At 58.0% G+C, this 57671-nt stretch carries 49 protein-coding genes, 3 tRNA genes and 2 pseudogenes (1 of these 54 running past the window's edge); 23 read left to right on the forward strand and 31 right to left on the reverse strand.

Annotated elements, in window-relative coordinates:
• Nucleotides 1-399, forward strand: a pseudogene (locus HMPREF3169_RS13165) (hypothetical protein); the annotation flags it as partial.
• A gap of 217 nt (nt 400-616) precedes the next feature.
• On the opposite strand, the gene HMPREF3169_RS08375 reads toward HMPREF3169_RS13165, so the two are convergent.
• The 4 genes from HMPREF3169_RS08375 to gltX form a co-directional block, all read right to left on the reverse strand.
• Nucleotides 617-689: transfer RNA gene (locus HMPREF3169_RS08375), tRNA-Glu, on the reverse strand.
• A gap of 607 nt (nt 690-1296) precedes the next feature.
• Nucleotides 1297-1369, reverse strand: a tRNA-Glu gene (locus tag HMPREF3169_RS08380).
• 35 nt (nt 1370-1404) lie between these two features.
• A tRNA-Gln gene (locus tag HMPREF3169_RS08385) sits at nt 1405-1476 on the reverse strand.
• Between the two features lie 279 nt (nt 1477-1755).
• A complete protein-coding gene (gltX, locus tag HMPREF3169_RS08390) occupies nt 1756-3264 on the reverse strand; it encodes a glutamate--tRNA ligase (RefSeq protein ID WP_070456122.1) in 1509 nt (502 codons plus the stop codon).
• Between the two features lie 200 nt (nt 3265-3464).
• Here gltX and HMPREF3169_RS08395 point away from each other — a divergent pair, with 200 nt between their 5' ends.
• The 7 genes from HMPREF3169_RS08395 (at nt 3465) to HMPREF3169_RS08425 (ending at nt 12408) form a co-directional block, all read left to right on the forward strand.
• Nucleotides 3465-5816, forward strand: a complete 2352-nt coding sequence (locus HMPREF3169_RS08395; protein WP_070456123.1) for a choice-of-anchor M domain-containing protein — start codon at nt 3465-3467, stop codon at nt 5814-5816.
• A 74-nt stretch (nt 5817-5890) separates the two neighbouring features.
• Complete coding sequence (locus tag HMPREF3169_RS08400) at nt 5891-6973, forward strand: choice-of-anchor M domain-containing protein (protein WP_148132116.1); 1083 nt, start codon at nt 5891-5893, stop codon at nt 6971-6973.
• Nucleotides 6973-8457 (forward strand): anchored repeat ABC transporter, substrate-binding protein, encoded by a 1485-nt coding sequence (locus HMPREF3169_RS08405; RefSeq protein ID WP_070456125.1) that lies wholly within the window; start codon nt 6973-6975, stop codon nt 8455-8457. The genes HMPREF3169_RS08400 and HMPREF3169_RS08405 overlap by 1 nt, the downstream gene beginning before the upstream one ends.
• 45 nt (nt 8458-8502) lie before the next feature.
• On the forward strand, nt 8503-9438 hold the full coding sequence (locus HMPREF3169_RS08410) for a choice-of-anchor M domain-containing protein (protein ID WP_083286106.1): 936 nt from the start codon (nt 8503-8505) through the stop codon (nt 9436-9438).
• Nucleotides 9422-10162, forward strand: a complete 741-nt coding sequence (locus HMPREF3169_RS08415; protein ID WP_061922149.1) for an anchored repeat-type ABC transporter ATP-binding subunit — start codon at nt 9422-9424, stop codon at nt 10160-10162. The genes HMPREF3169_RS08410 and HMPREF3169_RS08415 overlap by 17 nt, the downstream gene beginning before the upstream one ends.
• The gene (locus tag HMPREF3169_RS08420) at nt 10159-11025 is read left to right on the forward strand and encodes an anchored repeat-type ABC transporter permease subunit (RefSeq protein WP_070456127.1); all 867 of its coding nucleotides are present in this window, start codon (nt 10159-10161) and stop codon (nt 11023-11025) included. The genes HMPREF3169_RS08415 and HMPREF3169_RS08420 overlap by 4 nt, the downstream gene beginning before the upstream one ends.
• A gap of 15 nt (nt 11026-11040) precedes the next feature.
• Nucleotides 11041-12408, forward strand: coding sequence for a choice-of-anchor M domain-containing protein (locus tag HMPREF3169_RS08425; RefSeq protein ID WP_070456128.1), 1368 nt, complete (start codon nt 11041-11043; stop codon nt 12406-12408).
• Here HMPREF3169_RS08425 and HMPREF3169_RS08430 read toward each other — a convergent pair whose 3' ends face one another.
• Nucleotides 12409-13524: a CE1 family esterase gene (locus HMPREF3169_RS08430; protein WP_083286107.1), complete on the reverse strand. Its 1116-nt coding sequence runs from the start codon at nt 13522-13524 to the stop codon at nt 12409-12411.
• Between the two features lie 139 nt (nt 13525-13663).
• Between HMPREF3169_RS08430 and HMPREF3169_RS08435 the strand changes: the two genes are divergently transcribed.
• A complete protein-coding gene (locus HMPREF3169_RS08435) occupies nt 13664-14767 on the forward strand; it encodes an isochorismate synthase (RefSeq protein WP_061922179.1) in 1104 nt (367 codons plus the stop codon).
• A gap of 67 nt (nt 14768-14834) precedes the next feature.
• On the opposite strand, the gene HMPREF3169_RS08440 is transcribed toward HMPREF3169_RS08435, so the two are convergent.
• From HMPREF3169_RS08440 to HMPREF3169_RS08475, 8 genes and pseudogenes are all read right to left on the reverse strand, one after another.
• Nucleotides 14835-15644, reverse strand: coding sequence for a fumarylacetoacetate hydrolase family protein (locus tag HMPREF3169_RS08440; RefSeq protein ID WP_201040690.1), 810 nt, complete (start codon nt 15642-15644; stop codon nt 14835-14837).
• A gap of 73 nt (nt 15645-15717) precedes the next feature.
• Nucleotides 15718-16734, reverse strand: coding sequence for a 3-isopropylmalate dehydrogenase (locus tag HMPREF3169_RS08445; RefSeq protein ID WP_070456130.1), 1017 nt, complete (start codon nt 16732-16734; stop codon nt 15718-15720).
• Between the two features lie 87 nt (nt 16735-16821).
• A complete protein-coding gene (gene serA, locus HMPREF3169_RS08450) occupies nt 16822-18408 on the reverse strand; it encodes a phosphoglycerate dehydrogenase (protein WP_070456132.1) in 1587 nt (528 codons plus the stop codon).
• 66 nt (nt 18409-18474) lie between these two features.
• A complete protein-coding gene (locus tag HMPREF3169_RS08455; protein WP_070456134.1) occupies nt 18475-19431 on the reverse strand; it encodes a hypothetical protein in 957 nt (318 codons plus the stop codon).
• Nucleotides 19379-21172 carry a GmrSD restriction endonuclease domain-containing protein gene (locus HMPREF3169_RS08460; protein WP_061922129.1) on the reverse strand — a complete coding sequence of 598 codons (1794 nt, stop codon included), beginning with the start codon at nt 21170-21172 and terminating at the stop codon, nt 19379-19381. Before HMPREF3169_RS08460 ends, HMPREF3169_RS08455 begins: the two co-directional genes overlap by 53 nt.
• A gap of 98 nt (nt 21173-21270) precedes the next feature.
• On the reverse strand, nt 21271-22284 hold the full coding sequence (gene ilvC, locus HMPREF3169_RS08465; RefSeq protein ID WP_070456135.1) for a ketol-acid reductoisomerase: 1014 nt from the start codon (nt 22282-22284) through the stop codon (nt 21271-21273).
• A 91-nt stretch (nt 22285-22375) separates the two neighbouring features.
• A complete protein-coding gene (gene ilvN, locus HMPREF3169_RS08470; protein WP_070456137.1) occupies nt 22376-22900 on the reverse strand; it encodes an acetolactate synthase small subunit in 525 nt (174 codons plus the stop codon).
• Nucleotides 22897-24689 (reverse strand): annotated as a pseudogene (locus HMPREF3169_RS08475) (acetolactate synthase large subunit). The gene ilvN and the pseudogene HMPREF3169_RS08475 overlap by 4 nt, the downstream one beginning before the upstream one ends.
• A 413-nt stretch (nt 24690-25102) precedes the next feature.
• Here HMPREF3169_RS08475 and HMPREF3169_RS08480 point away from each other — a divergent pair.
• From HMPREF3169_RS08480 to HMPREF3169_RS08490, 3 genes are all read left to right on the forward strand, one after another.
• Nucleotides 25103-25675, forward strand: coding sequence for a PH domain-containing protein (locus tag HMPREF3169_RS08480; RefSeq protein WP_061922119.1), 573 nt, complete (start codon nt 25103-25105; stop codon nt 25673-25675).
• Between the two features lie 16 nt (nt 25676-25691).
• A complete protein-coding gene (gene ilvD, locus HMPREF3169_RS08485; protein WP_061922116.1) occupies nt 25692-27545 on the forward strand; it encodes a dihydroxy-acid dehydratase in 1854 nt (617 codons plus the stop codon).
• A gap of 79 nt (nt 27546-27624) precedes the next feature.
• On the forward strand, nt 27625-28893 hold the full coding sequence (locus HMPREF3169_RS08490) for a glycosyltransferase family 87 protein (RefSeq protein WP_061922114.1): 1269 nt from the start codon (nt 27625-27627) through the stop codon (nt 28891-28893).
• On the opposite strand, the gene HMPREF3169_RS08495 is transcribed toward HMPREF3169_RS08490, so the two are convergent.
• The 3 genes from HMPREF3169_RS08495 to HMPREF3169_RS08505 form a co-directional block, all read right to left on the reverse strand.
• Nucleotides 28848-29168, reverse strand: coding sequence for a transcriptional regulator (locus tag HMPREF3169_RS08495; RefSeq protein WP_061922111.1), 321 nt, complete (start codon nt 29166-29168; stop codon nt 28848-28850). The two genes, HMPREF3169_RS08490 and HMPREF3169_RS08495, sit on opposite strands and share 46 nt — an antisense overlap.
• A complete protein-coding gene (locus HMPREF3169_RS08500) occupies nt 29161-29616 on the reverse strand; it encodes a hypothetical protein (protein ID WP_070456139.1) in 456 nt (151 codons plus the stop codon). The genes HMPREF3169_RS08495 and HMPREF3169_RS08500 overlap by 8 nt, the downstream gene beginning before the upstream one ends.
• A gap of 98 nt (nt 29617-29714) precedes the next feature.
• Nucleotides 29715-30668 carry a DoxX family protein gene (locus tag HMPREF3169_RS08505; protein WP_070456141.1) on the reverse strand — a complete coding sequence of 318 codons (954 nt, stop codon included), beginning with the start codon at nt 30666-30668 and terminating at the stop codon, nt 29715-29717.
• A gap of 176 nt (nt 30669-30844) precedes the next feature.
• Here HMPREF3169_RS08505 and HMPREF3169_RS08510 point away from each other — a divergent pair, with 176 nt between their 5' ends.
• Nucleotides 30845-31936: a glutathione S-transferase family protein gene (locus HMPREF3169_RS08510; RefSeq protein WP_061922102.1), complete on the forward strand. Its 1092-nt coding sequence runs from the start codon at nt 30845-30847 to the stop codon at nt 31934-31936.
• Here the strand turns inward: HMPREF3169_RS08510 and HMPREF3169_RS08515 are convergent.
• Entirely contained in the window at nt 31890-32774 is an 885-nt protein-coding gene (locus HMPREF3169_RS08515) for a LysR family transcriptional regulator ArgP (RefSeq protein ID WP_061922099.1), read from the reverse strand. The genes HMPREF3169_RS08510 and HMPREF3169_RS08515 overlap by 47 nt on opposite strands.
• Nucleotides 32775-32844: 70 nt before the next feature.
• On the opposite strand from HMPREF3169_RS08515, the gene HMPREF3169_RS08520 reads away from it, so the two are divergent.
• A complete protein-coding gene (locus HMPREF3169_RS08520) occupies nt 32845-33510 on the forward strand; it encodes a LysE/ArgO family amino acid transporter (RefSeq protein WP_070456143.1) in 666 nt (221 codons plus the stop codon).
• Between the two features lie 9 nt (nt 33511-33519).
• On the opposite strand, the gene HMPREF3169_RS08525 is transcribed toward HMPREF3169_RS08520, so the two are convergent.
• The 3 genes from HMPREF3169_RS08525 to gatB all read right to left on the reverse strand — a co-directional run bounded on the left by HMPREF3169_RS08525 (nt 33520) and on the right by gatB (nt 37758).
• On the reverse strand, nt 33520-34968 hold the full coding sequence (locus HMPREF3169_RS08525) for a YkvI family membrane protein (RefSeq protein ID WP_070456145.1): 1449 nt from the start codon (nt 34966-34968) through the stop codon (nt 33520-33522).
• 166 nt (nt 34969-35134) lie between these two features.
• A complete protein-coding gene (locus tag HMPREF3169_RS08530) occupies nt 35135-36187 on the reverse strand; it encodes an NAD(P)-dependent alcohol dehydrogenase (RefSeq protein ID WP_070456147.1) in 1053 nt (350 codons plus the stop codon).
• A gap of 62 nt (nt 36188-36249) precedes the next feature.
• Entirely contained in the window at nt 36250-37758 is a 1509-nt protein-coding gene (gatB, locus tag HMPREF3169_RS08535) for an Asp-tRNA(Asn)/Glu-tRNA(Gln) amidotransferase subunit GatB (protein ID WP_070456149.1), read from the reverse strand.
• Between the two features lie 144 nt (nt 37759-37902).
• Between gatB and HMPREF3169_RS08540 the strand changes: the two genes are divergently transcribed.
• The gene (locus HMPREF3169_RS08540; protein WP_061922088.1) at nt 37903-38712 is read left to right on the forward strand and encodes a DUF4261 domain-containing protein; all 810 of its coding nucleotides are present in this window, start codon (nt 37903-37905) and stop codon (nt 38710-38712) included.
• A 56-nt stretch (nt 38713-38768) separates the two neighbouring features.
• On the opposite strand, the gene HMPREF3169_RS08545 is transcribed toward HMPREF3169_RS08540, so the two are convergent.
• Together HMPREF3169_RS08545 and HMPREF3169_RS08550 are read right to left on the reverse strand one after the other, a co-directional pair.
• Nucleotides 38769-39800, reverse strand: coding sequence for an ATP-dependent 6-phosphofructokinase (locus HMPREF3169_RS08545; protein ID WP_061922085.1), 1032 nt, complete (start codon nt 39798-39800; stop codon nt 38769-38771).
• Nucleotides 39801-39810: 10 nt separating this feature from the next.
• Nucleotides 39811-41199, reverse strand: a complete 1389-nt coding sequence (locus tag HMPREF3169_RS08550; protein ID WP_070456151.1) for a DHA2 family efflux MFS transporter permease subunit — start codon at nt 41197-41199, stop codon at nt 39811-39813.
• 49 nt (nt 41200-41248) lie between these two features.
• On the opposite strand from HMPREF3169_RS08550, the gene HMPREF3169_RS08555 reads away from it, so the two are divergent.
• Complete coding sequence (locus HMPREF3169_RS08555; protein ID WP_062044255.1) at nt 41249-41572, forward strand: hypothetical protein; 324 nt, start codon at nt 41249-41251, stop codon at nt 41570-41572.
• Between the two features lie 7 nt (nt 41573-41579).
• Here HMPREF3169_RS08555 and gatA read toward each other — a convergent pair whose 3' ends face one another.
• Nucleotides 41580-43064 carry an Asp-tRNA(Asn)/Glu-tRNA(Gln) amidotransferase subunit GatA gene (gene gatA, locus HMPREF3169_RS08560; RefSeq protein ID WP_061922079.1) on the reverse strand — a complete coding sequence of 495 codons (1485 nt, stop codon included), beginning with the start codon at nt 43062-43064 and terminating at the stop codon, nt 41580-41582.
• The gene (gene gatC, locus HMPREF3169_RS08565) at nt 43064-43366 is read right to left on the reverse strand and encodes an Asp-tRNA(Asn)/Glu-tRNA(Gln) amidotransferase subunit GatC (protein ID WP_061922076.1); all 303 of its coding nucleotides are present in this window, start codon (nt 43364-43366) and stop codon (nt 43064-43066) included. The genes gatA and gatC overlap by 1 nt, the downstream gene beginning before the upstream one ends.
• Nucleotides 43367-43575: 209 nt before the next feature.
• Here gatC and HMPREF3169_RS08570 point away from each other — a divergent pair, with 209 nt between their 5' ends.
• Entirely contained in the window at nt 43576-44235 is a 660-nt protein-coding gene (locus HMPREF3169_RS08570) for an ACT domain-containing protein (protein WP_061922074.1), read from the forward strand.
• On the opposite strand, the gene HMPREF3169_RS08575 is transcribed toward HMPREF3169_RS08570, so the two are convergent.
• From HMPREF3169_RS08575 to ligA, 3 genes are all read right to left on the reverse strand, one after another.
• On the reverse strand, nt 44232-44552 hold the full coding sequence (locus tag HMPREF3169_RS08575; RefSeq protein WP_061922071.1) for a winged helix-turn-helix domain-containing protein: 321 nt from the start codon (nt 44550-44552) through the stop codon (nt 44232-44234). The two genes, HMPREF3169_RS08570 and HMPREF3169_RS08575, sit on opposite strands and share 4 nt — an antisense overlap.
• Nucleotides 44553-44564: 12 nt before the next feature.
• Nucleotides 44565-44990 (reverse strand): hypothetical protein, encoded by a 426-nt coding sequence (locus HMPREF3169_RS08580; protein ID WP_070732928.1) that lies wholly within the window; start codon nt 44988-44990, stop codon nt 44565-44567.
• A 71-nt stretch (nt 44991-45061) separates the two neighbouring features.
• Nucleotides 45062-47083 carry an NAD-dependent DNA ligase LigA gene (gene ligA, locus HMPREF3169_RS08585; protein ID WP_070432867.1) on the reverse strand — a complete coding sequence of 674 codons (2022 nt, stop codon included), beginning with the start codon at nt 47081-47083 and terminating at the stop codon, nt 45062-45064.
• Nucleotides 47084-47137: 54 nt separating this feature from the next.
• Between ligA and HMPREF3169_RS08590 the strand changes: the two genes are divergently transcribed.
• From HMPREF3169_RS08590 to HMPREF3169_RS08605, 4 genes are all read left to right on the forward strand, one after another.
• Complete coding sequence (locus HMPREF3169_RS08590; protein WP_061922062.1) at nt 47138-47809, forward strand: 3'-5' exonuclease; 672 nt, start codon at nt 47138-47140, stop codon at nt 47807-47809.
• Nucleotides 47810-47847: 38 nt separating this feature from the next.
• Nucleotides 47848-48357: an ArsR/SmtB family transcription factor gene (locus HMPREF3169_RS08595; RefSeq protein ID WP_061922059.1), complete on the forward strand. Its 510-nt coding sequence runs from the start codon at nt 47848-47850 to the stop codon at nt 48355-48357.
• Entirely contained in the window at nt 48357-49367 is a 1011-nt protein-coding gene (locus tag HMPREF3169_RS08600; protein ID WP_148132117.1) for a serine hydrolase domain-containing protein, read from the forward strand. The genes HMPREF3169_RS08595 and HMPREF3169_RS08600 overlap by 1 nt, the downstream gene beginning before the upstream one ends.
• A 301-nt stretch (nt 49368-49668) precedes the next feature.
• Nucleotides 49669-50799, forward strand: coding sequence for an ATP-binding protein (locus HMPREF3169_RS08605; RefSeq protein ID WP_070456153.1), 1131 nt, complete (start codon nt 49669-49671; stop codon nt 50797-50799).
• Here HMPREF3169_RS08605 and HMPREF3169_RS08610 read toward each other — a convergent pair whose 3' ends face one another.
• Nucleotides 50800-51711 carry a uroporphyrinogen decarboxylase/cobalamine-independent methonine synthase family protein gene (locus HMPREF3169_RS08610; protein WP_083286108.1) on the reverse strand — a complete coding sequence of 304 codons (912 nt, stop codon included), beginning with the start codon at nt 51709-51711 and terminating at the stop codon, nt 50800-50802. It abuts the gene before it with no gap.
• Nucleotides 51711-52796 (reverse strand): tRNA 2-thiouridine(34) synthase MnmA, encoded by a 1086-nt coding sequence (gene mnmA, locus HMPREF3169_RS08615; protein ID WP_070456157.1) that lies wholly within the window; start codon nt 52794-52796, stop codon nt 51711-51713. Before mnmA ends, HMPREF3169_RS08610 begins: the two co-directional genes overlap by 1 nt.
• A 58-nt stretch (nt 52797-52854) precedes the next feature.
• Here mnmA and HMPREF3169_RS08620 point away from each other — a divergent pair, with 58 nt between their 5' ends.
• A complete protein-coding gene (locus tag HMPREF3169_RS08620) occupies nt 52855-53676 on the forward strand; it encodes a spermidine synthase (RefSeq protein ID WP_070432862.1) in 822 nt (273 codons plus the stop codon).
• Here HMPREF3169_RS08620 and HMPREF3169_RS08625 read toward each other — a convergent pair.
• The gene (locus tag HMPREF3169_RS08625) at nt 53657-54757 is read right to left on the reverse strand and encodes a glycoside hydrolase family 25 protein (RefSeq protein WP_070432861.1); all 1101 of its coding nucleotides are present in this window, start codon (nt 54755-54757) and stop codon (nt 53657-53659) included. The two genes, HMPREF3169_RS08620 and HMPREF3169_RS08625, sit on opposite strands and share 20 nt — an antisense overlap.
• A 422-nt stretch (nt 54758-55179) precedes the next feature.
• Between HMPREF3169_RS08625 and HMPREF3169_RS08630 the strand changes: the two genes are divergently transcribed.
• Nucleotides 55180-56133, forward strand: coding sequence for an HNH endonuclease signature motif containing protein (locus HMPREF3169_RS08630; RefSeq protein WP_246815619.1), 954 nt, complete (start codon nt 55180-55182; stop codon nt 56131-56133).
• Here HMPREF3169_RS08630 and HMPREF3169_RS08635 read toward each other — a convergent pair.
• Nucleotides 56105-57671, reverse strand: the 3' portion of a protein-coding gene (locus HMPREF3169_RS08635) for a bifunctional lysylphosphatidylglycerol flippase/synthetase MprF (protein ID WP_246815620.1). 734 nt of this gene lie beyond the right edge of the window; the window shows 1567 of its 2301 coding nt (coding positions 735-2301); the start codon falls outside the window, past its right edge; the stop codon is at nt 56105-56107. The two genes, HMPREF3169_RS08630 and HMPREF3169_RS08635, sit on opposite strands and share 29 nt — an antisense overlap.

Below are 57671 nucleotides of genomic sequence, written 5' to 3' on the forward strand. Positions count from 1 at the left end.
GCGGATTGCCCCTACCAACTACGCCGAAACGGCATCCCTGTGGATGCAGCAGCAAAACACGTTCAGACGGGACCTTCTTGGGGAACGCAGGAATGGGCTGACACGTACCGTCGTGGCCGTAACACGATCGAGAGCCGTAACGCCCTTCTCAAGAACGGTCGCATGGGATTGGGTGACAAGACTCGCCGTCTCGTACGCGGATTCGCGAATGCAACCCTCGTAACCGCTTTGGGTATCGTGGGTGTCAACATTCACCTGATTCAGAAGTTCCTTCACCGAGTCGTATTCGACTTGAATACAAACCCCAGCGACCCGGTTCCAACTCAACCGTGTAAGCGAGTCTCTGACTGGAACACGTTCGGCAACGTCGCTCCCCAGGCTCCCCCGGCTGCTGCCTAAAGACCAACAAAGACCACCGCCCCTGTAGGCCGTGGTCTACAGGTCGTGGGCCACTGCCCGTTTAGCCGAAATTTCACTCTATCCCTGATGCTTTTAAGCACCAGGGATAGAGCAAAACAAGCAAAATCCCGATTCTCAGTAACGAGAATCGGGATTTCGTTTGGCGTTTGTCAGTTTCGTGAACTCTGCAGGTCAGAACCGTGAAACCGCCTATTTGTACCCCGTACGGGATTTGAACCCGTGTTACCGGCGTGAGAGGCCGGCGTCCTAGGCCGCTAGACGAACGGGGCTCGTTTAGCTGTCCGTTGCGGACTTGATAAGAGTAAACGATGCGTAAACAATTAAACAAATCGCCTGCTAGCAATAGAAAATCCCGAACCCTTTGGCGCTTTTCTTGCGTGGTTAGCAGCTTGCTTTCTCTTAGGCTGGGCGCGGATCGAATCAGTGGTTATTCCGCTTGCAATCTGTTGATAGACAAAGCCTGGAAGTTTAGCGTGCCAACTCGGGTTCGGGATGACGCTTAACGTCTAACAGCATTCGCTTTAGGCTCCTACTTCTACGAGAGTTGGTTTAAAAGGAAGTTATGGATTCTAGCGATGCTGCCTAGTCGAAGGCGTTAGAGTAGCGTCGGTGAAAATGATGCGTTTCAATATCCGCCATCTACTCTCCTTTCATCCGGTAACTGCTTATATCTGCAGTCTAGGCACCGAATATCAGCCGCGGAAGCACTTTGGAGAACTTCCCAGTGGTCCCTCCCCTGGTACTTAAGCCTAAGACAAGAAGTGCTCGAGATTTAGCGCCCTGGTATGGGGTAAACAAGGACCGGTCCGCGCCGCCAACATAAGAAAAATCTCGAAACACAATCTTTGACGAAAGTGTTTCGAGATTTTTAATTTGTACCCCGTACGGGATTTGAACCCGTGTTACCGGCGTGAGAGGCCGGCGTCCTAGGCCGCTAGACGAACGGGGCTTAGAACTGTGATACGACTTGAAGCAGTATCACTGCTGGCCTACCAGGACTCGAACCTAGAATGACGGTACCAGAAACCGTTGTGTTGCCAATTACACCATAGGCCATCATCGCTTTGAGCTTTTAACCACCTTGGAGGCGAACCCCGCGGTGTTGCTCGCTGCAACGGTTTATTACTATAGCCACCGTTTCGGTTTTCACACAAATCGCCACGTCATCGCAGCTTTTTGAACTTGAAAAGGTGCGTTTTAGCGCGTTCTAATTACAACGTTGCGCTTTGCACCAGCCGCCGCTTCCGACTGTCCAAAACGGTCGCGGCCCCACTCCCAACGCATTGCGGGAATGGGGCCACGAGAAGTGTTTAGCTAGTAGCTACAGCTTTGCCCCTACTGCTGCGCAGGCGCCTGGAACGGCGTGACAGCCAGAGCGGCGCGCAAGCGATTGAGGGTGGACTCCTTGCCCAGGAGCTCCATGGACTCAAACAGTGGCGGAGAGACCTGCTGGCCGGAGATAGCTACGCGCAAAGCTCCGTAGGCCTTGCGCGGCTTCAGCTCAAGCTCCTCAATGAGGGCCTTGGACAGTACGGACTCAATGGCATCCGTCTTCCACTCCTCCAGCTCCTCCAAGCGAGCGATGGAGACCTCCAGCGGCTGCACCGCATCTTCCTTGAGGTTCTTCTTTGCGGACTTCTCGTCGAGTTCCAGCTCGGCATCCGGAGTAACCAGGAAGCTCATGAGGCCATAGGCGTCGCCAAGCATCTTGATGCGGGTCTGCACCAGGTCTGCCACGAAGGCAAACTTCTGCTCGTCATAATCTGCCGGGAAATCGGTGTACTCGGTCAGGTAATCACGCAGACGCTGCACGAAGACCTCGGGCTCTAGCAGGCGAATGTGATCGGCGTTGATGGCCTCCAGCTTCTTCTGGTCAAAGCGAGCCGGGTTACCCAGAACGTCTTCCACATCGAAGTTCGCAACGAGCTCGTCCACGGAGAAAATGTCCTGATCCGCAGACAGGGACCAGCCCAGCAGGGACAGGTAGTTGAGCATGCCCTCCGGAATGATGCCGGCGTCGCGGTGATTAAAGAGGTTGGACTGCGGGTCGCGCTTGGAAAGCTTCTTGTTTCCCTCGCCCATAACGAACGGAAGGTGGCCAAATTCCGGGGTCTGCTTAGCGATGCCGAGTTCCTTCAGCGCCTCGTACAGCGCCAGCTGACGCGGAGTGGAGGAAAGAAGGTCCTCGCCGCGCAGAACATGCGTGATGCCCATCAGTGCGTCATCAACCGGGTTAACGAGAGTGTAAAGCGGCGCGCCGTTGGAACGTGCAACGACGTAGTCCGGCTGGGTCTCAGACTTGAAGGTCAGCTCACCACGAACGAGGTCCTTCCAGGTCCAATCCTGCTCCGGCATACGCAGGCGCCACACTGGCTTGCGGCCTTCCGCCTCGAATGCCGCAATCTGCTCGTCGGTGAGATCGCGGTCGTAATTGTCGTAGCCCAACTTTGGGTCACGGCCGGCCGCCTTGTGGCGCTCTTCTACCTCCTCGGCAGTGGAATAAGCCGGGTAGACGTAGCCACCCTCCTTCAGCTTCTCCAGAACATCGGCATAGATGTCCATGCGCTGGGACTGGCGGTAAGGCTCGTGCGGACCACCTGTCACAACGCCCTCGTCCCAGTCCATGCCCAGCCACTTTAGGGAGTCAATGATGGCCTGGTAGGACTCTTCGGAGTCACGTGCAGCGTCGGTGTCTTCGATGCGGAAAACCAGCTTGCCACCAGTATGGCGCGCGTATGCCCAGTTAAAAAGCGCAGTACGAACCATGCCCACGTGCGGGGTGCCGGTGGGCGATGGGCAGAAACGTACGCGTACGTCAGAAGTAGTTTCAGTCATGCCCACCATGGTAGTGCAGGCCCTTTAAGCCGGTGCCACCACCCAACTCCCGCCGCTTCCACGGCTTCACCCAAAATGGGGTAACTGAAAACAGAATTCAATAGTTTCTGCCAGCGGTTTCACAATCTACATCAGGCTGCTTAAACAAAAGGAAAACGATTTTCTATAGTGAAGGCCTTGGATCAGAACTGAAGAAAGGTCTCCACGCTGTGGCACGTTCTCGCACCCGCTACCTAGCCATCCTTACTACTCTCTCGCTTATCGCCCCGGCACCGGCCTTCGCCGGACCCGACGACGGAAAGGCAATCGCCACACAGGGACACGTCGATTCCCCCAAAACATTTTGGGAAGACGATAACTTCACGCTCAAGTCTGAGCATAACTCCACCACCACAGACCTAGCAGACACCGTCGCGTGGATCGGCAAGGGCTGGAATATCGACAAAGGAAACCAATACCAATTCACTCTGCCAGACAACGGCGCTTTCGACTTCATTGGTCAAGCAGGCAAGACCTACTACACGGCACCAGCCAACATCTTGGGCAGCGCCGATCCAATCTGGCTTGGCTTCGGCGCGGATTCCGGGCTGCCTGAAGATGACTTCCGCGATAACTTCGCCTCGCTCGACATCCTCTCGGTAGACGGTCCTGGCGATTTCGAGCTTTTCAGGTATCGCGACTCCGAGGGCGGCCTCGACCGCTTCATCGGCACCACGCCGAACTCCGCGTATTCTTCGATGCTGCACGCAGGCTCCCACACCCATAACTACACGCTTTTCACCAAGCCTGGCCGCTACGAGGTCACCTACCGCACCACCGCGCGTAAGAAGGACGGCACGCTCGTCGCCTCGGAGCCGACCACCACTTCCCTACAGGTAGGAGGCATGAAGCCTGCCGATGACCCGACTCCTTCCTTGCGGGAGCGCTACGACGCCGCGACTGACGGCGATGCCTCTGCGGCAGGCTACAAGCTCGACATTGCTCCGAAGTCCAATCCTGAAAAGGACGGCGACGAGAACCTGTCCACTATCAGCTTCAATGCAGAAAACAAGGCTTCAGGCACGCTGACGCTGCTTATCGACGGCTATTTCCTCACCGATCTGCCTGTAACCGACGGCCAGGCCAAGTGGGACGAATTCCTGGGCCCTGAAAAGTCCAACATCCAGGCAGTCTTTACTCCGGAAGGCTCGGAACCACGATGGATCTCGCAACAGGTTGAATACGCTCCAGGCGCAACAAATTCGACGGATTCGACCAAGTCTGCCGATGCGTGGGAAGAAACCCACAACGTGCGCAAACTTGCGCCGCAGGAGGAGATGACTCCAACGAGCAAGAAGTTTCACGCCAAGATCGAGCCAGTCGGCGAGTCTGCATCCAAGGTCGTCGTCGATACTGAGGACAAGAACTTCAATGGTTTTATCAGCGGCGGCTTCTACGAAGACGACAGCGATATCGCCACTCTTGATTTCACGGGCGCTGTTACCAACGGCCACGGCGAGTTCCTTGTGGACGATGCGGCCTTTTATGACGACTACAAGCTCAAGTTGACGCTGAACCCGCATCCGACGGTCAACGCGGAGTCCGGCTCGGTCGTCGTCGCTGATTCCTATGCCTTCGGTAAGACCTTCGAAAAGGACGGTGCTCTGGGTACTTCCCCACAGCACCAGGACGCCGACAAGCGTGAGGAAGGCGAGAAGGAAGAAGGCGCTGCCGGTCCTTCAACCACGTGCAACGAAAAGCTCGTCCTGAACCGCGGCCACATCGACATCATGGCCACTCGAAAGGACGATCACTTCGATGTGCGTCTCAAGGACGAAACCAACATCGGTGCAAACAAGATGGTGATGCGCCGGCTTGACGACGTCATGATTGCCGTGCGCGACAACGCTCTGATGAAGCGCCCCGAAAAGTTCGGAGGTGCCGAGTACGACTTCATGAACCCAGTCGGCGAAAAGACTTATGTCTTGCCGCAAACGCAGAACCGCGACATCATCTGGCCGGGCTACAACACTGAGAACCTTGATTATTCGCAGTTCAAGGACGGTAAGGTGCACCTGAATCTGCAGCCAAAGGAGGTGCCGGAAGGCGCCACCTTTGGTATGTGGACCACCGGCGGTCTCGGCGGCAAGGACCAGGTCCTCGTGGATTCGAGCAAGGACGACTTCACCATCGATACCGTCTTCGCATCACACGCCCACACCAACTGGGCCTTCAGCAAGCCAGGCGTCTACAAGTTCGACGTGACCTACACCGCCACCACCACCGACGGCAAGAAGGTCGAATCTGAGCCACAAGAGCTGCTATTCACCATCGGCGACGAGGCCACCAACAACTGCGGTAAAGACAAGCCAGCACCGAAGCCAGAGCAAAAGCCGCAGCCGAAGCCACAGCCCAAGCCAGAGAAAGAGAAGGAGGGTTCTTCTGCTGAAGGTTCTTCCTTCAACCCGTGGAGTCTGGTGCTCCCGCTCGTGCTGGCGACCATCTTCCAGGCGGCACTGAACTTCATCCACGATCACCGCGCGGAGATTGATTACTGGGTGAAGGGAATCACTGGCCGCTAAATGGGCCCTGACCGTTCCTAAACCGCATTTGTTAATTGCAGAGGACTTAAATAGTTATGGACACACTCTCTCCTATGCCGTCCCGGGTCGTACCTCGGCCTGCGCTTTACCGTCGCACGCTGGGCTGGTTGTTTACGGCGATGCTCGTAGTCTTTTCGATGCCGCTTGCTGCGGCGCAGGCCCAAGAGACGGAATTTGATTCCGGTCACGTCGACGCCTTCTACGTCACTGCGCCGGATGGCCAGCTCTCACTGTCGATGAAGGAAGACATCACCGGCTCAGAGGTCGAGCGGCCCGGCGATGACGTAGTGTTGCGGGTCAACCAAAACGCGTGGTCTGATGCCACCGAGAGCGTGGACGCCATCGGCACGCCCACGTACTTTCTGCCGCAGACCCAGAAGTCGGACATCATCTGGCCGGGTTGGGATACCCAGAAGGCACAGCAAGCAGGCTACAAGGACGTTGACCTCAACTTCGTGGATGTTAGTGGGCCTGGTGCGGTCTACGTCTTCGAGACAACGGGCTTCGGTGACATTGAATCTGTTACTGACTCCGGTGACTTGGAGCTGCGCAGCGGCGAGGTCATCAATCAGCCCTACCCTGCTCATCGCCACGTCAACTGGGCGTTTAGCGAGCCAGGAACTTACACCATGACCGTGCAGGCTTCTTCTAATGGCGATACCAGTAACAAGGTCACCTACACCTGGTCCGTAGGTGATGGCGAAGCCGCAGGCGAAGAAGATGGAGAATACGTTGAAGGCGAGGACGTCGACGACGTCGAGGACGAATCCGATTCCACTGATTCGGATGCCGAGTCCGACGAGCATTCTGCCCCGGCAGGTTCCCTGTCTTCTGCTGGTGGAGCACTAAGCAGTGCCAATGCAAGCGGCAATCGTGCGGCCTCAGGTAATCACTCTTCGGACGCAAAGTCTTCGGGCAAGCCCGGCCGCGAAAAGTCGCGCAAGCATGTGCGTCGGGGCCACAAGTCGCACTCGGGTGCGCAGGAAGATGGCTCGGATGTGGCTTTGCAATCGGCGGGCGACGACTTCGTTGAAGCCCCCAACTACCTGCCGTGGGGCTTGGGGTTGCTCGGCGTTGGCATGTTGATGCTGGGCCTTGGTGTTATGCGCTGGGTGCTGGCGAAGGTTCAGGACTAATGCTGCACCGAAACAATCGTTGGGCTGTCGCGTCGTCGCTAAGCGCCGTGGCTCTCATAGCCGGCTGCGCGGCCCCAAGTGATGGGCAGGCGCCGGAGGGTCTGAATGTCGTGGCGACAACGCCGATTCTCGCGGACGTCGTTAGCCACGTTGCAGGCGAAGACGCCAACGTCACCGCCCTTATCCCTGCAGGTAAAGACCCGCATACCTTTGAGCCTTCGCTGCGCACCATCCGTAACGCGGCGAACGCAGACGTCGCGTTCGCAAACGGCTATCTGCTTGAGCCGCAAGGGCTCATGGATACCTTGCGGGAGACCACGCATGTCCCGGTCATCGAGGTCGCAGACCAGGCTTCCACCCGCGGCGCGAAGCTCGTTCCGCTCGTGGAAAACACTGCCCTCGATACCGTGTGGCTGGGACTGCGCATCCAGGATGCCCCGGCCAACTCGCACGCGGTGGAGCTCAGCATGGTCTCTGCCGAGGGTCCCGGTGACGTGGCAGCTTACGTGGTATCCACCTTCGGTACGCCGGAGGTGCTGTTCAACAGCGCGGACGGTATCAACGATCATGAGGACACCGCCCGCTTGCCCGCTAACGCGCACACGCATGTCTCGTGGGGCTTTTCCAAACCCGGTATCTATCGCATTGGGTTTAAGGCCCACTCTGAAGACGGCGCTACCGCGGTGCAAAATATCACCGTCGCCGTGGGCGTTAATCCCCCAGAAGAAATGCGCACACACGATGAGGGGCACGTGGACATCACCGCGAATATCGCAGCGGGGTCCATTGATCTGCAGGATAACGGCGCCCACTTCGATCCCAACACCACTGCGGTGGCTTTGCCTTCTTCAACGTTGCAGCCGATTCCGCCGAATCCGGCGTATCGCTTCTTGGGCCGTCCGGGCAGCGAGACCTATCTCCTGCCCCAAGCCGTGCTGGGCAAGCACATCCATGGCGAGGTTGACCCACACCTGTGGCACAACGTCGACAATGTCATCGCAGAAACCGAGGTGGTGGCCGATAACCTCGCGCTGGCAGACCCCACCCATGGTGCGGCCTACCGCGAGCGCGCGGCGTCGTATATCAAGCAGCTGAAGGAGACCGACGCTTTCGTGGCCGAGCAAATAGCCTCCATCCCGCAGGCCCAGCGCCATCTGGTCACGCCGCATCACGGCTATGCCTACCTGGACCAGGGCTACGGCATGCACGTCGCAGGCTTTATCACCCCGAATCCTGCCATCGAGCCCTCCCCGCGCGATGTCATTGCGCTGCGCAGGACGTTGGAGAACCTGCACCTACCGGCCGTTTTTGTAGAGCCAACACAACAAGCAAGCACGGCAACGCTCACCGAGGCAGCCGCGCAACAAGGAATCCGCGTCTGCACCATCTACGGCGACACGTTGGATGAAAAGGCTCCGACGTACATCGACATGATGCGCACCAATGCGCAGACGCTCCACCGCTGCCTTAACCCTTCGCCCTAACCAGTCACACCTAAAGAAAATCTCTGAGAAACAAGGAATCCACAAATGAATTCAACTTCCGCGAAAGCCACTGGGCCGCTAAGCCGCATCCTCGCGAGCGTGTCGGTGGTCTATGCGTGCTTGGCCGTTCTCGTTGCGGTCTTGGTAACCGCCGCCATCCCGGCGCCTAGTGCATGGGCCGGTGACCTCGCCCAGGTGGTCAAAGACGACGAGGAATTCGCCCCGGCAGGCACCGAGGCAATCATCGACCATGGCCACGTGGACGTCGGCGCGCAGTTTACAGGCGAAGGCGCGCACTTCCTCGCCCGCGACGATTCCGCAGCCACGCCCGTATGGCGCGAGCTTGACGACGTCGTGTTCAAAGTAGGCGACGAAGCCCAACTCGCGCTCCCAGACGATGAGCAATTCGGCTTCGTCGGCGGCAATGCTGGCGAGAACGTCTGGGTCATCCCGCAGACGGAGCAAGCAGGCGTTCCCTGGGTCGGCTGGAATACCCAGGCACCCTCGCTTATCGATGCCGCCGACCGCGGCGTGAACTTGGAGTTCCTCGGTCACACCGGCCCGGGCGAGTTTTCGCTCTTCCTCCAAAATGGCGGCTTCGAAGCACCCCAGGTGCTCTGGTCCACCGCTAAGAACCAGCGCGAGGATTTCTGGGTAGACCTCAACACCCACACCCACGCCAACTGGGTTTTCACTGAGCCGGGCATCCACCAGGTGGGTATCCGCCTTAAGGGAAAGACCAAAAATGGAGAAGACTTCAGCACCGACGGCATTTTGACCTTCGCGGTTGGAGCAGAGACCGACGTGACTGAGGCCAACGCCACCGAGTGGGATCCAGAGGCTGCTCAAGAAGGATCCTCTTCCTCCATCGCTGGATGGATTTGGGTATTGCTCGGAGTCGGCGCAGTCGTGCTTATTGTCTCGGCTTTCCTTCTTATTTTTGCAGCGCGCAAGAAAGGCAAGCATGCCGACCAAGACTAAGGAAGCACTGATAGATCTAGAACACGTGCGCGTGACTTTGAGCGGGCGCCGCGTTATCAACGATGCATCGCTGCGCGTATACCCTGGCGAATTCATCGGTCTTTTGGGCCCCAACGGCGCCGGCAAGACGACGTTGATGCGCTCAATCCTGGGCTTGGTTCCTGCCAGCGGGCACATTCAGTGCGCGGCGTCGGTGGGTTATGTGCCACAGCGTCACGACGTAGAGTGGGACTTTCCCATCAACGTCTATCAGGCGGCGTTGAACGGACGCACGGGATTGATTGGGTGGTTCCGCAGGCCCCGCGCCAAAGACCACGCAGCGACCAAGCGCGCGCTGGAGCTGACGAACCTCACGCACTTGGCAAAGCGGCCCATCGCTGAGCTTTCCGGTGGCCAACGCCAGCGCGTGCTCATCGCGCGCGCTTTAGCCACAAATCCGCAGGTGCTCCTGCTTGATGAGCCTTTCACGGGTCTCGATGCCCCCAATACGGAAGCATTGCTCTACCTTTTCGACGAGCTCTGTGCAGGTGGCACGAGCATCATCATGTCCACGCACAATCTGGCGGAGGCTGCGCACACGTGCCAGCGCTTGGTGCTATTCAATAAGGAAATCACTGCGGATGGCCCTGCTGAGCAAGTGCTTGGCGACGCCGCCGCCTGGACCGCCGCCTTCGGCGTCAGCACCGATTCCCCGCTCCTTTCCGCGATTGGGGTGGCCGCATGATCGAGGTCTCCCTGTTTGATTTCTTTAACGATCTGGCTAACCCGCAGCTAGACTTCCTCGCTCGCGCGGTGGGTATCTCGATGCTGTCTGCGGTGGTCTGTGCCGTGGTGGGCTGCTACGTGGTGCTGCGCGGTATGGCTTTCATCGGCGATGCTGTCTCCCACGCGGTGTTCCCGGGCCTGGCGGTTGCTTTTGCCCTGCAGGGATCCATCCTGCTGGGTGGGGCGGTTGCCGGCACGGTCGTAGCATTGCTCATCGCTTGCTTTTCGCAGCGCCGCAGCGTGCGCGCCGACTCCGTCATCGGAATCTTCTTTGCGGCTTCCTTTGCCCTCGGCATGGTGATCATCTCTCGGACTGAGGGCTACACCGCATCGCTGACGAGCTTTCTCTTCGGCACCTTGACCGGCGTATCGAAAGCGGATCTCTACACCGCGGCTGCAGTCACCGTGATCATCGTGGGCCTCATCGCATTGCTTAGCCCACAACTTACGGCCAACTGCCTGGACAAAGAAACGGCACGCGCGATGGGCCTTCCCGTCTTCGCCCTCGACATCGTGCTCTACCTCTGCGTAACCGGCGCGGTGGTCATCTCGGTGGGAACCATCGGCAACATCCTGGTGCTGGCACTGCTTATCACTCCCGCGGCTACTGCCCGCCTGCTAACCAACTCGCTGGGCACGATGATGCTCACCTCCAGTGCCATAGGCATCTTCGCGAGCTTCACCGGCATCTACTTGGCGTGGGCCATCGACCTACCGGCGGGCGCCACCATCGTGCTCGTGCTTACCACCCTCTTCCTTGCGGCATGGGCAATCTCCCCGATTCTTCAGAAGAAGACTTCCGAATCCAAGACCAACTCATAGAGAGGACTACCCCACATGATTTTCTCGCACTCCCGCGTACCACGCACCGTCGTCGCCCTCGGCGCTGCGACTTTCCTAGGCCTTTCCGCACCACAGGCTTTCGCGGAGGATACCTGCGCCGTGGCGGATAGCTACCACATCGAAAAAGGCCACCAGGATGTCGCAGTGCGCGACGACGACGGCCCGCTGCGCTTTACCGTGGACGACGACAGCTCCGGTGAGCACGTCGAGCGTGACTCCCGCGATTTCGTCGTGGTAGTCGATGACAACATGACGGGCTCTCTCGACGAGCTAGGCTTCCCCGGCATTTCTGGCGATGCATGGCTGCTTCCCCAAGACCAAGACTATTCCCGCCCATGGTTCGGCTTTTCGCTGCTGCACCTTTCGAACATGACTGAGGTTGAAACCGCTCAGCTATCCATGGAGCTTCACGACGCACCTGAGGGCGGCCGCGTCCTCGCTTGGCAAACCGGCGACTTGAGCGACTCAGAGCTCAAACTCGATAGCGAAGACCCGAGCATGACATGGGATTACCCACGCTCCCATACCCACGTCAATTTCGGCTTCACCCAGCCGGGCGCCTACGCCGTCACTTTTACCTTCACCCTCCCGGACGGCTCCGAGCACTCACTCGACGCCCCGTTCCTCGTGGGCAATTCAACCGATGATTCAGAGCTCTGTGAGCTCGATTGGGGCGGCAGCTCCGCAGGCAACTCTGGCCCAAAGAGCAAGGCTGGACAGTTGACCACTGACATCAACGATACCGCAAAGGCCATCGGCACCCTCGACAAGGCCCTCGATAAGACCCTCGACGAGGCCGACAAGATGGTTGCCACGGAGGCGCCTAAAGCCAAGTCTGACAAGAGCAAGAACGAAAGCAAGAACAAGACCGAGCAAAAAGACAAAGACAAGGTCAAGGACAAGAACAAGGACAAGTCCAAGGACAAGGACACCACCAAGGCCCAAACCGAAAAGAAGGCTGCTAACCCACAGCCACAATCGACGCCAGGCGGCACGGTTATGGGCAGCAAGCCAGCAGTCCGCTCGGCTAATACGGCAGGACCCACTAACACAGGAACCAAGTCAGCACCATCGAAGTCCGAACAAAAGGAAACAGAGAAAAAGAAGAAGGCGTCGGCAAGCGCACACCGCCCCGGACATGGAAATAGCCTTGCCGCCGAAGACGGACAAGGCTATGTAGAAACGGATGCGCAAGAATTAAGCTATGGCGTCCCGATGCTCAACTTCTGGGCCGGCGTTCTCTCCGGTATCGGTGCATTCGCATTGCTTTTGGGCACCGGTTTGTTTATTTGGGCTCAGTTCTTCCGAAAGCCAAAGCGCAATCAGTCACAGGAACTAGGCCAAACCCAGCAGATCCTTTAGTTACTTGCGCTTATCAGAAAGGAAGTTCCACACCTCGTTAGAGGTGTCCGGCTCGTACCACCAGGTGTGGTCGCCTTTGACCTTGAGGAGCTCAACGCTCTTCAGGCAGTTGTTAAAGCGCAGGCGCTCAGCCATTGGGCCGTTCTGCTCAGCTTGGAAAGTCATATCGCAACGGTTGCGCTTGAGGTAGCCGCCGAGAACCTCACGAACCGGTAGGTAGCCGGCCTCATGGCGGATGCCGCCCTCGTACTGCATCATGCGGTCATTCGCTCCGTGCATGATGAGGGTGTGCATCGGAGCGTCAACGCAGTTCTGCTCGACCGGATTGTAGAAAGCGCCGGAGACTGTTGCGACAGCAGCGAAGGTCTCCTGCGCGTGGCAGCCCAGAACAGAGGTAAAGCCGCCGCCATTGGACATTCCCATCGCATAAACGCGGGAGCGGTCAACGCGGTAATCCTTGTCGACGTCGTCCAAGATGCGCTGAATGAAGCGAATATCCTCGCCGTCGTGAGTCTTTGCATACGGCGCAGCCTCCCAAGCGCGCTCGAAGCCCTCAGGGTAAACGATGATCGCTTCCTTAGTGGCGCCAGTATTTCCCATGCGGTTGTAGCCGGAGAAGTTCTCTGGGGAATCCTCCCAACCGCCGAAGCCGTAGAGTACCGGTGCTGCCACGTCCGGGTTGTAGTTGTTCGGGATACGCAGCAGGTAGCGGCGAGTCTTGCCCTCGTGCTCCATGTTGACAGAGTGCATCTGGCCGTTTGGAATCGGCTGAACTGGGTTCACGGTCGGGTCCGCTGGGACTACCGGCTCAGCTGGTGCGGCAGGATTAAGATTTTCTGGCGGCAGCTGCGGCTGAGTTGCCTGCTCAGGCGATACGGCCGGGGTCGATTCCTTAACGCCTTCAGGAATCAAATGAGAGCCATCAGTCGTAGGAGCAGGTGCTGATACCGGGGCTGGCGCAGAAGCAGGAGCGGGGGCTGGTGCTGGTGCAGGGGCCGGAACGGGTGCTGGAGCTGGTGCCGGAGCAGGCGCTTCCTGAGCGGCGGCGAAACCAGGCGCGCTGACGACGATGGCCGCGGCGGCGAGGGATACCGCTGAGCGTTTAAGCTTATTCATCCAGTTTTGAGGGCTAAGCACCTGGACTCCTTTGGTAGGGAAAAGATCGCTGTTGACACAGTAATCACCCTTTTCACACAGACCTCATTCAACACACGGGATTCTGTCAAATTTCTCCAAGGAAGTATGCTTGATCCTCATGCACGAGAACAAACCAGCCACCGCACCTGACTTTTTGCTCTCCCGAGCCACGGGATCGGTACGCACACAGGGTTCTCAACGCACCTTCACTGACGTCGAGGAAGCAATAGGCGCACTCCGCGATAAGTCTGCAGAAATGATTGTCGGCGCACTGCCATTCAACACAGACGAGCCAGCCGCACTCACCGAGCCGAAATCTATTATTCGCGAGGACGGCCCGCTCGAGCCGCCAGCCTATTACCGCCAAGGAAAACTCAACGCACGAGTTACTGGATTCGACCCGGAACCCGAGGAGCACCTGCGCCGCGTCGACGCCGCAATCGCTACAATTCAAACTTCCAAGCTTGACAAGGTGGTTTTAGCGCGGGCCGTCGATATCGAATTCACTGAAGCCGTAGACCCACGTTTGGTAGCTGCGCGCCTTATTGATCTCTCCACGAACCATGACGGCTTCATCGCCGATCTCACCCCGGCGGGCCGTGAGGGCGCCACGCTGGTCGGCGCCTCCCCAGAGGTTCTAGTCAAGAAACAAGGCTCGACTGTCACCGCTTTCCCGCTAGCAGGCTCTGCGCCACGCCAAGCTGACAAAGCCCGCGACCATCTTGCGGGACAGGACCTGCTACGTTCAGCAAAAGATCTCCACGAACACTCCTTTGTGGTCGATCACCTGCGCCGCATCCTCAGTCCGCTGTGCACCACTCTCGATGCACCGAGCACCCCGGAACTGATCAACACCAATGAGATGTGGCACTTGGGCACGCCTATCGCCGGCACCTTGAAGGAACCCGAGCTGACCGCACTGGAGCTTGCCATGCTGGTTCACCCCACCCCGGCAATCTGTGGCACGCCCACCGAGGCCGCCCAGGCACTCATCGAAACCGCAGAAACCGATCGCGGCTTCTACGCGGGCACCGTGGGTTGGTGCGACAACAACGGCGACGGCGAGTACATGGTCGCCATCCGTTGCGCCGAAGTAGCCGGCAACGGCCTTAGCGCCCGCGCGTGGGCCGGCGGCGGAATTGTCGAGTCCTCTAATTCGCAGGAGGAACTGGCTGAGACCACCGCAAAGCTACGCACCATTCTGCGGGCGTTGGGCCTTTAAAACCACGTCCGCGTTGTGAGTAATGCTCCTCGAATTCCTCGCGAGTAGGCAACGAAGGCTTTAAGTTTTAAGCCTTTTCAATCGGGTTCTTAAGCGTGCCAAGTCCCGGAATCTCGATTTCAATCGTATCGCCAGGGAACATCGGTGCGGTACCTGCCGGAGATCCGGTTGTGATGACATCACCAGGCAGCAGCGTATAGGAGGCGGAGATTTCCTCGAGAATTCCGCCCATCTTCACAATCATCTGGTCAGTGTTGGAGTCCTGCTTCTGCTCGCGCTTACCATCGTGAGTCAGGTATGCATTGATCTTCTGATCATCCAGATTCAATGAGTCCAAGTCGGTTTCAATCCATGGACCCAGCGGGCAGAAGGTATCGATGCCCTTCGCACGCGCCCATTGACCATCCTTGAACTGCAGATCGCGGGAAGAGACGTCATTGCAGATGACGTAGCCCAAGACGTGATCCTTCCAGTTCTCAGCCTTGATATTCTTCGAAACCTTGGAGATCACAACGGCCAACTCGCCCTCAAACTCCACCTTGGTGGCAAAGTCCGGGATCTTGATTGGCACGTTCGGGCCGACGACTGCGGTGGAAGGCTTGATGAAAATTGTCGGCGGGAGGTGCTCGGCGGACTCGTTGAAGACCTCCGCAACATGGTCTGCATAATTTCGGCCAAGCGCTACAACCTTGGTTGGCAGGGTCGGAGCTAGCAGGCGAACTTCGCTCAGCTTCCACTCGCGGCCAGTCGGTTCTGGAGTGGTAAACGGAGTACCGGCAATCTCCTTTGCCGTTAGTTCCTCGAGTGGGGCATCCTTCGGCCCGTCAATGATGGCAAAGCAGATTCCTTCTGGGTGAGCTATTCGTCCTAAACGCATAACGGCCATGCTACCAATTTGCGTTCTTCACTCGTTAGCTAAGGGTGCATGTAAATTCTTTTCACACCCGAGCTTAGGCTAGCGCGGCCGCAATCCTGTCGCCGACTTCTGCGGTATGGATCGTTTCATTGCCCCGCTTGGCGACGTCGCCTTCCACAGCGGCTTCAATCCGCACCGCATTTGCATCGTCTCCGAGATGCCGCAGGAGCATCGCCGCCGACAAAATGGCCGCAGTCGGGTCGGCGATCCCCTTACCCGCAATGTCCGGCGCCGAGCCATGCACCGGTTCAAACATGGAAGGATTCACGCCTGAGGCGTCGATGTTTCCAGAGGCTGCGAGCCCGATACCACCCGTGATGGCACCGGCCAAATCTGTGAGGATATCGCCGAAGAGGTTATCGGTAACAATGACGTCAAAGCGCGAAGGATCCGTCACCATAAAAATGGTCGCAGCATCGATGTGTTGATAATCCACGGTTACGTCGGGATACTCCGCGGATAACTCGTCGACGGTGCGCTGCCACAGCCCACCCGCGTTGACCAAGACGTTGGTCTTGTGCACCAGAGTCAAATGCTTACGGCGGCTCGCCGCCCGCTCGAATGCGTCACGCACAACGCGCTCGACACCAAAGCGGGTGTTTTGGGAAACCTCCGAAGCCACCTCATATTTGGTGCCTTCCCGCAAAGTTCCACCGTTGCCGCAATAGAGACCTTCGGTACCCTCGCGGACCACCACGAAGTCAATCTCCCCCGGGTTTGCCAAAGGCGAGGTTGCCGTGGGATGGAGCTTGGCAGGGCGCAGATTGACGTGATGGTCAAGCTCGAAGCGCAGCTTTAACAGCAGGCCCCGCTCCAAGATGCCGGGCGCAACCTTATCGGGCGCGCCGATGGCACCGAGCAAAATCGCATCATGCTCACGCAGCGACTCAAGGTCGGCAGCAGTGAGAAGCTCGCCATTGCGCAGGTAACGGCGGCTACCGAGGTCAAATTCGGTCACCTCGATATCGTCACGCACGGCACGCAACACCTTGAGCGCTTCCGCAGTGACCTCTGACCCGATGCCGTCTCCACCAATAACCGCCAGTTTCATGATGCGGGATTCCTTTCTCACATAATGGATATGGGAATCAGGTTAGCAGACCCTTCAACGCTATTTCTCGAATTTCCGCCTCCCTCTTTAAGCGTCGAGATCCAGCTGCACGCACTCCGCACCGAGAGCCGCCTTAATGTCATCAACCATCTCGTCTGGCACCTCTTGCTCGACGCGAAGAATGAGAACGGCGTCGCTTGGCGTCTTGCCCTGCGTCAGTGCAGCCGCCACGATGTTGATCCCCGCGGCCCCCAGCTTGGTGCCCACCGTGCCGAGCGCACCGGGGGCGTCATCGTAGCTAAAGAAGAGGTTGCGGCCCGTTGCCCGCATGTCGACGCCACGAGCATTGATGCGGATGATCTTCTCCACGCCGTCGATGCCCGTGATGGCGCCGGTCAGCTGGGAGGTCGAGCCATCCGCGCCAATCACCAGCACCACGAGCGAGGAACGCTGCCCCTTCGATTCAGCCTGGGTCCGCACGTCCACCTCGACACCGCGCGCATGTGCAATCTGCATGGCGTTGACAAAGGTCACAGGCTCGTCGACGACGCCACTGAACAAGCCGCGCACAGCCGAAAGGCCCAGCGCCGAGACGTCCTCGTTAGCGAGTTCGCCGCGCGCCTCTACCTCGATGGCAACCGGTGCCTGGCCCAGCAACTTTCCTGCGGCAAGCCCCAGCTTTCGTGCGAGATCCAGCCAACCGGCCACTTCCTCGCCCACGTGTCCCGCGGACACGTTAACGGCATCGGCAACGAATTCGCCCGAAAGCGCCTTTAGAACAGAGGCCGCCACATCCGTGCCCGCCCGGTCTTGCGCTTCCACCGTCGAGGCGCCTAGGTGCGGCGAAGCGGTCACCTGCGGCAGCTGAAATAATGGCGAATCAGTGCACGGCTCGGTTTCGAATACATCGAATCCTGCTCCCCTATGCCTGCCCGCCTTAATGGATTCCGCCAGCGCAGCCTCATCCACAAGACCACCGCGTGCGGCGTTGATAAGGATTTGGCCCTCCTTCGCCTTAGCAAGCAGCTCCGCGTCGAACATCCCCGCGGTTTCCTTCGTCTTAGGCAGGTGAATGGTTACGAAGTCAGCGCGGCGCATAAGCTCCTCAAGCTCCACGAGCTCGACTCCCAGAGCGGCAGCACGCGCTGGATTGGCATAAGGATCATGGGCGATGATGGTGGTTTCAAAGGCCTTCAAGCGCTGGGCAAACAGTTGGCCAATGTGGCCAAAGCCAACGATTCCGACGGTCTTGCCGTAGATTTCCACGCCCTTGAACGAGGAGCGCTTCCATTCGCCGTCGCGCAAGGACTTATCGGCTGCAGGAATTTGCCGGGCGGTAGCAAGCAGCAGGGCAATCGCCTGCTCGCAGGCACTGTGAATATTGCCGGTTGGCGCGTTGACCACCATGACGCCACGCTCGGTGGCAGCAGGGATATCAACGTTGTCGAGCCCCACGCCCGCACGCCCGACAATCTTGAGGCGCCGAGCTGCGGCGAGCACTTCGGCGTCGACTTGCGTGGCGGAACGCACGAGCAAGGCATCCGCTTCCGGCACCGCAGCGAGCAGCTCGGCGCGGTTTGGCCCATCGACCCAGCGGACTTCCACCCCGTCTCCCAATGCTGCAACGGTGGACTGGGCAAGCTTATCGGCGATTAATACGACCGGCTTCGACATGACTTCCTTAGTTAGGTTGTATTGGGCAAACGCATGAACCGTGTATACGTTGCAAGGAAGTGTAGTTTATCCCTGCCAGCCTTGAGCGATTTTTTCGCTAAATTCTTTCGGTTGACCGAATTCGGGGCCGAGGGCCACTACTGGCCCGTTTTCGAGACCGATAACCATGGCCGCGCCCACCTTGGTTGCCGTGGGATCCGGGTCCGGCATCATCAGAATGGTGCCGCCATATGCGTTGGCGTTGGCAACATTGACCAGCGGAGTCTGCGCCGTGGCAACGATGTTCGGCGCCATCTGCCCGTCCCTGCGGGTCTGGCCAGGAATAGCCGGCATCTTCTCGTGGGTTATCTCCTGCGGCAGCGGCTGCCATGCTGCCTTCAGCTCGAAGCGGTCGTTTGCATCCAGTCTCGCTACTTCCTCGACCATGCGTGCAGGATTCGCGATCACCTTCGAGGTAAATGAATAGGCTGTGTATTCTCCCAGCGCCTTAGTGTTTCCCGGGTCATGGACAAATTGATGTTCGTGCTCATGGCCCGGATGGAAAGTATCGGCGAAGGGAACATCTCCCACAGTCACCACGAGGCCCGCACCGATGTCGTCGACCAAGCGCAGAATCTCGCTGCGGTTGGAATCGTCGTAGACCACCATCGGCGCACGCTGCGCGATAGCAATTGATGCCGCGCGCAGTTTTGCCGCGTCGGAATTTTCCGCCACGAACAAGGTATGCGACTTATTAAAGAAAAGCCGCGCTGATTCAATACCCCATTCGTCCTGAACCACCGTCACTTTATCGACGAATTTCGGGTCAATAAGCTGGTTCGTATTCTCCGCATGTGCACGCATCAAATCGATGTCTTCTTCTGACATCTCCGCCAACGCAGGCGTGACGAGCTTTTCCCCACGCCCTATGTCAGAGCATGCATAAAGCGTGGGAAGCATAAGCGCGGTTAACGACGCCGCGAGAACCTTCTTAACGCCCAAAAGCTCGCGGGCCTTCCTCACCGCCAGAGAGGTTTGCTTCATCAACGTCGCGGATTACCTCCTTGTCGAGCGCATATTCAACGATGCCGACGAAGCGTTCACGTCGATCCACGAAGAATTGCTCGGCCTTGGTCGAACGGAAAAGGTCGATGTTGAGCTCGTGCGAGGAAAGTACGGCGTCGAACTCGGCATCTTCCATGATCGACTTGGACTGTACACGCGGCAGGTAGCGCTCCGGCGCATAGCCATCCAGAACCACCTCGGTGCGCTTGCCCATCGGCGTGCGGTTCAAAACGGAGTTGGCAAGAACGTCACTGATGCCATGGCGCTTGCACCAGTTCAGCGGGAAGACCGGATAAAAGCCCGGCTTGAGCTCCTCGAAAGTCTTGCGGCTAAATTCGGTACCCGTGCGCCAATCGCGTGCACCGCGGGCCATGAGCAGCGCATAGAGACCGTGCCAGACTCCGTCGTGCTCACCCACCGAAAGCAGGCGGGACTCGCGGAAGGAAGCATCTTTCACGGTCTTCGGCATCTCCTCGGTATCGCCAGCAACCCAGGCGGTGACCTCGTCGACGTCGCGTGCCGCGCGCAGCATAACTGCTGAGGAGCCATAAAGCTCACCAAATACGCCACTCCAGAACCAACGGTTCAAACGGTCCCAGGACTTCTTATCCGCCAAGACGCCACGACGACCGGCCAGGCGAGCCAGAATCACGGCCAACGGAATGATCTGCTCGTTATAAGGCACCTGCTCCAGGCTCAAGATGCAGCGATCCGCCAAGAACTCTGCGACCTCGCGGAAGGTGATGCGCAATGTTGCCGAGGCATTCTTATACTCGTCCAGTGACAGCTGCAGTATATCCTCACGCTGCCCGCCGGCTGCTCCCTTCTGCCCGGAAACATATAGCGAGACCGCAGAAAGAAACTCGGTGCGCCCGATTCCGTCAAGCGCCGCGCACTTGCGCAGATCGGCCTCGACCAGCGCCCAATCATCCGCCAAATGGAACTTTGGATCCTCGGAGGCAAAGACTGCGGTGAGCAAATCGAATACGTCCATCTGCAGGCCGGCGGAGTTTGCCTGCGCAAAGATTGAGCCAATGCCCGCCTGCGCTGTCTCGCGGGAAAGACGAATCATCGGCACGTTATAGCCAGAAAGCGGACGCAGGATGCGGTTGTTAAAGGCCGCGACAACCTCGCGATTGACGCCGTCGCCGACTGCGGCCAGCTCGAAGAGCATGCTGGTGCCCTCTTCGCTCAGCAGCGCCGATACCGGAATGCAGCAAGCACTTAGCGCAGATTCACGGTCCACGATGGTGCCTTCAATAGCCGGCGCAAAGTGGGAGCAAACCTCACCGCGTTCATCGACGGCGAAGACAGCTTCATCCGGCATAACTTCATGCGAGATGGCCTTGCGCAAGTCCAGATAGAAGGTGCGGGTGACCTTCTTCGAACGGAAGTCGGTAGTGGCAACCGAGCCGTTGCCGCGGAAGCAATGATAGAGCGTGGTCAGACGCTGTTGACCATCCAACAATAAAAGTCCCGGGTTGACGCCGGTATCGGGAGCGCCCGCAAGCGCCCGGGGCTTAAAGCGCATGGGTTCGTTGCGCGTATCCAGCGCCATGAGCGCGCCTATGGGATATCCACGCAACACCGTAACGATGAGGGAACGGATGCGATCCTCGTCCCAGGAATATGAGCGCTGAAAGTCAGGAAGCTGAATATCGCCGCGGTCAATGCGTGCGAAGAGGTCGTTGAGGTCGTAGCTTGGCGTCGTAAAACCCATAACTTCGACAGTACCCTCGCTCACACGGCATTGCCCGTCCAGAAATATATCTCACATATTCGCAATCATTCAGACATCAAAGCCACACCGATGGCGTTCTAGAACCCGCCCTGCGCCGGCGTCTGCACCCAGCTCATGAGCTCACGCAGCTTCGTACCGGTCTCCTCCACTGGGTGCTGGGCAACCTTGGCGCGCATATCTTCCAGTTCCTTGTTGCCGCCTTCAACGTTCGCGACCAAGCGTCGCACAAAGGTGCCGTTCTGAATGTCAGTCAGCACATCCTTCATGCGTGCCTTCACGGAAGCGTCGATGATGCGAGGACCCGCCAGGAAACCGCCAAACTCAGCCGTATCAGAAATGGAATGATTCATGGCGCTCAGGCCACCTTCGTAAATGAGGTCTACGATGAGCTTGATCTCGTGCAGGACTTCAAAATAAGCCATTTCCGGCTCGTAGCCAGCCTCAGTCAGCGTCTCGAAGCCATACATAATTAACTGCTCGAGGGAGCCACACAGAACCGCCTGCTCGCCGAAGAGATCGGTTTCGGTCTCGGCCTTAAACGTCGTTGGAATGACGCCGGCACGAGCACCGCCAATAGCGGCAGCGTAGGAAAGCGTCAGATCGCGGCCTTCCCCACGCGGGTCCTGCTGCGTTGCAATCAAGCAAGGCACGCCCTTGCCGTCGATAAACTGGCGGCGCACCAGATGGCCCGGCCCCTTCGGCGCAACCATGCCGACCGTGATGGACTCATCCGGCTTGATGAGACCGAAGTGAATATTGAGTCCGTGACCGAAGAAGATCGCGTTGCCAGGCTCCAGGTTGGGTGCAATATCCTCGGCAAAAATCTGCGCTTGCGAGGTATCCGGAGCAAGCAGCATGACGATGTCGGCCCACCTAGCGGCCTCAGCGTTGCTCATGACCTGGAAGCCAGCTTCTTTCGCCTGCACTCGGGATGCGGACTCCTCGCGCAGGCCGATAACAACCTCCACGCCGGAGTCGCGCAGGTTCTGCGCATGCGCATGGCCTTGAGAGCCATAACCAATGACGGCAACTTTTCGATTCTGGATAATGGACAGGTCAGCGTCGGCTTCGTAAAAAGTCTCGATTGCCATTTCTTTAATTCCTTACTGTGTCAATGGTGGGTGTGGAACCTAAGTCCACTTGTACCACACTGTGAGATTGAATGTTCGTGTTGTGAGATTCTTATTTGGAGGGGGCCAGCGTCTTAGGCCCACGCCCCAGCGCCACGTGGCCAGACTGCGCTAGTTCCCGGATACCGAACGGCTCCAAGACGTCGAGCAATGCTCGTAGCTTACCCGGCGTACCGGTTGCCTCGATGACAACTGACTCTTGCGCGACGTCGACTATGCGGGCCCTAAAAATATTCACTGCATCCACAACCTGCGGGCGGTTCGTGTTGTCAGCATTGACCTTCACCAGCATGATCGCGCGGGCGATGCTTGCCTCTTCTTCCAGCTCCACCACCTTGAGAACCGGCACGATCTTATTCAGCTGCTTGGTCACCTGCTCGATAACGACGTCGCAGGCATCGACCACGATGGTAAGCCGGTTAATCCCCTCCACTTCGGTGCGCGCCGAGACGAGGGAAACTAAGCTGTAGCCGCGCCTGGTGAACATACCGGTCACGCGCGAGGCTATTCCCTCAATGTCCTGGACCAATACCGACAGGGTATGGCGAGTAACTTCATTCGTTGCTACCTGACTCACTTTTCTTCCCCGGCTTTCTCAAACAATGGGCGCAGTCCCCGCGCGTATTCAATTTGTTCATTGGATGCGCCACCGCCAATCATGGGCCACACTTGCGCATCGTGCCCCACGATGAAGTCGATGACCACCGGCCGGTCAGTTATCTCCCGCGCCCTGCGTATGGCAGGTGCCATCTCTTCCGGAGTGGTCACCCGAATCGCTTCGCATCCAAGAGCCTTGGCCAGTTGGACAAAATCCGGCAGATACTCGTCAGGCTCGCGCAGCTTGGTGTGCGAGTAGTTCCGGTCATAGAAAAGGGTCTACCATTGGCGCACCATACCCAGGTTGCCGTTGTTAATGACGGCCACCTTAAACGGCAGCCCCTCGATGGCGGCAGTGACCAATTCCTGATTGGTCATCTGAAAGCATCCATCACCATCAATTGCCCACACTTCTTTATCTGGACAGGCAGCCTTTGCCCCCAGCGCCGCGGGGACCGAATAGCCCATCGTTCCCGCGCCACCAGAATTCAGCCACGTACGTGGATGCTCAAAGTCAATAAACTGAGCCGACCACATCTGATGCTGACCAACTCCCGAGCAGTAAATGGCTTCAGGTCCAACAAGTTCGCTGAGTTGCTCAATCACATATTGCGGATTCATCAACCCATCCGGGGTCGGCTCGTAGCCACGCGGGAACTGCTCGCGCAGCCCCGCCAGATAACTCATCCACTCCCCAATCTCGGGCACGGCTAATTGATCATCCCGAAAGAAAGCCTTCCACAACTGGATCAGCACCTCTTTGGCATCGCCAACGATGGGCACCTCGGCCGCACGAATCTTGCCTATTTCGGCTGGATCAATATCAGCGTGGATCACCTGCGCACGCGGAGCAAAGGTTGCCACTTCTCCCGTAACTCGATCATCAAAGCGCGCGCCGACCGCTATCAGAAGATCCGCTCGTTGCAGGGCGGCAACCGCAGATACAGTTCCGTGCATACCGGGCATACCGAAAAATTGCGGGTGCGTAGACGGGAATGCTCCCAAGGCCATGAGGGCAGTAACCACGGGGATACCAGTAAGCTCCGCAAACTCCCTTAGCTCCTGCGCAGCATTGGCCTTGATTACGCCACCGCCGACGTACAGCACCGGCGCCTTCGCCGAAGCAATCAGCTGGGCGGCCTGCGTAATCTGCCGCGGGTGCGGAATGGTGTTGGGCTTGTATCCTGGCAGATCAATTTCCGGCGGAAACTTGTACGCCACCCGCGCATTTTGCACGTCCTTAGGAATATCAACCAGGACCGGACCAGGCCGGCCTGTGGACGCCAAATGAAAGGCCGCAGCAATGGCAGTGGGGACCTCCTGCAGATCGGTGACGATGAAGTTGTGCTTGGTAATCGGCATCGTCACGCCCCTGATATCCGCTTCCTGAAAGGCGTCGGTGCCAAGGAGCCCAGTGCCCACCTGCCCCGTAATGGCCACCACCGGCACGGAGTCAAGGTTGGCGTCGGCAAGCGGCGTCACCAAGTTGGTCGCCCCAGGGCCAGACGTTGCGATCATGACGCCCGCCTTCCCTGAAGCTTGTGCATATCCCTCAGCGGCATGACCCGCACCCTGTTCATGACGCGTGAGCACGTGCCGCAGCTTCGCAGAACGGTTCAGCGCATCGTAGAGTGGCAGAACTGCGCCGCCTGGGATACCAAAAACAATCTCAGTACCAAGATCCTCTAGGGTCCGAACAATGGCCTCAGCGCCACTTAGCGTTGCCGGTTTCCCTGCAATGCAGAGGCTACCGTTGCCGGTGTCGGCATTTTTGTAGCAGCCACTTCTAAAACGCTCCTTTTACTTGGTCTCGGTATCTTTTGAGTTTTCTCCCCAATGGGTGGCGAGGAGTCTTTAAGCTTTCAGCGCCCAGGGTGCGGCGACGAGGCTTACAAGCTGACCAGAAATAACAAAAGCCCTCGTTCCAACTGCCTGGTAGGTAGTTGGCGAGGGCGTTTGCTTTTCGACGTCGCTAAAGAAGTTGCTCGGCGACTCGATGCGGCAAACGCCGCGCCGGTACTACTAGCTGAAGTCGAATAATGATCATGGCAATTACTATACACATACAGGTATTCAGAATATGGCAAATACCCCCATTTTTGGGATGTGCATCCCATAAAATGGGATTGTTCTGGTGAGGCGGTTTACACAGCACTATCCATGTGAATTAGCATAGGCAGCTATGACGCCATCTCACCCACGGAAAGCTGACTCCGCATCTACCGCGGACGCCCAGGCCACCCATGCCCAGGCAAAGGTATTCACACCCGCCCGCGACCACATCTTAGGAATTATCTTCCTCTCCGCCATCGCTTTGCTCAGCATCGGTTGGGCCCCAAAATACCTGGGATGGCTGCTCATCATCCCCATCCTCGGAATCTGGTGGGTTCTCAAGTCTCGCACCCGCGTGAGCGAAAAAGGCATCGCCATTAGCTACGCGTTCAAAGGCTCCAAGACCATCCCTTGGGAAGAGTTCTCTGGTATCGGCTTCCAGCGTGCACACGCCTTTGCGCGCACGAAGTCGGGCAAGCAGTACTCCCTTCCCGGCATCACCTTCAATTCTCTGCCTGAGCTTTCTAAGGCCTCGCGTGGTCGCATTCCCGACGCCCTGACTGCCGGGCGCGAGGCGGCCGACGAGAAAGTTGTTGTGGTCCACCGCGACGGCCAACAAGTCTTGATGAGCAAAGAAGAGTATGCCCGCCATCTAGCAAAGCACCCGGAGCTCAAGAAAGACGCTGGTCGCACTAATAAGTAAGGATGACCCACTCCCCATGTATCCGCTGCGCTCTAAAGTTACAACCGTAGGCAGGCAAGCCTCTGGCGCCAGAGCGCTCTGGCGCGCAACCGGCACCCAAGAACATGAGTTCGGCAAACCCATCGTGGCGATCGCAAACTCCTATACACAGTTTGTGCCCGGACACGTTCACCTTAAAAACGTCGGCGACATCGTAGCGGATGCAATCCGCGCCGCTGGTGGCGTGCCCAAGGAATTCAACACCATCGCAGTTGATGACGGCATCGCCATGGGCCACGGAGGCATGCTCTACTCCCTACCTTCGCGCGAGATCATCTCAGATTCCATCGAGTACATGGCCAACGCGCATACTGCCGACGCCTTGGTATGCATCTCCAATTGCGACAAAATCACCCCGGGCATGCTCAATGCCGCGCTTCGTCTCAATATCCCCACCATCTTCGTCTCCGGTGGCCCCATGGAGGCAGGCAAAGCAGTCGTCGTCGATGGCATTGCGCACGCGCCGACGGATCTCATTACTGCCATCACCGCCTCGGCATCCGAGGCAGTTTCAGACTCCGACCTACGCACCATCGAGGAATCCGCATGCCCGACGTGCGGCTCATGCTCTGGCATGTTCACCGCCAACTCGATGAATTGCCTTACCGAAGCTTTAGGTCTGGCACTGCCCGGAAACGGGACCACTCTGGCAACCCACACCGCGCGCAAGGAGCTTTTTACAAAGGCAGGCACCACCATCGTCGACATGTGTCGCCGTCACTACGGTGAAGAGGACGATTCCGTGCTGCCGCGCGCCATCGCAACGAAGGAAGCCTTTAGCAATGCCATGGCATTGGACATGGCCATGGGCGGGTCCACCAACACCATCTTGCACACTCTCGCCGCAGCACAGGAAGCGGAGGTTGATTTCACCCTCGAGGACATCAACGACATTTCCTACCGCGTACCGTGCCTATCTAAGGTGGCGCCCAACGGCACTTATCACATCGAGGACGTACACCGCGCCGGCGGCATCCCCGCCATCCTTGGTGAGCTGCGTCGCGCTGGCCACCTCCACCTGAAGGTGTACACCGCGCTCTACGACAACGCTGAACAGTGGTTGGACGACTGGGACATCCGTAACGACAAGGCTCTGGACAAGGCCCGCGAGCTCTTCTACGCCGCACCGGGTGGCGTGCGCACCACCAAACCTTTCTCCCAATCCAACCGCTGGGAGTCGCTGGATACCGACCAAGCCAATGGCTGCATCCATGATGCAGAGTACGCTTACTCCTCCGACGGTGGCCTCGTGGTCCTGCGCGGCAACCTCGCTCCGAATGGCGCCATCGTTAAGGCAGCGGGTGTCGAGGAAGAACTGTGGAAGTTCTCCGGCCCGGCCCGCGTGGTGGAGTCCCAAGAAGAAGCCGTCTCTATCATCCTGCGCCGCGAGATCAAGGCTGGCGATGTCATCGTCATCCGCTACGAAGGCCCCTCCGGTGGCCCCGGCATGCAGGAGATGCTGCACCCGACGTCCTTCCTCAAGGGCTCGGGTCTCGGCAAGGCATGCGCGCTGATTACCGACGGTCGTTTTTCTGGCGGCACCTCCGGACTCTCCATCGGACACATCTCCCCGGAGGCCGCACACGGTGGACTCATCGGCTTGGTCGAAGATGGCGATCAGATTTCCATCGACATCCACGCGCGCAAGCTCACCCTGGACATTGATGAGGCAGAAATTGAGCGCCGTCGCCAAGCGCAGCTGTCCCGCGAAAAACCCTGGACGCCCGTCTCCCGCAATCGCCCCGTCACCAAGGCACTGCGCGCCTACGCGGCGATGGCCACCTCGGCCGACCGCGGCGCAGTCCGCGTGGTCGATGGACACGTGAATTAGCCCAAATCATCACACTAACTTCGCCCATGCGCCACGTCCTACGCAGCGCATGGGCGAAAGTGTCCTATTGTTGATTCCGATGAAATCCGCGAATACTACGACTGCATCGGCGGCCAAATGGGCGCTGACCCTCTTCGGACTAATTGCCGGAACCATTGGAATGGTCAAGCACACGCGTATGACCGACTTCCCCATCGACATGGTGATCTACCGCGAAGGCGTCAAGGCATACATCGAGGGACGTTCGCTCTACTCCGAGCCAATGATGGCCGGTGACATTGCGCTGCCTTTTATCTACCCACCTTTCGGCGCGCTCGCGATGGTCCCGCTTACTGCGCCCGACTGGATCACCCACGATCTAGCCGGCGACATCATGAACATCCTGTCAGACCTGCTGCTTCTGGTCTGCCTCTATTTTGTATTCCGCGCGATTTTAAAGCGTCAAGACCTGTTGCTTCCCGTCGTTGCGCTGTGTTGGGCGGCTACCCTGGCATTTGAGCCGATTCGCCTCAACAATGGCTTTGCCCAGGTCAACATCGTGGTGATGGCATTAGTTGTCCTCGATCTGGTACCCCGCAAGCGTTTTCTGCCGCAGGGCATCCTCATCGGATTGGCTGCCGCCATCAAGATTACTCCGCTGGCGATGCTCCTTTATTTCTTGCTGCGCAAAGAACTGAAGCCGATCTTCGTTGCGATCGGCACAGCAACCGCGGCCACCCTCATCGCCGGCGCAGTGCGCTGGCAGGCCTTCGAGGAGTTTTTCACCTCCAAGCTGCTCGACATGGGCTCCGGCGCGGATTTCGGCGTGGCCACGGATTACCAGTCCAATAGCTCGCTCAAGGCGGTGGTCCAGCGCCTTTATACCTCCACGGAGGCAATGGAAAACAACAGCACCCTGATCAACCTCATCTGGTTGGTCGGCTCCCTCGCGGTGGTTGTGATTGGCGCACGCCTTATCCTGGCTCTTTTGAAACGCAACATGCTTGTCGACGCCCAGTTGGTCACCGCCCTCGTCATGCTGCTGATTTCCCCTGTCTCGTGGTCACACCACTGGGTCTGGCTGGCGCTTATCATCCCGGTCTTTACCTACCGCGCATGGACTTGGCGCAACCACACCTGGGTTGCGGGCTTTCTCCTCGCGGTAATGACGGCGTGGATCGCCATGGTTGTATCCGTCCCGCCGAAGTGGTGGTTCGGCGATTCCATCGACGTTCACAGCCAGCCCTACTATCAGAAGTTCTTGGTCGACGACTTCGTCTGGCTCACCTTCATCGCAGTAGCGCTCTTTGCCTACTGCCTGCGCTACGTCGCGGCTTCGCCTGCCATCTCGCGCAGAGCCGCCAAATGATTTGCAAAGGCCTCGCGGCCTTCGGCAGTCAGCATCACCCACACGGCGTCCTTCGACCGCGAGGAACCATATTCTCTAAAGCGGCTGACCAACCCTGCCTCTTCTAGCGTATTCAACTGCTTGGACAGCGTGGCGTCGGAAAGCCCCGTCTCATCACGCAGCGAGGAAAAGCGCATCTCCATGCGCATCGTGGCATCCGCCGCGCCATAAGCATTGAGCGTGGCGCAAATCTTAAAGCGGTTAATCGGGTGAATCACCGGATGAAGCTCAGGCATTGCCCACTGCTCGCTTCTGCAAATCCAGCGCACCGCTTTGCAGTGCCCAAAAAGCTCCGCACGCCCAGACCGCGGCCACAACGACCACCGCAACGACATTGCCCTTAATAAACGGGTTGAAAAGCATCGGGCTTAGCATAATGAACACGCCCAACATATAGCGCCTATCCGCCTTGGGCTGGTTGAGGGGATCTTGGCGCAGAGCGGGGCGCGTCTTCTTTTTACGCTCCACAACAATCGCAATGGCGCATATTACAACCAAAAAGACCACTAAAAAGGCTGCCAAGGGCGCTCCTTTGGGGAGAAGATTCATCGCGACGATCGAACCGGCTCCAAAAATCGCAATCAGAGAATATAGAAAAGTTTGTTTGCGGCTCGCCCGCGCGTTTACCTGCGTCTCGAAGTTCAAAGCTTCGAGAACGTCATCGGAGTTCTGCTTGTTTTCCATATAAGAAACTATGACACTTTCCACTATGGAAATCAAGGGGATCTAAAAAAATCCGCCAGCCCAATGCGAGCCAGCGGATTCCTAAACTAAAGAGCGATTTAGGCCAGCGGATTAACGGCGGCGCCGAACCACCACAGCGCTACCAGCACGGCGATGCCGATGACCACGAAGATCCACGAGGTAGCTAGTGGGCGACGCGCCCAAGAACGTTTTGCGTCGAAGGAGATAAAGCCCGGGCCAGTAAACTGCAGTGCCACCGCAATAACGAACAGCACCAGCGACAGCCAGACGGAATCCGGCCAGTTGAAAATGTCCAGGCCAGCACCGGAGGCGGCCAGCTCGTGCAGCGCCATAAAGCCGGTAACGACGAGGCCAATCATTGCCGCAAAAGGAGTCACTAGGCCGAGCAGCAAGAAGGCGCCAGCGATAAGCTGCATCGTCGGAACCGCGATAGCCAGCGGGGATGCGAAAGCGTAATCAGCAAAGTCCGTTTCCAGGCCGGAAAGCCCTTCGCCGCCACCGAGCTTGAAGAAGGTGGTTGCACCGGCGATAAGCAAGTAAGCGCTCAGCGCGATACGCACGAAAAGCAGACCAAAGTCAATGGTTCCGCGGCGACCATACTCGCGGTAGCCATCACGGCGTACCTGCTCGTCTTCGTTGGTCTCGACAGCAGTCTCATCCACCGATTCTTCATCCTCATCGAGGTCAGCCGCGCTAGCCGGCATCGCAGCGGTAGCAAAGTCCTCGTCACCGTAGACAGGTTCCGGCACCTCTTCTACCTTCTCCACCTTCTCCGTCTTTGGGTCCTCCGCACGCAGCGTCTCAAACTGCCGGGTTTCAGTAGCCTCTTCCTCAGCCTCTTCCTCCCCGAGGGCCGTCTCTGGCACAGTCTGCGCATTCGGCTTAATTTCCTGCGGCTCAGCGCGGCCGGCACGCTTAAACAAGCGGGACCGGGTGGGCTTTTCTTCAGCCTTCGCGTCGGCGTTATAGGTCGGGATATCGAGATCGTCGTCGAAGCTCGTTGCTTTATCGGGTACGTTCTTATCGCTCATACTTCAAACTTAGGGCAGCACCCAGCGCAAATGTTGCACATCACACGGCGCGGCGCGGGCTAGCCATAGATTTTTATCGACGCCTTGGCCACTTCCATTTAAAGGATGTACCATCGAGAAATAAACTTTGTTGACACGTATACAAAACTGCGCAGACCACTGGAGGGCCACTCGAAATGAGCACCAATTCAAACCCCGACTGGGCCGGCGACGCTAAAAATGCCTCACCCGACGGCGAATTTATCCGCGATACCAACTACATCGAAGACAGGATCTCCGGCCGGGTAAGCGAGGTGACCGCCCAAGAAAACGGCACCTTCCGCTGGCCACTAGAGTCCGGACGATACCGCCTGATTGCCGCCCGCGCCTGCCCATGGGCACACCGCGCCGTTATCACCCGCCGCCTCATGGGGCTGGAAGACGCCATCTCCTTGGGCCTGGCCGGCCCCACCCATGACATCCGCTCCTGGACCTTCGACCTTGATCCGGGCGAAGTAGATCCGGTCCTCGGCATCGCGCGCCTTCAGGAGGCATACTTCAACCGCTACCCCGACTACCCACGTGGAATCACGGTCCCTGCGCTCGTCGAAGAGTCAACGAAGCGCGTAGTCACCAATGACTATTCTTCCATGGTGCGCGACTTCATCAAGGAGTGGACACCATTCCAGCGCGCCGGTGCGCCGAATCTTTACCCGGACGAGCACGCTGCCGAAATTGAAGAGCTAAACGACTATATCTTCCATAACATCAACAACGGCGTGTACCGTTGCGGCTTCGCCGGCTCCCAGGATGCCTACGAAAAGGCATACGCAGACCTCTGGGAGGCGCTCGATTGGGTTGAAAAGCGCTTGGGCACCCAGCGCTACATGGTCGGAGACCACATCACCGAGACCGATATCCGCCTTTTCGTCACGCTGATCCGATTTGATCCCGTCTACTACTCCCATTTCAAGTGCTCGCGGGCCAAGATGGCGGAAATGCCCAACATCCGCGGCTACCTGCAGGAGCTCTTCCAGCTTCCGGGATTCGGTGATACCACCGACTTCACTGAGATAAAGCAGCACTATTTCATGGTCCACACCGAGATCAACCCCACCAAGATTGTCCCGGTTGGCCCCAATATGGACTGGCTCATGCAGCCACATGACCGCGGGCGATTTAGCGGTCAGCCTTTTGCTGCAGGCACCCAGCTTCCAGGACCACTCCCTGCTGGCGAGGAGATTAAGAATCCTGAGCCCTTCCAGCGCCAACTTGCCGCAAAACACTAGAGGCAGCAATCACTGTCTCGGTGAGATGCTCGAGCATCTCTGACTCCAGGCGCCAGCGCTGCCAGTAGAGATCGATGTCCATCGGCTTATCATCCAAGACCTTTAGCTCCCCGGCGTCGATAAGCGGCCGCGCCTGCAGCTCACTGACTAGGCCCCACCCCAAGCCGTAACGCACAGCGTCGAGATAGCCCTCGGAAGAAGGAATCTGTGAGACCCGCGCGCGGATGACATGCGAATCAATAAATCGCTCCCGCATCGCATCGTCCAAAATCTGATCATTGGGGCCATATCCCACCAGCGGCATTGTCTCCCATGACTCAAACCCTTCAGCCAGGTTCGGGGCCGCCACCGCGAAATAACGCAGCGAACCCAAGTAGGTCGACTCGCAGCCGGAGACCGGCGCATGCTCGCGGGTGATCGCACCCAGCACGTCGCCGCGATGCAGCATGGCCAGGCTGCGCGCTTCATCTTCAATGCGGATGCGCAGCGCCACCTCGCCGCGCTTGGCGACGTCGCGCACCACCTGCTTGAACCACGTGGCCAAGGAATCAGAATTGACCGCTACGGTAAGCGGCACGCGAGCTAGCCGGGCCTGCAGACGGGCGTCTGTCTCCGCCTGCAACAACGCCATGCGCCGGGCCGACTGCAGCAAAATCTCCCCCGCCTCGGTTGCCGTAACAGGCGTGGAGCGATGCAGAAGAATACGGCCCGTCTTCTGCTCAAGCGCCTTGATGCGCTGACTAACCGCCGAAGGAGTGATTCCCAACACTGCGGCCGCAACTTCAAAGCTGCCCTCTTCTAAAATCACCAGCAAAGTTTCCAAATGCACCGGGTTCATGAAGCTATTCTAAATCAGCTTTAGAATCATTAACTAGACTTCAGAACACTGCTCAGGCACACTAAATCTCATGTCAATTCTGCTCGCAGGCTTCCTTCTCGGTCTATCTCTGATCATCGCCATTGGCCCCCAAAATGCGTACATCATCAAGATGGGTGTTAAACGCGATCACATTAGCGCCATCATCCTCGCCTGCTTGCTTAGCGACGTCATCCTGATCAATGCCGGTGTCGGCGGCATGGGCGTCCTCGTGGAAAAGTTCCCTACCGGCCTAGTCATCATGAAGTACCTAGGTGCGGCCTACCTGCTTTACTTTGGCTTTAGCTGCTTCCGCGATGCCTTCAAGAAGGAACAAGAGGCACTCGTCGTCGAAAACACTCAGCCCACGGTGCAGCCACAGTCAGTCCACGGCTCTACTGCCGTCATAACCGCGCCCCGCCTTAAGTCACGCACCTGGCTAAAGCCCGTTATGGGAGCGATGGCACTGACCTGGCTCAACCCCCTGACATACGTTGACGTATTGGTCATGCTTGGCGGCATTGCACAGCAATATGGCCAGCAGCGCTGGCTTTTTGCCGCCGGCGCGCTGCTGGCCAGTGCCGTGTGGTTCCCCACCCTGGGCTATGGAGCATTCAAGCTTTCGCCTGTGCTTGCAAAGCCCACCACATGGCGTTATGTGAACTTCGCTATCGGTTGCGTGATGATGGTTCTGACAGCGAAGCTACTTCTTCATTAGCGAGTATTTTTACTTGCTGTTTGGCGTGAAGGGCTTGGCCTCGCCAGATTCGGCAGGAAGCTCCTCGTCCTCTTCTGGGTCACCGGTAGCGCCGGTTTCCTCAATCCACGCCTTGATTTCTTCTTCAGAGCGGTCAGTCTCGACTGCATCGCGCTCGGTGTAGTAGGTCGCTTCGTTGCGGTTCTCTTCCCACTCGCCCTTATCGAAGTCGACCTCCTCGTCACCGTCTAGACTCTCTGCAACTTCGGTCGCCAGATCCTCGTACAGTGTCTCGTCCTCCATGTTGGAGTCAACGATGTGTTGGCCGATTTCGTCATCGTAACGAGCAGCGTCGTATTCCTTATCTGGGTGCAGCTTCAGGTGCATCAGGGCACGGATACGCTCGCGGCGCATGCCCTCATCCCGGATCTGGCCAAGGGAACGCAGCCACGCAACGGCCAAGATGACCACCAGAATGAAGCCAATGTAACCCAGAACCGGGTAAACGTACTGCATCAGAGTCTTGAAGCCGGCGAAAGAAACCGCAAAGCCTGCCAGGCAGCCCGCCAGGAAGATCGGACGGTAACGGTCTTCATGGCCAGCGGACAGACGCTTGCCCAGCGCGTAGAACATGCCGATAGCGGTATTGAAGATCATCAGGTAGATGATAATTGCCATGATGACGCCCAGTACTGGGTGGATGGAGTCAACCAAGGTCAGCATCGGAATGTCAGAGTCACCGAGCATATCGGTGTTCATCAGCAGCGTAAAGCCTGCGATTCCCATCAGGACCGCATAGAGAGAGCCGCCGACAACGCCGCCCCAGCCTGCTTCGCGCGGGCTGATGTTATCGCCACCGATAACCAGGGACATGGACACCGCGAGAATCAGAGCTAGGCCGTTGTAGTTGAGCGCTGAAACCAACCAGTTGGAGATCGGAGACTCGATCTCAGCAGAAGCTGCGATAGCGGCACCCGGATCAGCGGGCATGTTCATCAACGTGTAGATGCCAACGCCCAAAACCGCGATGATGATGGTTGGCGTGAGCATACCGATGACCTGCGAGACCTTGTTGACGTCGAGCATGCCCACACCCATGACCATGACGAGCATGAGCAGTGAGCCCACCCAAGCCGACCAGCCGAACTGCTGCTCTAGGTTGGAACCTGCGCCTGCCAACATCACGAAGCCGACCGCAAACAAGGTCAAGATAACGGCCACATCGAGGCACTTGGAAACGATTGGGTGGGTGACCTCACGGAATACCTGGTTGTGCTCTGAGGCATGGAAGTAGCTACCCAACTGCAGGAAGACTGTGCCGGCCAGCGTCATTACGATGCCAGCAACGATGATTCCCCACACGCCAGATAGGCCAAAGGACGTGAAGTACTGCACGACTTCCTGGCCGGTTGCAAAGCCGGCACCGACGAGCAGTCCCACGAAGGACAAAGAAATGGACAGAATATTTTTGGTAGACACGTGTGTCTGATTGCCTTACTTATTAGACGATTTAATAAACGATAGCCTCGATCAAGAGTACGCAAGCCTAGCCCGCAAATCACAAACGCCCGAGCGCCAATCCTTTAAAACCTGAAAACTAGGCTCGATAGAAAAGCGCCCGGACCTGTGGAAACCCGAGAAGTATTTAGTTATTAAACGATTCGGTATCAATTACGAATCGGAACTTGACGTCACCTTCGACCACGCGATCGTAAGCTGCGTCAACCTCGTCTACATCCACCTTCTCGATGACTGCACCCAAACCATGCTCCGCACAGAAGTCGAGCATCTCCTGAGTCTCGGCGATGCCGCCGATATTGTTGCCCGTGAGGACCTTACCGCCGCCAACAATTCGGCTGAGCTTCAGCGACATTGCCTCCGGAGGCAGGCCAACCACGGACATAATGCCGCGTGGCTTCAGCAGCCCAAGGTAGCCCTCAAGATCGTACTGCGCCGAAATCGTGGAGAGGATGAAATCGAACTCACCACGGTGGTTCTTGAAGAAGTCCTCTTCCTCAGAGGTTGCGAGCGTGCGGTGTGCGCCAAGCTTCTTCGCTTCCTCCGCCTTGCGTGAGGTACGGGAGAGCACGGTGACGTCTGCGCCCTTTGCCGCAGCAATCTGGACGCCCATGTGGCCCAGGCCGCCGAGACCGACGATGGCTACTTTATCCCCCTCCTGGACGTTCCAACGCGCTAGGGGTGAGTAGGTGGTGATACCTGCACACAGCAGCGGTGCGGCAACGTCGAAGTCGAGTCCGTCTGGAATGCGCAGAACAAAATTCTCGTTAACAACGACCTTTTGCGCGTAGCCACCCTGCGTGATGGTCCCGTCGACGTCTTTAGAGTTATAGGTGCCAACGTTGCCGTTCAAGCAGTTCTGCTCCATAGCGGCCTGGCACTGCTCGCACTCTCCGCAGGAGTTGACGAGGCAGCCGACGCCGACGCGGTCACCAACCTTGAACTGGGTGACGTTCTCGCCCACCGCGGAGACAACTCCGGCGATCTCGTGACCGACGGTCAGCGGGAAATGAGCCTCTCCCCACTCATTACGAATGGTGTGGATATCAGAGTGGCAGATACCCGCGGCCTTGATGTCGATAACTACATCATCCTCGCGCGGGTCGCGGCGCTCGATTTCCACGACCTTGAATGGTGCATCGGGAGAGGTCTTCTGAAGTGCTTTAGTCTTAATTGGCATGAGAACCACCCTACGCCTGTTTTCATTACCGGCGCCTAATGAAAATGGCTCCCAAAACTCAATTAACCCTGCAGTTTCTCCGCAATCAGCTTGTTAACCTGCGCTGGGTCTGCCTTGCCGCGGGTGGCCTTCATGACGGCACCCACGATGGCGCCGGTGACCTTCGTGTTGCCAGCCTTGTACTTCTCCACGATGTCCAGGTTAGCGGCAAGAGCCTCGTCAACAGCAGCTTCAATCGCGCCGTCGTCACGCACAACCTCGAGCCCGCGCTTAGCGACGACCTCGTCAACGTCACCCTCGCCCGCCAAGACGCCGTCGACCGCCTGGCGCGCCAACTTGTTGGTCAGCTTGCCCTCGTTAATCAATGCGATAACGCGCGCGACCTGCTCCGGGCTGATATCGAGAGCGCTAAGCTCCACGCCGGCCTCGTTCGCCTTACCCGCCAGGTAAGAAACCCACCAGGAACGTGCCTCATCCGGCTTCGCGCCAGCTTCAGCGGTAGCGACGATGAGATCAAGCGCGCCAGCATTGACGAGGTCACGCATTTCTTCATCCTTCAAGCCCCACTCTTCCTGGATGCGAGCGCGGCGGATCCATGGCATCTCCGGCAAGGTCTTGCGGATCTCTTCCACCCACTCGCGGGAAACGATAACCGGCGGCAGATCCGGGTCGTTGAAGTAGCGGTAATCCTCAGCGGTCTCCTTTGGACGTCCCTTGGAGGTAGAACCATCCGCCTCCTGGTAGTGGCGGGTCTCCTGGACGATCTCGCCGCCATCGGTGATGACCTGGGCCTGGCGCTGCATTTCGAAGCGCACTGCCTGCTCCACGGACTTCAGGGAGTTAATATTCTTGGTCTCGGTACGGGTACCAAACTCCTCCTGGCCCACCGGGCGCAGGGAGAGGTTGGAGTCAACGCGCATAGAGCCCTGGTCCATGCGAGCATCAGAAACACCGAGGGCTGCAACCAGCTCGCGCAAAGCGGAAACATAAGCCTTGGCAACCTCAGGAGCGCGCTCGCCAGCGCCGATGATCGGCTTGGTAACGATCTCGATGAGCGGGATGCCGGCGCGGTTACAGTCCACCAGGGAGCTCGTCGCACCATGGATACGGCCGGTAGCGCCACCGATGTGAGTCAGCTTGCCGGTGTCTTCCTCCATGTGTGCTCGCTCGATCTCAACGCGCCACTCGGTGCCATCCTCCAGAACGACATCCAGGTAACCGTCGTACGCGATCGGCTCGTCGTACTGAGAGATCTGGTAGTTCTTCGGCTGGTCTGGGTAGAAGTAGTTTTTGCGCGCGAACCGAGAAGACTCAGCGATCTTGCAGTTGAGCGCAAGACCAATCTTGATTGCGCCCTCGACGCCGGCAGAGTTGACTACCGGCAGTGCGCCTGGCAGGCCCAAGGACACTGGGTCGACGTTCGAGTTCGGCGCTGCGCTGAAGTTCGTCGGCGATGTGGAAAACATCTTGGTTTGGGTATTGAGCTCGACGTGAACTTCCATACCCATTACTGGTTCGAACTTCTCTAGGACCTCGTCGTAGTCCATCAGGTCATAAATCGCAGCAGTCATGGGTGCCATCTTAGTATGAAGCCACGAACGCGCATGCATTCCCCTATGATGGCCGATACGGTTACGCGGCGTGCGCCCGAAACCACCGCATAACTAAAGCGAAACTACAGCGAAAGCAAGCCACAAACAGCTAAGGAGCCCTCAATGACCACCGCTTCCCCACAAGGAACCCCACACGCTGTTGACTATGGCCTCGTCACGTCTCTGGCCACCTCCCTCGTGTTCTTCGACAGTGCGCCCGATACCGAAGCGATGAAGTCCATGATTACACAAGCCTTCGGCAAGAACCTCGGACCGCTGGAGAAATCGGAGAAGTCCATGGTCGTAGAAATCAACGACGAGTATGCCCTCGCGTTTACTCCGGCCGCAGCAACTCGAGCAGACCTTGAAGGTGATCCATCCTTCCATCAGCACCCAATTCTGTCCGGCGATCCTGCAGGCTGGGAGGACATCGCGTGCATGGTCCTTATCAACGTCTTCCCCTCTAACGAGCGCCTCGAACTCATCAAGAACACCCGCGAGGCCCGTCTGCACCAGCTGGTCACGTTAGGCCTTGCGACGTCGGCAATTGCCCAGACTCCCGGCGCAATTGCGGTCCTTAACTCCGTGGGCCGCGTGGCCGAGAGCACGGAAAACTACGTTGAAGCTGTGGCCGATAAGCTGCCCGCGCACTACCTCGCGTCCACTTGGGTGGCACAGGACGACAACGGCCTTCAGGCCTATACTTTGGGCATGCCCATGCTCGGCCACCCAGAACTCCAGATCCGCGACTTCCAGGGCAGCCCCGACGAACTGTACTCCATGCTTGCCAACATTGCTGACTACGCCCAACAAGGCGCGACCTTAAAGGATGGCGACACCATGGCCTTCGCGGAGGGCGAACCCCCGATTCGCATCACTGCGGAGCCGTGGATTGTCGACGCCGACGTGCCCGCCCTTCGCATCCATTTCTAGGCAAAACGAAAAATGTCACCTCACAGGCGAGGTGACATTTTTTATATGCGTCCTATCTAGCCAAACAACGCTTGGGCGTTGGCATAACGCTTCGGCGGAACAACCTTCAGCTTGCCCACGGCTTCTTCCAGCGGAACCAGGTCGATGCTCTCGCCATGCAGCGCCACGCACATGCCCGACTTGCCATCGTGAGCGGCGCGAGCGGCATGGACTCCGTAGCGCGTTGCAAGCACACGGTCATAAGCAGTCGGCGTACCGCCACGCTGGATGTGGCCTAGCACCGTGGTACGCACGTCGTAGCCGGTGCGCTTCTTAATCTCGTCACCGATAACCTGGCCGATACCGTTGAAGGTCTGGTGACCGAACTGATCAACTCCGCCCTCTTCAAAGTCCATGGTGCCTTCCTTCGGCAACGCACCCTCAGCCACACAGATGATTCCGTACTTCTCGCCCATCTGGAAACGGCGTTCCATCGCCTTGGTGATGTCGGCGATATCGAAAGGCACCTCGGGAATGACCGTATAGTGCGCGCCGCCGGCCATGCCCGCGTGCAGTGCAATCCAACCCACGTGACGGCCCATGACCTCCACGATGAGGATGCGGTCATGGGACTCAGCAGTGGTGTGCAGGCGGTCGATAGCGTCAGTAGCCACGGATACTGCGGTATCGAAACCGAAGGTGTAGTCGGTGGCGTTAACGTCGTTGTCAATAGTTTTTGGTACACCAATGACCGGAATTCCATTGTCGGACAGCCACTTCGCGCCCTTTAGCGTGCCCTCGCCACCGATGGCAATGAGCGCGTCAACGCCAGCGTCTTCCATATTTGCCTTGATGGTATCCAGACCAGCCTTGAACTTATCGGGGTGCAGACGGCCAGTACCCAGAATGGTTCCGCCACGCAACAGGATGCGATCGATTTCGGCGTCGTCATAAAGATCTCGCCGGCGATCTTCCATCAGGCCTACCCAACCGTCTTCGTAGCCCACGACTGTGGAACCGAATTCGTTGGAAGCGGTGCGAACAACCGCGCGGATAACAGCATTCAGGCCGGGGCAATCGCCGCCGGAGGTAAGTACAGCAAGGCGCATGAGTTCCAACTTACCCGCTCATAATTTCGCTCGCACCGTGCAGGGTGTCCCGAAAGCTTAAGGAAGCCAGCCCACCGACTACAAGCACCGCTATGATGACGAAAAGTGCAGCAGAAATACCCGCCACCTGAAGTGCGGCCGAGACTGCCGCGACGCCGAGGACCGAGCCCACCTGGCGCGAGGTGTTGTACACGCCCGAAGCAGCCCCCATTAGATCCAGCGGTACGTCGCGCATAGTGGTCGCTGCATTCGAGCCCCAGATGAAGGATTGCCCGCAGCCCAGCACAGCAACCGGCGCGCACATCCACCACGCGCCGAAATCTAGGTTAATCACCACAAGCGCCGCGCTAAACGACGCCGCCATAATCACGAAACCGGTAATCGCCAACCGCCGCGGGTCCAAGCGATCCGCCAAGATCCCAGCCACCGGTGAAATCAGTAAAGACACCAGTGCCATCGGCGCCACGATGACTCCCGCAGTTGCCGCCCCAACCCCCTTGTCCTGCTGTAGCCACAACATGATGGGCAGCATCATCGACGCGGCCATAAAGCCCATAGCAACGATTGCGAAGCTGCCCGCGGAGTAATTGCGGTCGTCGAAAAGCCGCAGCGGCACCAAAGCCTCGCTGCCAGCTCGAGATTGCAGCCACACAAAGGCTCCCAGGCCTGCGAGTCCTACGGCCAACAGTGCCCAAATCCAGCCATCCCAGCCAGTCTCAGGGCCTTGCTGAATGCCGAACACGAGGGCGCTCAAAGCAATAAAGGACACCGCCACCGAAACGCCGTCGACCTTGCGCGCTGTGGTCTTCAGCGCCGGAACCCACATGGCCGAAAGCACCACTGCCGCAACCACGAAAGGAACGTGCGCCCAAAACACTGCCGGCCAGCCAAAGCCACCAACAAGGAATCCGCCCAGCAAAGGTCCCAAAAGTGAAGCGACCGAACCAATAACTCCCCACACGCCAAGCACACGTCCCCGCCGCTCGCGGGCAAAGACGCGATTGATGACAGCCATCGACTGCGGCATCTGCAACGAGGCGCCCACACCCTGCACCGCACGGGCGGCGATCAGAACCGAAATATTGGGCGCTAAAGCACAGGCCAGCGCACCCAAACCGAATACACTCACGCCCAGTTGGAACATTCGCTTTTGCCCGAAAATGTCTCCCAGGCGGCCCGTGCACAGCAATGGAACGACCACGCCCAACAAATAAATAGCCGAGACCCACAGCACCCCGTTGATAGAGGCACCTAGCCCTTTCTGGATGCTAGGCAAAGCAACTGCGATCATTGACTGATCGAGCAATGACACGAAAAAGCCCAGCGACAAGGCGAACATCGCCCGCCACGCCTGCCGCTCTGGTGGTAATCCTTCAGCTTCAAAAGTGGGCACATTCATGACTGCGAAGTCTAGCGACAGCAACGGACACGGGCCTAAACTGGCCGACATGGCAATGATCGATATCAAGAAACCACAGCAAGTATCCACTGCTACCACCGTGGCCTTTGGCCTCATTGGTGGCTGGCTCAGCGCCAAGGAGACCGGCATTCGCCCGTTGGGCGGCGTCATCCTCGGTGCAGCCGGAATCTGGGCCGGCCGCAGCTGGTTGGAAAAGACCAACCCAGCTACCACCGCTGCCCTGTCCGCGCTCTATGTAGGCGCATTCGGCGCCTCGCACCCGCTGGCCAAGAAGATTGGCGCGTGGCCCGCCGTGCTGAGCGTAACGGCGGCCTCCGCGGGTGCTTCCTACGTCCTCTCAGACGCGAAGTAAAAGCTAGCTACTTACGGCCAGCTTCGTAGGCAGCGCCGACCTTGTACAGGCGGTCATCTGCGAAGGCCGGGGCCATGATCTGCAGGCCCGTCGGCAGGTTGGTATCAGATGCCATGCCGGCGGGCACGGACATGCCGCACACACCCGCGAGGTTCAATGGCAGCGTGCACAGGTCGAAGTTGTACATCGCCATCGGATCCTCAACCTTCTCGCCCAGCTTGAATGCGGTGGTTGGGGTGGTCGGGGAAACCAAGACATCGACCTTCTCGAAGGCCTTCTTAAAGTCCTGCGCAATCAGCGTTCGCACGCGCTGTGCCTGCAGGTAGTACGCATCGTAGTAACCCACGGACAACGCATAAGTGCCCAGCATGATGCGGCGCTTGACCTCAGGACCAAATCCCGCCGCACGGGACAAAGACATAACCTCTTCTGCGGAGTGCGATCCATCGTCGCCCTCGCGCAGGCCATAGCGCATGCCGTCGAAGCGCGCTAGGTTAGAAGAAACCTCACACGGCATAATCAGGTAGTAGGCGGCCAGCGCATCATCAAAGTGCGGGCAGTCCACCTCGACAATCTCCGCGCCCTGTTCTTTAAGCTGCTCTACCGCTGCGTGGTAAGCCTCCATGACGCCCGGCTGCCAGCCGTCGCGCTCAAATTGCTTAATGAGGCCGACCTTGACGCCAGTAAGATCGCCCTTTGCTCCTTCGCGCGCAGCCTCCACGACCGGCGCGACCGGCTTATCCACGGAGGTTGCGTCGAATGCGTCGTGGCCAGCGATAACCTCATGCAGCAGCGCGGTATCCAGAACCGTGCGGGCGGTGGGGCCAGCCTGATCCAGAGAAGAAGCAGCAGCGATGAGGCCATAACGAGAAACCGTGCCGTAGGTCGGCTTCACGCCGACGGTATTGGTCAGAGCTGCCGGCTGACGGATCGATCCGCCAGTATCGGTACCGATGCCCAACGGCGCCTGGCCTGCCGCAAGAGCCGCAGCAGTACCGCCACCGGAGCCACCCGGGGTGCGCTCGGTGTCGTACGGGTTATGTGCCGGGCCATACGCGGAGTTCTCATTGGAGGAACCCATTGCAAACTCGTCCAAGTTGGTCTTGCCCAGAATCGGGATGCCCGCCTCACGCAGCTTGGTGACCAAGGTTGCGTCATAAGGAGACATCCAGCCCTCCAGCATCTTGGAAGCTGCGGTAGTCGGGGCGTCGGTAGTAACCAGCAGGTCCTTCAGAGCCAGAGGAACGCCAGCCAGTGCGGAGGCCGGCTTTTCGCCCGCATCGAGCGCCTTATCGACGGCGTCGGCAGTAGCCAGCGCCTGCTCCGCACCGACGTAGAGGAATGCGTTGAGCTCGTCGTTGGTCTCCGCGATGCGATCCAAGAATGCCTGCGTCACCTCGCGGGAGGTCAGCTCACGGGAATGGATCTTATCCGCCAGCTCCGCAGCGGAAAGGCTTAAAATTCCTTCTTCAGGTGCAATGAAAGTCGACATTATTCTTCTCCTCCACCCAAAATCTGCGGTACTACGAAACGATCATCCTCGGCAGCCGGAGCCTGATCCAAGGCCTGCTCGGCGGTCAGGGTGCGCACGATGACGTCCTCACGCATCGGAGCGACCACGGAGTGCGGGTGGGACATCGGCTCGACGCCCTCGGCGTCGACCTTGCCCACGGCAGACACGGAATCGACAATCTTGTCGATCTGCGTCGCAAACTGCTCCAGCTCTTCGTCGCTTAGCGCAAGGCGCGACAGCTTAGCCAGGTGCGCGACCTCTTCACGCGAAATCTCAGACACGCGTTCTCCATCCTTTAATACACAGACGTGATTGGTTACATGCTTGTAGCTATCGCACCATGGTACTGCACGAACAGGTTCCGACACAGCACCGGTCCCCGATCACCTACACGCGAATTTAATTCCGGTTTTCCAGAAAATTTCTATTGAACACTGTGGAATTGGGCTTGTACGATAGTGAAAACTATTCTTACGACCGAAAGTTAAAAATGTCCTTCCTCGTCCGTGTCCTCCTTCCCGATACCCCCGGTAGCTTAGGCAAGTTAGCGGACGCTTTAGGCAACGTCGACGCCAATATCGAATCCGTCGACATCGTGGAAAACTTCCCTGATGGTTCAGTCATGGATGACATCGTGATTGAGCTACCCAAGGGCGCAATGGCCGATGAAATCATCACCGCCGCCCAAGGCGTCGACGGCGTCGATATCGATTCGATCCGCCCCTTCAGCGGCCGCGTCGATCGCCGGGGGCAGATTAGCTTGCTTGCCGACGTCGCTTCCAAGAAGAACGTCACCGCCGCTATGGAGGAGGTCTGCGCGGCCATCCCAAAGGCACTTACCTCTAACTGGGCCATCGTAATCAACAACAATGCCCCCATCAGCCGCGTGGTTGGCTCCGATGCCGCTCCCGCCGACGACGGCACCATCCCCGAAAGCATTGACGTCGACACTGCCCGAATCTTGAACCCAGACCGCGAGGATTGGATCCCCGAGTCCTGGTCACTTCTCGATTCCGCGCTGGCCGCAGCCCCACTGGTTGGCACCAACTACGTCATCGTCATGGGCCGAGTCGGCGGGCCGGATTACCTCGCTTCCGAGGTAGACCACTTGGGCAATCTCGGCACGATTTTGGGTGCTTTCCTCCGCTAATCTAGCGGCTCAGCCGTCAAGCCCTGAACAATCCTATCCAAACAGAGCAGGTAGTCCTCAAATTGCTGCCTGCCCTGCTTCGTAAGCTTCAGATTGGTTACCGGCGTGCGGGAAACAAATTGCTTATCCACTTTCACTAAGCCGGCCTGTTCCAAGATTCCAATGTGCTTAGTCAGAAGCGAATAGCTGACACCAAGGGCATCCTTTAGCGTCTGATAGTCAACCGAGTCAACTGAATTCAGCGCCCCAAGGATGCTTAACCGCACTGGAGAATGCAGCGTTCCATCAAGGCCATTTCGCGCTTGCGATAAGTCCATCGCTTTATCCCCCTATGCGTTTTTACGAGCCTGGTTTACAAACCATAGACCCAAAAGCGTGATTGGAGCTACGGACAAAGCACTGGCAATCACGACTACAACCACATCAGCCAGATCGTTTGTCTCTCCATTCCACAGCCAACCCCCGAAAATGGCTAACGCTAGCGGAGGGATTGCGCTCAATGCGTAGATGCGCCCAAATCCCCGAGGGTGAACACGACGGTTCTTGGTTTGCTCATCGCGAAAGCGCCACACCCAAGCAAGCCATATAAACAGCAAAATCACACGCACTAAGGCTCCCCACCCCTGCGTGTCTATAAGAAAATTCACCACTAGGAAAATTGCGGTTGCTAACCCAATCTTCACGAAGCCCCACCCCTCAGCTTCGCTCAGGCCACTTGGAAGACCCAATTTCCTACCACTAAAACGCTGTGTCATGACGTACCCCTTCACTACTTCTGACCTGACATTCATCAGAGTAACAACCACCTTACAAAACGTAAAGTGGTTTACGCCCCAGCTTCCAGCAGCTCCTTAAAGCCCTCCTCATCCAAGATGGTCAGGCCCAAATCCCTCGCCTTCGTTTCCTTCGAGCCGGCGTTCTCACCAACCACGACGTAATCCGTTTTCTTAGACACCGAGCCAGAAGCCTTTCCTCCCCTTGCGATGATGGCCTCCTTCGCCGAGTCGCGGGAGAAGTCCTCCAGGGTGCCGGTCACGACGATGGTAAGCCCCTCGAGCGTCTGCTCTAGTTTTTCGGTGACCGTATCTTCCATGGTCACGCCAGCATTCGCCCACTTTTCCACGATGTTGCGGTGCCAGTCGATTTCGAACCACGCCTTAAACGACGCCGCGATAATCCCGCCCACACCATCGGTGTCCGCCAATTCGCTTTCCGACGCCGCGCGCAGCGCCTCCATCGAACCGAAACGCGTCGCCAATGCACGCGCAGCAATCGGCCCAACGTGGCGGATCGAAAGGCTCACCAGCACGCGCCAAAAGTCAGCCTGCCGCGCGCTTTCCAAGTTCTTCAACAGCTTTTTGCCTTGCGCATTGAGCTTTCCAGCCTTAGTCGTATAGGCAGAAGACTGCAGCAGCTTTTCCTCATCCAAATCGAAGAGTTCCGCTTCGTCGACAAGCACGCCCGACTCGATGAGGTCAATGGCGGCCTTCTCACCCAAGGCCTCAATGTCCATGCCTTTGCGGGAAGCCAAATACTCCAGGCGGGCGGAAAGCTGCGCCGGGCAGCTGCGCGTATTGGGACAACGCCAGTCTTGATCGCCATCTTTTTGCGGTGCCAACTTCGTGCCACAGGATGGGCAGTTTTCCGGGAACACCCACTCATGCACGCTATCGTCGCGCAGTTCAAGAACAGGCCCCAGCACCTCAGGAATGATTTCACCGGCCTTGCGGATGACGATGGTATCGCCAATCATCACGCCCTTGTTCTTGACCTCGAACTGGTTGTGGAGGGTCGCCTTCGACACCGTCGAACCAGAAACGAATACCGGTTCCATCACTGCAAACGGCGTAATCCTGCCGGTGCGTCCCACGCCGACCTCGATGTCCAGCAGCTTCGTGGTCACTTCCTCCGGCGGGTACTTGTACGCGATGGCCCAACGCGGTGCGCGCGATGTTGCACCCAGCGCACGTTGCGAAGCCAAGTCATCGACCTTGACCACGAGGCCATCCATCTCGAAGTAAGCATCATGGCGGTGCTCCGCCCAATACTTCACTTCCTTTTGCACGGCTGCAGCCGAGCTAACCTTCTTTGTATATGGCGAAACCGGTAAACCCCAGGCCTCCAGCGCCTTGTACGCATCATGCTGGGAGGTCGGCTCAAAGCCCTCACGGGCACCGATGCCATGGCAGACCATGTGCAGGCGACGCTTCTTGACCTCGTTCGGGTCCTTCATGCGCAAGCCACCTGCCGCTGCATTGCGCGGATTGGCAAACGTCGGCTTGCCGTCTTCGCGGCGTGCCGCGTTAATCTCCGCAAACTCGTCAGGGCGCATGTACACCTCGCCGCGGATTTCCACCAGCTCCGGAACGGGATATTCATCGCTGCCGCTGAGTTCATGCGGGATATCCGGAATAACCCGCGCATTCGCAGTGATATCCTCGCCGATGCGGCCGTCGCCACGCGTTGCAGCCGTAACAAGCTTGCCGCCGCGGTAAACCAAATCAATGGAAAGTCCGTCAATCTTCAGCTCAGTCAGATAGGACTTCGCCGGAGTCCTATCCAACCAATCCTGCATCTCTGTCTCATCGAAGACATTGTCCAAGCTGTAGAGGCGCTCCAGGTGCTCAATATCCACGCCCTCGGCTGGGGTCGCGCCGACCTGCTGGGTCGGAGAATCCGGAACCGCCAACTCCGGATGCTCTGCCTCTAGCTGCAGAAGCTTTTGGAAAAGCTTGTCGAAATCTGCATCTGGAATCGCGGGCTCACCGTTGTAATAAAGCTCCCGGTGCTTGCGCACTTCCTGCGCTAGTTCGGACCATTCGCGTTGGATATCTACTGGATTAGTCACAGTGAAACAGTCTAGCCAGACTCCATGTCTGGCCGAAGCGCTAGAGTGTTCCACATGAACTTCGACGCCAGCCGCATGCTCTCCTTCGACCTCGAAACCACCTCCGTAAACCCAAAAGAAGCACGAATCGTCACCTCCGCATTGGTCCGTATTGATGGCCGTGAAGTGGACAAACGCGAAATGCTCGCCGACCCAGGCGTTGAAATCCCTGAGGCCGCTGCAAAGGTCCACGGCATCACCACTGAGAAGGCCCGCGCCGAGGGCCAACCGCATGACGAAGTCCTCGAAGAGACCGTCCGCTCCATCAAGCAGGCATGGGAAGATGGCCTCACCCTCATCGTCTACAACGCCGCCTACGATCTCTCCGTCCTGCGCGCGCTCACCGGTGACTTCACCGTCACCGGCCCTGTTTTCGATCCTTTCGTAGTTGATCGCGTCAAGGACAAGTGGCGCAAGGGCAAGCGCACGCTTGGCGACGTTTCCGCACACTACGGCGTCACCCTCGAAAACGCGCACGAAGCAACTTCCGACGCCCTTGCCGCAGCTCGTATCGCGTGGATGCAGGTCCGCCAGCGTTACCCCGAGCTGTCCCAAATGAGCACCGACGAGCTCATGGAGTACCAAGCAGTCGAGTGGTACAAGGACCGTGAATCCTTCAAGAAATACCTGGAAGGTCAAGGTAAGAACGCAAGCGACGTCTCCACAGCGTGGCCGATGATTAGCTAAACATTGCAGATTTTTTACAATTCTGGAATTCTAGAAATATGAATTCCAGTACCTCTTCGAACCTTCTTGAGCAGCGACTCGCATCTCTTGAACAGCGAGTCGCCACTCTTGAAGGCAATACGCATGTAGAAACACAATCCGATTCCCGCTACTGGCTCGTCGAGGCCCTCGAAGAAGGGCCCGGCATTCCCGACGGCTCCGTCATCTTTGGCGGCGACGTCACCATCGGCAATCGCGAGTACAAATACCAATGGCAGCGCCCCACCCAATTCGTCACCGACGAGTCTTGGGAAGAAAACATCAAGCGTCTTACCGCCATCGCACATCCCACCCGCGCGGAGATCCTGCGTCGCCTCCTGTGTGCACCCGCCAGCGCCAGCGACCTTGTACAGGAGAGGCTGGCTAGCTCCACAGGAACCGCATATCACCACCTCAACGAACTCAGCAGCGCCGGGTGGATCGCCAAATCCAAGTCCGGCACCTTCGAAATCCGGCCGACCCGCGTCATCCCCCTCATGACAATCATCACCGCGACGGAGGCGCACTAATGAACTTTTCCATTGGCAAACTCGCAATCGGATTCCTGGTCACTGCTCTCGTAGCATCCGGCCTTGTCCTGGTAGGCCCTCACCGCATTGCCCTGGCAACCGAGGCCACTGGCTCGACCGACCTAGCCCAGAAGCTGCGTGACAATGCGCAGCGCGGACACCACAATCTGACGACCTTTACACTGGCGAACGGCGAGACCTCCTTCGCAGGCCTTGGTGCCGACGAACATACCGAGGTCGAAATCGGTTCGGTAACCAAGATGTTCACCGCGGAACTCATCCGCCAAGAGGTCTCTGAAGGCAACCTCAAATACGACGCTAGGGTTGGTCAGTTTCTTGATACCGGCGATTCCCCTATCAGCGATGTGCGCATCGAAGAGCTAATGGAGCACACATCTGGGCTACCAAGACTCGCTGCAACTAATCCCTTTACCGGAATCTCCACCATGCTCACAGGAGGCAACCCCTACGCGAATGAAACTAAAACACAACTCATCGATGCCGCCACTTCCTCCGACCTCGCAGGTCGCGGCGAAGAGAATTATTCCAACCTTGGCTACGGACTTCTCGGGCTCATCTTGGAAGAGGCTTCCGGTAAGCCTTTCGAACAACTGCTGCAAGAGAAAATCTTTGCACCGATTGGAATGCACGAGACTTACCTCATGACCCCAGGCAGCGTTCCTTTCGATGCCCCGCGTGGCTACACCAGTCGCGGACAAAGGGCTCAACCCTGGGAATTTCCAGCAAGTGGCGCCGCCGGCGGTATTCGGTCAACGCCCAAAGACATGAGCTTGTTCGCCAATTGGCTCATCGAACATGGCGACTTCCAGCATGGCTGGCAAGACAACGAGGCCCCAGTTCCCGCTGGTTACTGGCACAACGGAGGCACTTACGGATATTCGACAATGCTCATCATCGATCCGCAGAGTTCAAAAGTAGCCTTCGTCTCAAACGACACTGAGAAGGGCACTGAAGAACTCGCACGCACTATTTTTGAGGAGCTAGATTGATGTTTTCACTTGTAGTAATTATCGGTCTTCTGCTGAACATTGCGTGGCACCTCGTGAGAACTAAAACAGTATCCACAAATCGCATAGTCGACGTTTGCATAACCTGCATTGTCGTTGCTCTCCTCGGGCGAACCCTGCCTTGGAACTCCGATCTCAGCGTGTTCTGGTGGTACGCTTTGGTAGCCATGACGGCACTTTATGCTGGAAAGGTGGCCTTTCACGGAAAGTCTCCCAAATCTCCGGCCGCCAAAAAGTCTCCCAAATCTCCCAAATCTCCTTGTTTGAGGTAGTCTTGCCGTCTATGAGCACCCGCAGTAATCCTTTCCGCCCCACCTTCGGAGTCCCGCCTCTTTATTGGGTGGGCCGTACTGCTGTGCTCGATGCATTCCGCAATGCCCTGCAGTCCCCAGCCGGCGCCTCCGCTCGCACGATGATCGTCAGCGGTGCACGCGGTATCGGAAAGACAGTTCTGCTCAATGAACTGGAGGATTCTGCGAAAGCACAAGGCTGGATATGCATTCGAGCTTCTGGGCGCACCAACATGGTCGAGGAACTCGTCGAGACCACCATTCCGCGGTTGATCGAGCAACTCGCGCCCCGAGATAAGCGGAAAATCAACCGCATCGGCATCGGCGGGGTCGGCTCAATCGGCCTGGAGCACAACACGGATGAGCCTTATAAGCCCACGCTAAATACCCGCCTCCGCGATCTCCTCGCCGAACTCTCAGGAGTCGGAATTCTGCTCAGCATCGACGAAGTGCAAGACGCCTCAGTAGAAGACCTCACTTCTATCGCAGTGGCCTACCAGGATCTCCTGCGCGATGAGCTCGACATTTCCTTTGTCGCCGCTGGATTGCCGCAAGGCGTCAACCGCCTACTCGATCTCCCCGGCGTTACTTTCTTGCGCCGTGCCCAAAGATTCGTTCTGGGTCCGCTTTCTGCAGGCAACGCCACCGAAGCCTTTACTGCCACCGCAGCTGACTCGGGCCTTAATTTCTCATCGGAGGCCATCAGCAAGGCCGTCGAGCTGTCGAAGGGCTACCCATACCTCGTGCAGCTGGTGGGTTCCTTGGCTTGGGAGCGCGCAAACGTCCGCAACGAGACCCAGATTGAAGCTTCAGACGTAGACAGCATTGCCGACGAAGCCATTTCCATCCTGTGCACTCAAGTGCACTTGCCCGCCGCGTCTTCGCTGCCTCCTGCTCAGCGCCAGTTCCTTGACTCGATGTCTAGCGCTTCCGTTGATGGCATCGCCACGATTACGGAGATTGCAGAAAGCCAAGGCCGCACAGTCCGCTCGCTTTCGGCAACGCGCCAAAGGCTTATCGACGCCGACCTCATCGAGCCCGCCGCCCACGGTGAGCTGCAATTCGTCATCCCCTACATGGAGCGCTTCTTCAACTCCACCGACAAGCTCGGCAGGGTCGACTAGCTAGAGATCACCGGCGTCGCGCACCAACATGCCCGCCGTCTCCACAGCCGAGCGCAGCGTGCTTGCCGACGCCTCCCTTGGCACCACGTCCACCGCATCCACCAGGAGCTGCCGTGACATTCCCATGCGGTCAAAGTGCCGGGCCACAGCCACGGCTTCTGCCCGCGCATCGACGCCTGCAATTGCGAAACCGATTCGCTTGCCTTCGCTTAAGAACTCGCCAAGTCCATCGATGTTTTGCGCGGTGCCCAGTCCTGCAGAATCAGTCACAAAAGTCTTCGCCGCGCCCGCTACTTCCCAATGCGGCCCCGCGACTAGGTACTCCGCGCCCAGCTCCTTTAGCTTCTCCCGAGCAACTTCCGCTGGGACCGCGCGAATCTCGTCAAAGTCGGTGGTGCCGGGAACCTTGCCGGCGAGGACGTCGCCAAGCAATGGCTCGTCCACCTGCACCCGCACCTCACCGTGGAAGCGACGCACCAGCTTCTTCACGTGCTCCCCGATGCCCATCTGCAGGGCTTCATGCAGATCGCGGGTAGCACCGGCGTCGGAAAGCACGCGGTGTCCATTCGCAAGCTCTACCGCCGCTGCTAAGCTCCACGGCCCCAAAACCTGCATCTTAAATACGGGGACAGACTCGCCCCATACCTCTTGGATGGCGTCCAAATCACGCTCCCACAGATCCCAGGTGCGTCGCATCATCAGCTGTGGGCGCTGGGTCATCTGCCACGCGCGTGGGCCGCGGTCAACGTTGATCGCTTCTAAAAGCGCGGCCGTAGAACCCACGGCATCCGCACCGAGCCCGCGCTCGGGAAGCTGCGGAATCGCCGGCAGATGTCCAGACTCGCCCATCACGATGTCGGCGGCCTCCGTCATGGAAACCCCACGCATCGGCCCCAGCGAAAATCCCGTCACTATGCCGTCCCGCAGATGGTGCCGGAACCGAGGACGATATCCCCCAGCTCATCGGGGCTTGGCAGGTACAGCACTGCGGCCTGGCCGCGTGCCACACCGGAGAGTGGTTCTTTTAGCTCCAGCGTCATCTTGTCGCCCTCGCGGTCCACAAACGCCTTGCAAGGCACAACCGACCCGTGCGCGCGAACCTGAACCTCGCACTCCAGCTCGCCGTCCATGGCCGGGTGCAGATACTTCAAGCGATCTGCCTGAATGCTCGTCACCGCCAAGTCCTCGCGCGAACCCACGGTCACGGTGCCGCTCGCTGCATCGATGTCGGTGACATAGCGCGGGCGTCCGTCTGCCGTCGGCTCCTTGATGTCAAGGCCCTTGCGCTGACCGATGGTGTAGTTCCATGCACCGTCATGTTGCTTGAGCTCCTGGCCCTCCTGGTCCACGATCATGCCGGGACGCAGCCCGATCCGCGAGCCCAAAAATGCCTGCGTATTGCCATCCGGAATAAAGCAGATGTCATAGGAGTCAGGCTTTTTGGCCGTGGAAAAGCCATGCCGCGCCGCTTCCTCGCGAATCTGCGGCTTTGGGGTATCGCCGATCGGGAAATAACAATGCTCTAGTTCCTCCGCGGAAATAACGCCCAAAACATAGGACTGATCCTTGTTTTCATCCTTGGAACGGCGCATATAGCCAGCGTCGTCAAGCGTGGCGTAATGGCCCGTTGCTACGGCATCGAAGCCCAACGCCATACCTTTTTGGAGTAGCGCGCGAAACTTGATCTTCTCGTTGCAGCGCAGGCACGGATTCGGAGTCTCGCCGCGGGCATAAGAATCCACGAAGTCCCCGATGACCTCTTCCTTAAACTGCTCGGAAAAATCCCAAACGTAGAAAGGAATACCCAGCTTGTCACAGATGCGACGCGCGTCTGCAGAGTCCTCCAAGGAACAGCAACCCCTGGCCTTTTCGCGGGTTTGTTGTGCGTCTTTATGCAGTGCCAAATGCACTCCCACCACATCGTGGCCTGCTTCCACGGCGCGGGCCGCGGCCACAGAGGAATCGACTCCGCCTGACATCGCTACGAGAACTCGCACTTAAACTCCTTTTCTTCGGCGGCCAAGCTTACTCTTCCAACCCATTAAGCTTAAATGCATGCGCAAAAAGGACGATCTCGTTGGCACCTACGAAATTTCTACGGGCACCGCGGAGGTGGTGGCGGACGAGTACCACGATAGCGGATACACACTTATGGTCAATGGAGTACCTTCAAGCCACATCGTGTTGGGCGCACCGGAAATCCTCGAGTTTGAATACATGCGCTGGATTGCCGCCGCAGTCGAAACGCTTCTGCCAGTAGCACCCGATGCCCTTCGCATGACACATCTGGGTGGTGCAGGCTGCTCGCTCCCTCGCTATTTCGCCAGCATTTGGCCCAAGTCCCGCCATACCGTAGTGGAACTCGATGCCAAGCTCGGCGAATTAGTGCGCACGCTTTTCGACGTCCCTCGTTCCCCCACCGTCAAAATCCGCGCCGGCGAAGCTCGCGCGGTCACCGATGGCTTCGCACCCGCTAGCCGCGACGTCATTATTCGCGATGTCTTCGCTGGCGACAAGACCCCACATCCGCTTACTACCCGCGAGTTCTTTCAATCGGTCCACCGCGCCTTGGTGCCTGGAGGACTCTACGTTGCCAATTGCGGAGATCACCGAGATCTCAAAATCGCAAAGTCGGAATTGGCCGGAATGAAGGAGGTATTCGAGCACGTGGCCGTAATCGCGGATCCCCCGATGCTCAAGGGACGGCGTTACGGCAACATCGTTCTTCTCGCCTCAGATCGCGAAATGCCAGCTGCCGGCTCCGTGGAAGCCGCACAACTGGCAAAATCACTGCTATCCGGCGCTGTCCCCGCCCACTATAAGCACGAGGCGTGGACCGCGAACTTCATGCAAGGCGCTACTGCGCGAGCTGATTAACAGCGTCCTGTGCTTGCTCGACCTGGTTCGGGTTGGCACCGTTGGCGGTGGCAACGTGGCCGGCGTTGTCTAGAAGGATTGCAAGGTCACCGACGGTGAAGTCACCGGAGGCCATGCCAACCAGGTCCTCAATCGGCAGGTTACCGTTCTGGGTTAGCTGCTTGACAAAGTCGGTAAATACACGTGCTGCGTTTCCGTCCAAACCTGCCTGCTGCGCGGCATCGATAAGCTGCGGGCTCGCAATGATACCTGCTGCCAATGCGAGGATCGCGCCGATCAGCGGTGCGCTGTTGGAGCTCAGGTCTGGCGCGTCGTCGCCAAGCACAAGCCCCTCGAGGATGCCACCGATGTCCAGGTAGTTGCCGTTGCTGAAGGAATCCAGCTGACCCTCGTTGCCGTTAAAGACGTTCATATCGACCGGACCGGTGATGCCGTTGACGCGGCCAGAGCCGGAGCGCTGCCAGAACGAAATCTTATTCCAGCCACCGACTGGATCCGGCGCCTCATCCTGGTAGGCCGCGAGCCATAGCGGCATGTCGGAGAACTCCGTGGTGTTCCCCATCTGCCCCATCCAGAAGTACTTATAGGTATAGATCATCGGGGTACGGCCGGTTAGCGTGCGTAGCTCCGTGGTGAAATCACGGATCCACTGCTCGAGCTGCGCCGAAGAAAGACCTTCATCAACCTCAATATCGAGCACGGGCGGCAGCGTTTGATTCGGAACCAGCGCAAGCTGTGCAGCAAAATGCGCCGCCTGGCGCGTGGCTGACGACGCCGGGCGTGCGTAGTGGTAAGCACCAACCTTCAGGCCGTTCGCTGCGGCAGCGTTCGAGTCGGTGATGAAGTGGGGATTCGTCCAGTCGGAGCCCTCGGTTGCCTTAACGAAAGCAAAGGACTGGCCGTCGGACTTTACTTCGCCCCAGTTGATCGGAGCCCCGCCCGGGTGCTGATGGTTTGCAATATCGATACCCGTGGTCGCACCGGAGGTCCAGGCGCCGGCTGTCATCGTGCCTGCGACAGCAAGCGCCACAGAACCAACAACGGCGACGATAGCCTTGCGCATTCCCTTAGATGAAGTCATGCGCGCTACTGTACCGACGAAACAACACAATCCCCTTTAGTAACACGCGTATCTTTGCTTTTATTTTTGCCCAGTTTTCTCTTCCCTTATCATTCGTACATATTTTCGATTTTCTGTTGATTGGGTTCGGTGGGCTGGATATAATGAGGGCATGAAGATTTCAAGGCAGTTTATTCCAACGGGGGTATGGAAAATTGGAAGCATATTACCTTGTAAATGACCCTTCCAGCACATTAGCAACCTCAGCCCGCAACATCCGTAAGCTCGAGTTCAAACAATGGGAAAATAGCCTCCCTCATCTCGATTCAGACATCGAACTAGTTATCCATAGTTTGGCCACACATACCGGCCTTGGGAAAACCAAAACTAAAAACATCGCCTTCGCGCTCTATCGCCTACGCGAACTTCCACGCCTGCGTACGATGCAGCTCGATTCCTACTTCCTCGATATGACACGCCTGTGCACTATCGACTCCGCCCTTAACAAGCTAGGCGCACCCACTCCCGAGATTCTCCAACGCGTCGACGAAGCCCTTTGTGAGTTCTTCACACCCACCAGCCCAGCAGAAGTCTTGCCTTCTAGCCGTGCCATCCGCACCTTTATCCATGACCTCATCAAACTCCTCGCCCCAGAAATAGATCCTGAAAAAGGCGAGGAAGAAGCCAACAACTCCTACTCCACTTACCCTGTGCCCGGTGGAAAAGAAGCCATTAGCGCCGAATACGAACCAGCAACTGCCTATGAGCTCGACCAACGCATAAAGGACACCGCCGAGAAACTGGAGATAACTCCGGCAGAAGCGCTCGAAAAACTCATCCGTGGAGAGGCTAACTCCGAGACCATCGTCATCCTGAATATGTACCGCGCCTCGGATATTCCCAATGCACCCGCTTTCATCCAGGGTGCCGGCTGGGTCTCTCCCGAGATCGCAGATTCCTTCGAGCCAAAGGTCGTACGTGACATGGCCAAGGCCGCTACCGCGGAGAGCCCTAGCTACACCACACCTTCTACCATCGGCGCTTTCATCGAAGGCCGCGATGGCACTTGCCGCATGCCACACTGCGACAGACCCGCGCAGGACTGCCAGAAGGATCACCGCATCAACTTTGCCGAAGGCGGACCAACCGCAGGCTCGAATCTCGCGAGCCTCTGCCAGCACCATCACAACATCAAGACCGATGGCCGAGCCAACTACATCATGGACCCACTCACCGGGGACATCGTCTGGCTCTTCGACGATGGGCACTGGGAGTATGACGAACCGACCGGCCCGCTAGCGCCCAAGAAGCGCAACTGGGTACAAACGTTTGCCCAAGCCATTGAATCCCGGCGAAGGGAGGCGCACGCTAAGTGTTTGAATGACGAAGTGCCTTAAGCGCCTCGGTGGCCTTCAGATTCGGAAGGTAAGCATGGACCACCGCGAGGCCAATCGCTGGGAGGGATAACTCATCCTCATAACACAGGAACCACTTGTGCTCCTCCGGCTGGAACTTGCGCTTGCTTGCGGCTAAAGACCGAAAGCCGTAAAGCGGTTCCATCTGCTCGCCGAGTTTCATCAGCAGTGAATCTAAGGTCGAAGGATTTTCGGTCGTCCCTGCCAACGGAGCGCCCGAAAGCGAAATCCATTCACAGCCCTCACCCGCCGCGATAACCAGTGCCTCAGAAATCAACAGCTCCATGACCCCTTTGAAACCTCGCTCATTACGGCGCATCACATCGAGGGTGTAGCCCACCAACTGCCCATCACGCCGCACCGGCAGCCAGCTGGTCATGCCGTGCACCAGACCATCATCGTCTAGAGCCAAAAGGAGACGAGTACCTGAAACCTGCATCTCGTCGATACCTCCCAGAGTAAAGCCCATCTCCGGAAGGGCCTTCTCGCCGACCCATTCTTCGCTTAGCGTGACCAAAGCGGCGGCAACAGCAACATCGAGTTGATCCCACGTGGTCCACACGGTTCTCACGCCTTCTTTTGCTGCCTTATTTCGCGCGGTGCGGATATTCTGGAACTTCTTGCCCTTGAACTCCGTGTTTTCACAGCTCAACACCGCCTCGTCCGCGACCTGAAGCCGCTTCAATCCAGGATGAGAAACCGCGAAATCGCTTGCCACCGAATACCACGCAGGAGTTAGTCCCTGAGATTTGACGAACTCCTCGAACTCGCGAGAGATGTCATCGCCAACCGGTCCACCCAATGTCAAAGCAACGCCATTGGAAGCGCGATATGCCACGAAGGAATCGCCGGCGAAGAAATATCTGTTCCCCTCCCACAAGGTCATGAAGGATAGGTGATCGCCAGTTCGGCGCTGCAGGATTTCCCGTGCCCGCGAGCGGTCCGATTCCCGTTGCGGGTCCGAGGGCGAGGAGAAGCACCGCCACAGCGCCCAAATGACGCACATCCACCACACGTTGCCGACCCACGAATAGACAAACCAGCCAAATCCACTTGCCGGCACCAATTCATGGGGAGAGACGAGCGTTATTACTACAGGCAAGAAGCGCAACGGCCACTCCGCCAACGCTGCGCTTAGCGACGCCCCGCCCAGAAAGGCAGACTTCACCAACAATGTAGAAAGCAACCAGGTGGCAGAACAAATAAGGAATACCCCACCCAGCCAGGCCGCGTGCTTTTTAATAATCTGCGGCGCTTCACGAACTTGGAAGAGCCGGCGAGAGTACATGAGCACAGCGAGGCAGAACAACCAGGGCAACAGGGCCTCGAATAGGTTAAGCCCGTAGATGAAGAAACCGTCTTGGTCTAGGTCCCACAGCTGAACGAGCAGGAAGGCCAAGGAAGCAACTTGGATGAGGCACGAAAGTACCCACGCAGCATGGCGGCCACGCACGAGCCCGAAACACAATACAAGTTGGATAAGCAGCGGCATGAGGTTGGCAAGCAAGGGACCGACACCA

The organism is Corynebacterium sp. HMSC08C04, assembly GCF_001807495.1.
Taxonomy (GTDB): Bacteria; Actinomycetota; Actinomycetes; order Mycobacteriales; family Mycobacteriaceae; genus Corynebacterium; species Corynebacterium simulans.

Bases quoted from the DNA above. Each gene is read 5' to 3' on its own strand.
- gltX (WP_070456122.1), bottom strand. From the start codon at position 3,264: ATGGTGGGCATGACTGAAACTACTTCTGACGTACGCGTACGTTTCTGC.
- HMPREF3169_RS08400 (WP_148132116.1), top strand. From the start codon at position 5,891: ATGCCGTCCCGGGTCGTACCTCGGCCTGCGCTTTACCGTCGCACGCTG.
- HMPREF3169_RS08405 (WP_070456125.1), top strand. From the start codon at position 6,973: ATGCTGCACCGAAACAATCGTTGGGCTGTCGCGTCGTCGCTAAGCGCC.
- HMPREF3169_RS08410 (WP_083286106.1), top strand. From the start codon at position 8,503: ATGAATTCAACTTCCGCGAAAGCCACTGGGCCGCTAAGCCGCATCCTC.
- HMPREF3169_RS08415 (WP_061922149.1), top strand. From the start codon at position 9,422: ATGCCGACCAAGACTAAGGAAGCACTGATAGATCTAGAACACGTGCGC.
- HMPREF3169_RS08420 (WP_070456127.1), top strand. From the start codon at position 10,159: ATGATCGAGGTCTCCCTGTTTGATTTCTTTAACGATCTGGCTAACCCG.
- HMPREF3169_RS08425 (WP_070456128.1), top strand. From the start codon at position 11,041: ATGATTTTCTCGCACTCCCGCGTACCACGCACCGTCGTCGCCCTCGGC.
- HMPREF3169_RS08430 (WP_083286107.1), bottom strand. From the start codon at position 13,524: ATGAATAAGCTTAAACGCTCAGCGGTATCCCTCGCCGCCGCGGCCATC.
- HMPREF3169_RS08435 (WP_061922179.1), top strand. From the start codon at position 13,664: ATGCACGAGAACAAACCAGCCACCGCACCTGACTTTTTGCTCTCCCGA.
- HMPREF3169_RS08440 (WP_201040690.1), bottom strand. From the start codon at position 15,644: ATGCGTTTAGGACGAATAGCTCACCCAGAAGGAATCTGCTTTGCCATC.
- HMPREF3169_RS08445 (WP_070456130.1), bottom strand. From the start codon at position 16,734: ATGAAACTGGCGGTTATTGGTGGAGACGGCATCGGGTCAGAGGTCACT.
- serA (WP_070456132.1), bottom strand. From the start codon at position 18,408: ATGTCGAAGCCGGTCGTATTAATCGCCGATAAGCTTGCCCAGTCCACC.
- HMPREF3169_RS08455 (WP_070456134.1), bottom strand. From the start codon at position 19,431: ATGAAGCAAACCTCTCTGGCGGTGAGGAAGGCCCGCGAGCTTTTGGGC.
- HMPREF3169_RS08460 (WP_061922129.1), bottom strand. From the start codon at position 21,172: ATGGGTTTTACGACGCCAAGCTACGACCTCAACGACCTCTTCGCACGC.
- ilvC (WP_070456135.1), bottom strand. From the start codon at position 22,284: ATGGCAATCGAGACTTTTTACGAAGCCGACGCTGACCTGTCCATTATC.
- HMPREF3169_RS08480 (WP_061922119.1), top strand. From the start codon at position 25,103: ATGACGCCATCTCACCCACGGAAAGCTGACTCCGCATCTACCGCGGAC.
- ilvD (WP_061922116.1), top strand. From the start codon at position 25,692: ATGTATCCGCTGCGCTCTAAAGTTACAACCGTAGGCAGGCAAGCCTCT.
- HMPREF3169_RS08490 (WP_061922114.1), top strand. From the start codon at position 27,625: ATGAAATCCGCGAATACTACGACTGCATCGGCGGCCAAATGGGCGCTG.
- HMPREF3169_RS08495 (WP_061922111.1), bottom strand. From the start codon at position 29,168: ATGCCTGAGCTTCATCCGGTGATTCACCCGATTAACCGCTTTAAGATT.
- HMPREF3169_RS08500 (WP_070456139.1), bottom strand. From the start codon at position 29,616: ATGGAAAACAAGCAGAACTCCGATGACGTTCTCGAAGCTTTGAACTTC.
- HMPREF3169_RS08505 (WP_070456141.1), bottom strand. From the start codon at position 30,668: ATGAGCGATAAGAACGTACCCGATAAAGCAACGAGCTTCGACGACGAT.
- HMPREF3169_RS08510 (WP_061922102.1), top strand. From the start codon at position 30,845: ATGAGCACCAATTCAAACCCCGACTGGGCCGGCGACGCTAAAAATGCC.
- HMPREF3169_RS08515 (WP_061922099.1), bottom strand. From the start codon at position 32,774: ATGAACCCGGTGCATTTGGAAACTTTGCTGGTGATTTTAGAAGAGGGC.
- HMPREF3169_RS08520 (WP_070456143.1), top strand. From the start codon at position 32,845: ATGTCAATTCTGCTCGCAGGCTTCCTTCTCGGTCTATCTCTGATCATC.
- HMPREF3169_RS08530 (WP_070456147.1), bottom strand. From the start codon at position 36,187: ATGCCAATTAAGACTAAAGCACTTCAGAAGACCTCTCCCGATGCACCA.
- gatB (WP_070456149.1), bottom strand. From the start codon at position 37,758: ATGACTGCTGCGATTTATGACCTGATGGACTACGACGAGGTCCTAGAG.
- HMPREF3169_RS08540 (WP_061922088.1), top strand. From the start codon at position 37,903: ATGACCACCGCTTCCCCACAAGGAACCCCACACGCTGTTGACTATGGC.
- HMPREF3169_RS08545 (WP_061922085.1), bottom strand. From the start codon at position 39,800: ATGCGCCTTGCTGTACTTACCTCCGGCGGCGATTGCCCCGGCCTGAAT.
- HMPREF3169_RS08550 (WP_070456151.1), bottom strand. From the start codon at position 41,199: ATGAATGTGCCCACTTTTGAAGCTGAAGGATTACCACCAGAGCGGCAG.
- HMPREF3169_RS08555 (WP_062044255.1), top strand. From the start codon at position 41,249: ATGGCAATGATCGATATCAAGAAACCACAGCAAGTATCCACTGCTACC.
- gatA (WP_061922079.1), bottom strand. From the start codon at position 43,064: ATGTCGACTTTCATTGCACCTGAAGAAGGAATTTTAAGCCTTTCCGCT.
- HMPREF3169_RS08570 (WP_061922074.1), top strand. From the start codon at position 43,576: ATGTCCTTCCTCGTCCGTGTCCTCCTTCCCGATACCCCCGGTAGCTTA.
- HMPREF3169_RS08575 (WP_061922071.1), bottom strand. From the start codon at position 44,552: ATGGACTTATCGCAAGCGCGAAATGGCCTTGATGGAACGCTGCATTCT.
- HMPREF3169_RS08580 (WP_070732928.1), bottom strand. From the start codon at position 44,990: ATGACACAGCGTTTTAGTGGTAGGAAATTGGGTCTTCCAAGTGGCCTG.
- HMPREF3169_RS08590 (WP_061922062.1), top strand. From the start codon at position 47,138: ATGAACTTCGACGCCAGCCGCATGCTCTCCTTCGACCTCGAAACCACC.
- HMPREF3169_RS08595 (WP_061922059.1), top strand. From the start codon at position 47,848: ATGAATTCCAGTACCTCTTCGAACCTTCTTGAGCAGCGACTCGCATCT.
- HMPREF3169_RS08600 (WP_148132117.1), top strand. From the start codon at position 48,357: ATGAACTTTTCCATTGGCAAACTCGCAATCGGATTCCTGGTCACTGCT.
- HMPREF3169_RS08605 (WP_070456153.1), top strand. From the start codon at position 49,669: ATGAGCACCCGCAGTAATCCTTTCCGCCCCACCTTCGGAGTCCCGCCT.
- HMPREF3169_RS08620 (WP_070432862.1), top strand. From the start codon at position 52,855: ATGCGCAAAAAGGACGATCTCGTTGGCACCTACGAAATTTCTACGGGC.
- HMPREF3169_RS08625 (WP_070432861.1), bottom strand. From the start codon at position 54,757: ATGACTTCATCTAAGGGAATGCGCAAGGCTATCGTCGCCGTTGTTGGT.
- HMPREF3169_RS08630 (WP_246815619.1), top strand. From the start codon at position 55,180: ATGCAGCTCGATTCCTACTTCCTCGATATGACACGCCTGTGCACTATC.